Origin of the sequence: Aurantimonas litoralis (assembly GCF_026153195.1) — a bacterium.
Taxonomy (GTDB): domain Bacteria; phylum Pseudomonadota; class Alphaproteobacteria; order Rhizobiales; family Rhizobiaceae; genus Aurantimonas; species Aurantimonas coralicida.
Genome location: NZ_JAPFBM010000014.1, coordinates 1 through 40839, shown reverse-complemented (window position 1 = coordinate 40839; position 40839 = coordinate 1). Strand labels below are relative to the sequence as shown.

The following is a 40839-nucleotide window of genomic DNA, read 5'->3' as shown; positions in this document are numbered from 1 at the left end:
TTCTCCTCGGCATAGGAGCGGGCAGTCTCGAAGATCAGCCGCTCGTCCTCGGAGAGCTGGTCCTCGAGCCGGAACGGATCGGCCCAGTCGAAACCGGCGGACGGGGACGCAGACGGCGAAGGCGCGGCGGCCGAAGCGTTGGACATGGCGGGGTTCCTCTCGAACGGATGGCGGCCGGGCCGGGCATCGGACGGCCGCTGAAAAGGCGGCGCGCCGAATCCGGATCCCGGATGCGGCCCGCACTCGCGATCCGTTCTATCGCCCGGCGCCGCCGGGGAGCAATGGCGTGGGGCGGGGACAGCGACACTTCGCCGGCCCCGCGCGCATCATGCGGCCATCGGCCTTGCGGTCACTTGCCGCCGAGAAGATCGGCGAAGCGGTCCCGCAGGATGTTCTTCTGCACCTTGCCCATGGTGTTGCGCGGCAGTTCGTCGACGAAGACGATGCGCTTGGGCTGCTTGAAGCGGGCGAGCCGTTCGGCCAGCGCGCCCGTCAGCTCGGCCTCGTCGAGCGCTCGCTCGGCCACGACGACGCCGACGACGCCCTCGCCGAAATCGGGATGCGGCACGCCGATGACGGCACTTTCGACGACGCCCGGCAGTTCGTCGAGGGCCAGCTCGACTTCCTTGGGATAGATGTTGAAGCCGCCGGAGATGATCAGGTCCTTGCCGCGGCCGACGATCGTCACATAGCCCTGCGGATCGATCAGGCCGAGATCGCCGGTGATGAAGAAGCCGTCGGCGCGAAATTCGGCGGCGGTCTTCTCCGGCATCTGCCAGTAGCCGCAGAAGACATTCGGACCCTTGACCTCGATGACGCCGATCTCGCCGTCGGGCAGCGGCTTGGCGGTGTCCGCATCGACGACCCGCAGCTCGACGCCGGGAAGCGGGAAGCCGACGGTTCCGGCACGGCGCTCGCCATCATAGGGATTGGAGGTCGACATGTTGGTCTCGGTCATGCCGTAGCGCTCGAGAATGCGCTGGCCGGTCCGCTCCTCGAAGGCGCGGTGGGTCTCGGCCAGGAGCGGCGCGGAGCCCGAGGTGAACAGCCGCATATGGGCGGTGCGCTCGCGGTTCAGACGCTCGTCGGCGAGAAGACGGGTGTAGAAGGTCGGCACGCCCATCATCGCGGTCGCCTGGGGCAGGTACTTGAACACCTGCTCGACGTCGAATTTCGGCAGGAAGATCATCGTGCCGCCGGCGATCATCGCGGTGTTGGACGCGACGAACAGGCCGTGGGTGTGGAAGATCGGCAGGAGGTGCAGCAGCACGTCGTCGGGAGTGAATCGCCAGTAGTCGCGCAGCACTTCGGCGTTGGACAGGAGATTGTCCTGGGTGAGCATGGCGCCCTTGGAGCGGCCGGTCGTCCCCGAGGTGTAGAGGATCGCGGCAAGGTCGCTCGGCTGGCGCGCGACCGTGGCGAATTCGCCGAAGGCCGCATCGGCCTGCGCGTTGACGCTTCCGGCATCCGCGGCGCGGGCGCCAAGCGTTTCGAGGCGCGCGCCTGCGCCCTCGGCGGTGGCGGCCAGCCCGTCGCGCTTGGCCGGGTCGCAGACGAAGACGCGCGGCTTGGCGTCGTTGAGGAAGTAGTCGATCTCGGTCGGCGTATAGGCGGTGTTGAGCGGCAGGAAGACGCCGCCGGCACGCACCGTGCCGAGATAGAGCATCAGCGCTTCGATCGACTTGTCGGCCTGCACGGCCACCCGGTCGCCCGGCTCGACGCCCAGCGCGACGAGGGCATTGGCAAAGCGCGCCGAGACCGCATCGACGTCTGCATAGGTGAATTCGCGGCCGTCGGGCAGGATCGCGAAACACTTGTCCGGCGTCGTGCGTCCCGTGGCGAGGAGGCCGTCGAAGAGCGGGTTTGTCATGCTACGTCCTTCATGGAATCAACTTCGCCGCGCTTGGGGAGCAGCGACGTCACGGCCCGGCTGGCGGCGATGTCGCCATCCGCCGCATAGGCCTCGTGACGCTGCTCGACGCGCGGCAGGTCGTACAGATAATTGACCATCAGCCCGTGGGCCTGGGCGAGGCCGCCCGGCGAGACGTCGCCCAGATGCATGATGCGGTTGAGCATCGCGCCATTGCCGAGATGGAAGCGGGCGACCGGATCGACCGGTCCGCCGCGCGGGCGCCGGGCGCGCAGGAAGTAGCGGGCGCCAAGCGACAGCAATCCCGGACGGGCAGCTTCCGCCTTCGCCGGATCGCCGGCCCAGCCGGGCTCCCCGACGATCTCGATCGCGCGTTTCTCAGGTGCTTCGAGCCGGTCGATCGTGGCGGGCGGCAATGCGGCGAGCCAGCCGGCAAAGCCGGGAACCGGCGACAGCGTCACGAAGGTGCGCAGGTTCGGCACCGCGTCCATCAGATCCTGCGCCACCTGCTTGATCAGGAAGGAGCCGAAGGACACGCCGGCGAGGCCCTTGTGGCAATTGGAGATCGAATAGAACACCGCGGTCTGCGCGTCCTGCGGCGACAGGGCCGTGCGCTGGGGGTCGAGCACCGAGGCGATCGACGCCGGGATCTCCGCGGTCAGCGCCACCTCGACGAAGATCAGCGGATCGTCCGGGATCGAGGGGTGGAAGAAGGCGAAGCAGCGCCGGTCCGGCGGGGCGAGCCGCTGGCGCAGCTCGTCCCAGTTGCCGATGGCGTGGACCGCCTCGTAGCGGATGATCTTTTCCAGGATGCTGGCCGGGGTGTTCCAGTCGATCGGCCGCAGCAGCAGGAAGCCGCGATTGAACCAGGACTGGAACAGATGGCAGAGATCGGCATCGACCGGGCCGTAGCGCTTGCGGTCGGCCTTGAGCAGCGGTAGCAGGCGCTCGCGCAGCGTGACCAGTTCGGCCGTGCCGCCCGGTGCGAGGTTCAGGCGCCGGAACAGCTCCTGGCGCGGGGCCTCGGCATGGTGCTGGAGCCGCGCCAGCGTCTCGGCGTCGGGCGTGTCGAGGAACGCGGCGGCCGCATCGGTCAGGGCCGCCTGATCCGGGGTGAACTCATCCGCCAGCATCTGGAAGAAGCGCTCGGCGTCGGCGTCGCTGAGGCCGCGGAAGCCGCGCAGGATCTCGGCCGCAAGGCGTACCCCTGATGCTTCGCCGCGCGAGGAGACCAGCTCGTGGCAGAGCGCCGCCAGCTGGCCGACGCCGATCGTCCGGTTGGCGTTGTCGCCGAGAAACCAGGATCGGGCGCCGATCGAATCGAGAAGGTCGGACAGGAGGGAGACGCGGCTCATAGCTCAGGCCCCATGACGAGTTCGGGCAGGAGGAGGGCGATCTGCGGAAACAGGCACAGGGTGATGATGCCGAGGATCATGCAGACGACGTAGGGCAGGGACCCGCGCAGAATCTGGCCGAGCGTGATGTCGGGCGCGATGCCGTTGATGACATAGAGGTTGAGGCCGACCGGCGGCGTGATCAGGCCGATCTCCATGTTGATCGTCAGGATCACGGCGAACCAGTAGGGGTCGAAGCCGGCACCGGTGATGATCGGCAGCAGGATCGGCGCCGTCATCAGGATGACCGCGACCGGCGGCAGGAAGAAGCCGGCGACCAGCAGGAAGAGGTTGACCACGCCCATCAGCACCCAGCGGTTCACGTCCATGTCGGCGATGAAGGCCGCGATCGACTGGGTGATGAACAGCGAGGACAGGGCAAAGGCGAAGAGCTCGGACGCGCCGATGATCAGCATGATCATCACGCTTTCCTTGAGCGTGTCGCGGAAGATCACCGTCATCTGCGAGAAGCGCCAGGTGCGCGAGATCATGCCGTAGATCACCGCGACGAGGATCAGGCAGAAGAGCGCCCCGACACCGGCTGCCTCGGACGGCGTGGCGACGCCGCCATACAGGACGAAGAGCACGGCGACGATGATCGCCAGGAAGGGCAGCACCCGGGGCAGCGCGGCGAAGCGCTCGCGCATGGAGAAGCGCTGCGACAATTCGGTGAGACCCAGACCCTGCCGCTTGCAGGCATAGATGGTCCAGATCATGAAGAACACGGTCAGCATGATGCCGGGACCGACACCGGCCAGGAACAGGCGGCCGATCGAGGTTTCGGTGGCGATGCCGTAGACGATCATCGTCACCGAGGGCGGGATCAGGATGCCGAGGGTGCCGCCGGCGGCGATGGAACCGGCCGCAATCTCCGGCGGATAGCCGCGCTGGCGCATCTCGGGGATGCCCATCTTGCCGATCGCCGCACAGGTGGCGGGCGAGGAGCCGGACAGGGCGGCGAAGATCGAGCAGGCGCCGAGATTGGACAGGACGAGGCCGCCGGGCACCCGGTTGAGCCAGCGATCGAGCGCCTCGTAGAGGTCCTTGCCGGCGGGCGAGGAGGCGACGGCGGCGCCCATCAGGATGAACATCGGGATGGCGACGAGGCCGAAGGACGCCATGCCGCCGAAGAACTGCTCACCGAGCGTTTCGAGGAAGAACGGCCCGTAGACGACGAACAGCGCGCCCATGGAGACAAGGCCGAGGGCGAAGGCGATGGGCGTGCCGATGGCAAGCAGCACCAGCAGGACGCCCAGCATGGCGAAACCGGAGACGGTCGGGCTCATCGATCAGGCTTTCTTGACGGTATCGGAGAACAGGGTGTCCTGGTTGGCGAGGTGCGGATCGGCACCATCGAGCCACAGGCGCATCAGTTCGGCGATGTATTGGACGGCGAGCCAGACGGTGCCGACCAGCATGGGCAGGACCGGGATCCAGAGCGGGATGGCCCAGACCGATTCGGTCATCCAGCCATTCGTCCAGCTCTCGTGGAAATGGTACCAGGAGGCGTAGGCGATCAACCCGACGAAGACGAGCGAGGCGAGACCCGACAGCGCCTGCAGGATGGCGCGGACCCGCGGCCCCGAGGCGATCTGCAGGATGTCGACATTCACATGGCCACGCTCGATGAGCACCCAGGGCGCCCCGAGAAAGGTGGCCGCAACGATGGCGAAGATCGTGAACTCGGTCTGCCAGACGGTGGACTGCACGAGAACGTAGCGCACGAAGACCATGTGCGAGACGGCGAAGATCGCTGCGAGCAGCAACAGGGCACCGATGACGCCGAGGAGGCGCGAGACCGCCGAGACGGCGCGGATGAAGGACCGCATGTCAGATTCCGAGCTTGAGGCCTGGGAAACGGGAGCCGGCACGGCCGGCTCCCGTTGTCGCATTGGCGGCGTTACGGGCTATTCGACGGCCAGCGCGGCGTCGATCAGCGCCTGACCGTTCGGGACCTTCTCGGCGAACTCCTTGTAGGAGGTCTCCTTGGCGATCGCGAGCCAGGCGTCGTAGTTCTCCTTGGTCATCTCGGTGACCTCGACGCCGTTCTTCTTGTAGACCTCGATCAGTTCGGCATCGAGCTTGGACGCTTCCTCTGCGAAATAGGCCTCGGCCTTCTCACCGGCGGCCATCAGCGCATCCTGCTGTTCCTTGTTCAGCTTCTCGAAGGAGCGCTTCGACATCAGGATCGGCTCGTACATGAACCACAGGGCGTTCTCGCCCGGTGCGGTCAGGCAGGTCGAGACCTCGTAGATGCGGTAGGACACCAGCGAACCGGACGAGGTGTTGGCGCCCTGCAGGACGTTCTGCTGCATGCCGGTGTAGATTTCCGAGGACGGCATCGACGAGATCGACGCGCCCGCTCCGACCAGCATCTGCTCGAAGGCCGGGCCGGCGGCGCGCAGGGTCTGGCCCTTGGCGCTTTCCGGGCTGGTGATGCAGGTCTTGGATGACACGAAGCCGCCGGCGAGCCACGCATCCGACAGGACGAGGGCGCCGGCCTCGTCGATCGACTTCTTGATTTCGTCCATGAAGGGCGAATCGTTCAGCCGCTGGGCGCGGTCGTGGTTGCCGACCAGGCCGGGCATGAGCGTCGCGGAATACTCAGGATGACGGCCGGACGCGTAATCCAGCGGGAAGGCTGTGATGTCCACCTGGCCCTTGGTCACGGCGCCCCACTGGTCGCGCGGCTTGAACAGCGAACCGTTCGGGAAGACCTGGACCTTCAGCCCGACATTGGCGGCCTCGACCTCCTTGCCGATCATCTGGACCATCTCGTCGCGCACGTCGCCCTTGCCGCCCGGCCACTGGTGCGAGGCGCGCAAAGTCACGTCCTGCGCCATGGCGGAAGCTGTCAGGGCGAGGCCACATACGGCCGTCAGCAACATCGTCTTCATGGAATTCTCCTCCCGTTGATTGTTCTGCCGCGCCTCCCGACGCGTTGGGGCAAGCCAATACTCTCTTGCATGCCTTGTCAATTGGATTGTATACGATCTGCATGAGCGTATCGGATGTGCCCGCAGCGACGATCATGCCTCCCGCCGGGGATGGCAAGTCCGCTGCCGTTTCGAAGGGCGGTCTCGCCTCGGCGCGTCCCAAGGCCAGCGAGATCCGCGACGCGCTCGAACAGGAAATCGTCACCAATGCCCGCGCGGCGGGCGAGCGCCTCGACGAGCAGGCGATCGCCCGCCGCTTCGCCGTTTCACGCACCCCGGTCCGGGAGGCGATCAACCAGCTCGCATCGGCCGGACTGATCGAACAGCTTCCCAATCGCGGCGCCTTCGTGCGGCAGGTCGGCCTCGGCGAACTGGTGGAGATGTTCGAGGTGATGGCCGAGCTCGAGGGCATGGCCGGACGCCTGGCCGCGCGCCGTGCGGCGCCGCAGGCCTTGGCGGCTTTGCAGGCGGCACTCGTCGCCTGCAGTGCAGCGGCCGCCCAGCAGGATACCGACGCCTATTATTACGAGAACGAGCGGTTCCACCACGCGATCTACGACGCCTGCGGCAACGCTTTCCTCGCGGCCGAGGCAAAGCGTCTGCACATGCGGCTGAAGGCCTATCGCCGCCTGCAGCTGCGGGTGTCGCAGCGCATGAAGCAGTCGCTGCAGGAGCACGAGCGCATCGTCGCCGCGATCGCCGCCGGCGATGGCGAGACGGCCGAGCGCGATCTGCGGGCGCATATCGCCGTGCAGGGCGAGCGCTTCGCCGATCTGGTGGCCAGCGTCGGCGCAGCGGCGCGTTAGACGCCGCAGCGGCTCAGACGACAACCGGCCGATCCGGCTCGTTGCGACAGGCACGAAAAAGCCCGGCGCGCTGTGGCGGCCGGGCCTGATCGTGGATGAACGAGACGCGTCGCGGGGACGATCCTACGAGTTCATTTCCTTCAGCGTGTTGATGTAGTTCTCGGGGAACAGCATGTGGTTGGGCGCCTTGAGGCCCATATGCTCGGCGATGTCGCCGACGAAGGAACTGCAATTGTAGAGCACCGCGTGCCAGACCGGCGAGGAATCCTGCAGGCTGCGGATATAGCCGACGACGTCGCGATACTCTTCCTCGGTCAGGTCAATCCGGTAGTTCGCGGTCATGTAGGCGATCTCGGTGTCGCCATCGCTGGGGCCGGTCTCTGACGGCACCGGCAGGAAGTGACCGATCGTATAGGGCACGTTGCTGGTCGACGCCGGATGGAGGCCGGCAACCTCGGTCACGCCGGGAATCAGCACGCCCTTCGAGTCGGTCGGGACACGGCCGTTCTGGTCCAGCTTGCCGAAGACCACGAAGGTGTGGCCGTAGCTCATCGCGTTGCGGGCGCGAAAATCGATGAAATAGGGCTTGGAGAGCTGCTGCGCGGCGCCGGACTGGCCGGGAGGCGGAGCGAAGGCGGCTGGCGCGACGAGCGCGGCGCTGGAGTTCACCGGTGCACCGGCCGACATGGTATTGGCCGAGTTCGAGGTACAGCCCGTCACGAGGGCGCCGAGAGCCGCGGCGAACGCGATTCGCAGGAATTTCGAAGACATTGTCGGCCTTTCAAGTCGAAGACGGCTAGAAGCCATTCGACGGGGACAAGACATAGAAGCGCCCCCCGATGTCGAGCATCGCGGAACGCGTAGCGTGGACCAGTGATTGGTCGGCGCTTGGAGGGAGCGCCGGAGCGACTCCCTCCAAGAAACCAAGGTCAGCCCTTGGTGACGTAGGTCTGCTCGACGACCATCGGCTCAGCAACCGGTGCCTTGCCCTTGCCCTTGCCGATGCCCTTGCCCATGCAGCCAGCGAAGGATGCGAGGGCGACGACCGCGACCGATGCGATGACGATTTTCTTCATTTTGAACTACCTATCAATGTGACGGTTGGTGCCGCAGCTTGAATATTCCGACGCCTTTTTGCGGCCGGTGCGACAAGAACCTGTTGCGTTTGGGTGGTACGGGCAAGTGCGGAAATGCCACACATCGCAGGCAACGTGACGGAATAGAAGCGTTTGGCTCCGACGTGTGACTGCGGATTATGAAGAACCCTTCATAAGCGCCTGAAACTCCGTGTTCGTCCCTCTGCTCTCTCAATCCGAAAACGGTCCCGTTTGCAAGGGCCGCCAAGGCTCAAGATTCGTTAAATCCTGCAACAGAGTGCTGCATTTACCGCACTGCACCGCGTTGCTCTCCAAGCCGCATGTCGCGACCCCTCAGTTTGCCGCGACATTCGTCGGCGGACCCTGAATCACCGCCCGCGATTCGCGGATTGCAGCGACGTTCTGATCGATGACGGTCGGGCGTTCGGCAGCCGTGAAAGCGAAGCCGTCGACCCCCGTCGTCGTGACGATTTCCTCCTGCAGGCGCTCCCGCGTGGTGCCGCAGCTGGCATAGGCGATCTCGGCGAGGGACAGTTCGTCCTGCACCTCGATCGACGCCTTCACGGCCTCGTCGTAATTGCAGAAGGCGTCAGCCCGCAGCGCCTGGTCCAGCCGCTCGTCGAGCATGCCGTATTGCTGCTGGATCGCGATTTTGCGGGCGTTGTAATTGTTCAGATAGGTCTTGCGCAGAGCCAGCCGGCACTGAGCATAGACCAGCTCGCCGGGGATGATCAGCAGGCTTCGGCAATGGGCGTCGTCCTGCGGGGCCGAGAGGTCGAGCGCGGCCATGTCCATGTCGTCTCCCACGCAGCCGGCGAGGAGTACGGCGAGAGCCGCGACAGGAGCGAGGGCGGGAATGCGCATGACCATCTTCGTCTTTCTACGGTTCCGTAGAACCCGGCTGTCTGTCGGATCGGCACCGCGACGTTGGCGCGGCACCATATGATCGCAAGGAAATTAAGGATCTGTTGCCCACGTCTGACGATCGTCTTGCAAGACTGCACGAACCCGGCTCGCACGCCGGACCGGACGGACCGGCGCGTCCTGATCGGGCGCGAGACGCGCACGAAACGGGTTACGCCGCGGGCGAGAACGACAGAGGGTTCAATTCCGGCGAAGGTGTGACGCAGGTGGGGCTTTCCGGACGCAATACGCATGAAAGCTGCCCCTCGGGAGCATAGCGTACAGCGACCGGTGATGGCGGCAGGCGTGGCCGCCTATTCCTGCGCTGTCCCGGCCTCGATTCCGCGGCGTACCTCGTCGCGCAGTTCCTCGGTCATTTCCTTCGCCGCACAGGTCCGGGTCGGGCTGATGACCTCCTGCTGCGCGAGGTCCTCGCGCGAGATCGGGCAGACCTTGCCGGCGAGTTCCGGCGTCACCGAGATGGTCAGTGGCAGCTCGGAGACCTTGATGCCGAGATCCGTCGCCAGCGCCGTCTTCAGGTCCCAGTCGCCGAGCGACACCTCGACGAATTCCGAACCGGGTTCGCCATCGATCGCGGGCGCCTCGGTCTGCGCGGCGGCGGGATATTGCAGCGCGGTCGCCATCGCGCCTGCCAGAAGCAGGGCCAGGGGTGTCGACGCGATCCGGTGATACATTTCGTTGGCTCCAAGACTGCTGCAAGCGGTCGGGCCGCATGCCTGATTTCCCGCAATCATAGGGTCCGACCGTGACTTTGCCATGGCGGAGGCGTTGCGCTCGGCACGGGAGTTCGCCACACGCGCCGCGATAGGCATCGGCAATCGCCCGATTTGGGGAGGCGGTCCGACAATATTTCATGGCTGCCATGCCGTTGTGCGTTGCAGCAAAGACGCCTAGCTGTCGGGGCAGGGAGGTCCAATTCTTCTTCAGAGGGACCAAAGACATGAAAACTGCAATCGCAACCGCCGCCATCGCCCTGTTCGCATTCGGCGCCGCACAGGCCGAAGAACTGAAGCCGCTGGCCGGCAAGACCATCGATCTCGGCGGCGTCAAGGGCGCGGCCTATTACACGGTCGAGGGCGAAGATTTCCGCGTCGTGACCACGCTGCAGGCCGGCGAGACGGGCAGCCCGCTGCGTTTCGTCTCGACGCTGTCGGATGGTGAGACGCTGACCGTTCAGGTTCCGTCCCGCAATGGCGGCACCACCGAAGACCTGATGATCACCCGCACGGGCGACGTCCTCGACGTCTCGCCGAAGGCCGATCTGCGCGCCGCTGCCAGCCTTCGCTGACACCGCCGGACCGTACGACCGAGTTCCAGACGCTGCGGCCATGCCGGGGAGATCCCAGCATGGCCGTTGCCGTTCGGGCCCGCTGAATGCGCCGCCGGGTGCCGTTGCTGCGCCTGCGGACTTTCCTCGCGGCGAGCGAACTGTCAGGTTCGGGTCATGGCGAATATCGATATCAAGCATGACGATGCGCTGATCATCGTCGACGTACAGAACGACTTCTGCCGGGGCGGCGCCCTGGCGGTGCTCGACGGCGACAGCGTCGTGGCGCCGATCAACGCGCTGGCGCCGCATTTTCCGGTCGTCGTGCAGACCCAGGACTGGCATACGCCGGACCACGTCTCCTTTGCGTCCAGCCATCGGCGCAACGCCTTCGAGGTGATCAGCTTGCCCTATGGGCCGCAGGTGCTGTGGCCCGACCACTGCGTCATGGGCACGAGCGGCGCGGACTTCCATCCGGCCCTGGATGTCCCCGACGTTCAGATGATCGTCCGCAAGGGCTTCCATCCGTCCGTCGACAGCTATTCCGCCTTCGTCGAAGCCGACCACGCCACCCAAACGGGGCTGGCCGGTTATCTGCGCGAGCGCGGCGTCGGCCGGGTCTTCGTGGCGGGCCTGGCGACGGATTTCTGCGTCGCGTGGACGGCTCTGGACGGGCGACGGGCCGGCTTCCAGGTGGTCGTCGTGGAGGATGCCTGCCGGTCGATCGATCTCGACGGCTCGCTGGCGCGGGCCTGGCGGGACCTCGAGGCCGCGGGCGTCGGGCGCTGCCAGTCCGGCGAGATTCGTCCGGGTTCGCCGGTGCGCGTGGGCGCCGATCGCGATTCATCAGCCTGACTTGGCATTTGATCGCGCCGCGACTTGCGGTATCGATGGCCACCGTCATCAGCAGGAAGCGTGTTCCGTGAGCCAAACCTCGACCAACGAAGTCTTTCGCAAGATCGCCACCGCGACGATCACCACGATCCTCCTGAAGAAGGGTCTGCGCAATGTCTGGCTGCGCGGCCCGATGCCGATGGAAGACGGCATGGAGCGGATCGTCGGCCGCGCCTTCACCCTGCGCTTCGTGCCGGCGCGCGAGGATCTGGCGACACCGGAATCCTGGTCGTCGCCCAATTCCACCCGCGGCGCGATCGAGGCGATGCCCGACGGCTGCATTGCCGTCGTCGACGCCATGAGCGTCGATGACGCCGGCATCTTCGGCGACATCCTGTGTGCCCGCATGGTCAAGAAGGGCGTCGCCGCCCTCGTCACCGACGGCGTCGTGCGCGATCTCGCGGGCGTGCGCGGCACCGGCCTGCCGGTGTGGTGCGCGGGCGTTGCCGCGCCGCCTTCGGTGGCCGGCCTGACCTTCGTCGGCTGGCAGGAGCCGATCGCCTGCGGCGGCGTCGCGGTGTTCCCGGACGATCTGATCGTGGCGGACGACGATGGCGCCGTGGTGATTCCCGCCGCGCTGGTCGACGAGGTGCGCGATGCCTGCGTCGAGCAGGAAGAGCTGGAAGCCTGGATCATGACCGAGGTCGATCGCGGCGTTGCGCTGCCGGGCCTCTATCCGCCGAATGCGGAAACCCGCGAGCGCTACGAGAAGAGCCGCGGCCGCTAAGCGCAGCGCGACCCGTCAGAACGCAAAAGGGCGGCGCCCCAGCGCCGCCCTTTTTCATGTCCGATCTGTCTGGTCGGCCTAGGTGTCGTCGGCCGTGCCATCGCCTTCGACCGTCTCGGCGGGCCGCCGCTCGATCTCGCCGCCCAGCCGGTCGACGCTGCCCGGGCGATCGAAGGCGTTGTCCTGCGAGGGCCGCGCCTTCGGCGCGTTCTGGCGGTAGCTGACGTCCTGGTCGCGATCCTGGGCGTCGGGATTGTTCTGCTGGTTGTCGAACCTGTCCGGTACATTGCTCATCTGACACTCCCGTGCGTTGCGGCGGCAGCGCCCCTATATGGGAGCCAGCCGATCCGTTCGGGGGGCAATCCGCTGCGGCGGGCTTCGTTCCCGACGGACCGGATCAGACACGGAAGGATACCGACATGGACGCCAAGACCTACCCCGTCACACGCACCGACGCCGAGTGGCGCGCGATGCTGTCGCCGGAGCAGTATCAGGTGATGCGCGGCCACGGGACGGAGCGCCCGGGCAGCTGTGCCCTGCTGCACGAGAAGCGGCCGGGGACCTTCACCTGCGCCGGCTGCGGGCAGCCGCTGTTCATCGCCGGCCAGAAATTCGAGAGCGGCACCGGCTGGCCGTCCTTCGACACGCCGGTCGAGGGCGCCGTCGAGACCACCGAGGATCGCAGCCACGGCATGGTCCGCACCGAGTGCCATTGCAGCCAGTGCGGCAGCCATCTCGGCCATGTCTTCCCGGATGGCCCGCCGCCGACGGGTCTGCGCTACTGCATCAACGGCGTCGCCATGGATTTCGAGCCCGACGAGGCCTGATCACGACCGCCACGCACCGGCGATCGCGGTGCGTGGCGTCACCTGTCGCCCGGTGGCGTGTCGTCATCGGCGAGAATGCGCCATGCCGCGCCGTCGAGATCCTCGTACTGGCGGGTGCGCACGGTCCACAGGAAGGCAGCAAGGCCGACCAGCCCGAGCAGGAGCGCGATCGGCACGAGGATCAGCAGGATATTCATGCCGTTGCCTCGGCAGCCGGCTCGAAGGCCGGCCGCCTTCCGGCGACCGGCTGCGCCGACGTCCCGGCCTTGCCGTCGAAGCCGCCTCCCGACAGTCGCAAGCTGTTGGCCACCACGACGATCGAGGACGCCGACATGGCGATCGCCGCCACGAGCGGCGTGACCAGACCCGCCATGGCCAGCGGCACGGCGATGCAATTATAGGCGATCGCCAGCCCGAAATTCTGCCGCACCAGCCGCTTTGCGCGCAGCGCGATGTCATGGGCGAAGGGCACGCTGCGCAGGCTGTCGCGCGTGAAGACGAAGTCGGCGGCGAGCCGCCCGGCATCGCAGGCCGAGGCCGGGGCCATGGAGACATCGGCGGCGGCAAGGCTCGGTGCGTCGTTGAGGCCGTCACCGACCATCAGGACATGGGCACCGCCTGCCTGAAGCGCGCGGATCCGGTCGATCTTTGCCGCCGGCGACTGGCCGGCTGCCGCATGCCCGATCCCCAGTTCGCCGGCTACCCGGCGCACCGCCACCGCGCCGTCGCCCGACAGCAGTTCGGTGTTGAGCCCGGCCGACCGCAGGGCTTCGAGCGCCTCATGCGCGCCGGTCCGCAGCGATTCCCCGAGGGCGAAATTCGCCGATGTCTGCCCCTCGATGGCGAAGCTGACACCCTCGGTCGTAGTTGCTGCTTGGCCAGCGATCTCGGCCACCCAGTCCGGGCGTCCGAGCCGGACGCGGCGACCCTGCCAGAGGGCGGCGATACCGCATCCCGGCCATTCCCGGATGGCGTCGAGCTCCGCCACAGAGCCGCTTCCCAAATAGTGCCGGATGCCAAGCGAGGCGGGGTGGTTCGAGCGTCCGGCGAGGGCGCGGGCCACATCGCGACCGGCTGTGGGCATGTTCGACGCCGCGACATGGGGCGTGCCCGTCGTCAGGGTCCCTGTCTTGTCGAACAGCACCGTGTCGATCTCGGCCAACCGCTCGAGCCCGGTGCCGTCCTTCATCAGGATGCCCGCCTCGAAGAGGCGGGCGGCGCCGATGACATGGACCACCGGAACGGCAAGGCCGAGCGCGCAGGGGCAGGTGACGATCAGAACCGCGATCGCCGCATAGAGCGCCTGATACCAGTCGCCGCCCGTCGCGATCAGCCAGAGCAGGAACGTCGCCGCGGCAAGGAGATGCACCGCCGGCGCGTAGATCCGAGCCATCCGATCGGCGACGCGCACATAGCGTCCGCGACCGGTCTCGGCCGCTTCCATCATGCGAACGATTTCGGCGAGGAAGGAATCGTCCGCGCTCGTCAGCGCCTCGACCTCCAATGCGCCCGACAGGTTGAGGGTGCCGGCCTCGATTCGGGCGCCCGGCGCGACGGGGAAGGGCGCGCTCTCGCCGGTGACGAGCGAGCGGTCGAGTTCGCTCCGGCCCGTGAGAACCATAGCATCAACCGGCATCCGCTCGCCGGCGGCGACGCGCAGGACCATGCCGGGCTGCACCTCGTCGAGGGGCACGTAGCGGGTTTCGCCATCGGCGAGCAGCGTCGCGCCGCGTGCGGCCAGTCGCGAGATGGCGACCACGGCGCTGCGGGCGCGCTCGCGCATGCGCTGGTCGAGATACCGGCCCACCAGCAGGAAGAAGATCAGCGTCACGGCCGCGTCGAAATAGGCTTCGGCGCCGCCGTTCAGGCTCTCGTAGAGGCTCATGGCCAAGGCCAAGAGGACGGCGAGCGAAATCGGGACGTCCATATTCAGGCGCCCGACCCGCAGCGCCGAGACCGCCGAGCGGAAGAAGGGCTGGCCGGCGAACGCCACGGTCGGCACCGCGATCAGCGCCGAGACGAGGTGGAACAGATCCCGCGTCGCGGCGTCGGCCCCGGACCAGACGGAGACCGACAGGAGCATGATGTTGGCGGCCCCGAAGCCGGCGATCGCCAGCGCCGTCAGCAATCGGGTCGATTCCCGCCGGGCGCTAACGGTTTCCAGGTCGCCGAGATCGACGGGCGTGCCCGGATAGCCGAGCGCGTCCAGTGCGCTGGTGATGACCGCCGGCGAGATTTCGGCGGAGCGTGTGACCACGGTCACCCGGCGCAGGGTGAGGTTGACCCGAACCGAGGCGATGCCGGGCAGGGGCTTGAGACCGGTTTCGATGGCCGACAGGCAGGCGCCGCAGCGAATGCCGGGCACCGACAGGACATAGGTCACCGTGCCGTCCGGGGCCTGCCGCCCGGCATGGCGCAGTTCCTCGGTCCGCGGGTCGACGGGAAGCGTGAAGGCGGTGCCGCAGCAGCTCATGGTCGTGCGCTCACTTGACCACGAAGCGGATCACGCTTTGCCAGGGCTTTTCGCCGGTCGCCTCGACCCGGACCTGTGCCTCCCAGATCCCCGGCGCGAGATCGGTGGTCACGCCGTAGCCACCGGCGCGCAGCGGCGCGAGGCGCACGGTCCGGTCGTCGCGCTCGGTGGCGGGGCGCCCGATGGTGGCGGCGACCAGCGCGCCCGGCAGCGGCCGCGCCCCGGCATCGCGCAGATCGACCCGGAAGACGCCGTCGGAATACGCCGTCGTCGCCGTCCAGCCGCGCCCCGCCTGGGCGGTGCGCTCGGCCGTCAGCTCGTTGAAATGCTGGCTGGCGATGTAGCTGTTCTCGACGACAAGGCCGCTCCAGCTCGTGCTGGCGAAGATCGCCAGGGTGAGATTGACCGAGATGATGGTGCCGAAGAACAGCGCCATGACGCCGATCATGTGCAGGCCGGTGAATTTGTCAGGACGAAACACGCGACGCAGCATGGGTCAGTTCCCCGTCTCGAAGATTGCGGAATAGCTGTCGGTCTCACCCGCGACCGGATCGGTGACCACGAAGCGGAAGCTGGTCTCGCCCGCCTGCAGCGCGCTCGCTGGCTGGGCGACGAAGACCCGCAGGGCACGCAGCTGATCCGGCGCGACGGGAATGTCGAAGCTTCGCGCGGCCGGCGCATCGATGTCGGCAACGGTCATCGTCGCCTCCGGCAGGCCTTCGAGCGCCAGCCCGATCGTGCGCGGCTGCGGCAGCATGTTGAGCAGCTTCACGGTGTAGCCGTTGCGGATGGACCCGTCAGCGAGGGTGACGGCGACCGGGTTGCGGTCGTGCTGGACGTTGATCTCCAGACGGTCGCGGGCCAGCAGCGCGATGGTCAACCCGACACCGATCGCCGACCACATGGCCAGGTAGATCAGCGTGCGGGTGCGCAGGATGATGCGCCAGTCGAAATGCCTCAGCCCCGCAATGAAGCGGCCCGCATGGTCGCGCACGCGGGACGGGTCGATGGCGCCGGTCGCAGGATCCGTGGCGGCGACCATGTTGGCGTTGTAGTCGCTGAGCGTCGCGTAGGAGATCAGGCCGCGCTCACGGCCGAGCTTGTCCATGACGCCGTCGCAGGCGTCGATGCACAGGGCGCAGGTGATGCAGGCCATCTGCTGGCCGTCACGGATGTCGATGCCCATCGGGCAGACGGCGACACAGGCGTTGCAGTCGACGCAGTCGCCGGCCGGCACGCCCGCCGCTGCAGCCTTCTTGGCGCCGCGGGTCCGCGGCTCGCCGCGCCAGTCATTGTAGGTGACGGTGAGCGAATCCTCGTCGAGCATGGCCGCCTGGATGCGCGGCCAGGGGCACATGTAGATGCAGACCTGTTCGCGCATCAGCCCGCCGAAGACGTAGGTGGTGGCGGTCAGGAGAGCGACGGTGGCATAGGCGATGAACGGCGCCTCGCCGGCGACGAAGCTCATCAGCAGGCTCGGGGCGTCGGCAAAGTAGAAGATCCAGGCGCCGCCGGTCGCCACGGCGACGACGATCCAGGTCGCGTGCTTCAGGACCCGCCTGCGCAGCTTGTCGACGCTCCAGGGCGCCTTGTCGAGCTTGATGCGGGCATTGCGATCGCCCTCGAAGAAGCGCTCGATGACGAGGAACAGGTCGGTCCAGACCGTCTGCGGACAGGTGTAGCCGCACCACGCCCGGCCGACCACAGAAGTGACCAGGAACAGGCCGACGCCCGCCATGACCAGAAGCCCGGCGACGAAGAAGAATTCCTGCGGCCAGATCTCGATGAAGAAGAAATAGAATCGGCGGTTGGCCATGTCGATCAGGACGGCCTGATCGGGCGCGTAGGGACCACGATCCCAGCGCAGCCACGGCGTCACGTAGTAGATGCCGAGGGTGATCGCCATGATCAGCCATTTCAGCTGGCGAAACTGCCCCTCGGTGCGCTTGGGGAAGATCTTCTCGCGCTTGGCGTAGAGCGGCTGGTCCTGGCGACTGGCGGCGTTGACGGCTTCGACGTCGAGGCGTTCGATGTCGGGCTGGTGCAGCATGGTCTCTCTCGACGTTCGGCGGGCACCGCAGGGCGGCATCCGTGTCGATAGACCCGCGCCGGCGGACCGGCCTTGATCTGCATCAACGCCCGGCGGTGCGCGGGTGCGTCGCGGGAGCGCACCATGGTGGACGAGCCTTGCCGGCAAGACGAAGCCCCCGGCTGGCGGGCCGGGGGCTCTGGTCGCGACCTCCCTCGCGACCGGGCGGCGGGATCCTATTCGCCGCCGCCGAGAGTGTGGACGTAGACCGCGAGTTCCTTGATCGCGGTGTCGCCGAGGCGCTCGCCCCATGCCGGCATGACGCCATGGCGCGGACGGCTGATCTGCGTCGCGATGGCGGTCGCGTCGCGTCCGTAGAGCCAGATCGCGTCGTTGAGCGCGGGCGCGCCGACTTCCTTCATGCCTTCGCCCGCCTCGCCATGGCAGAAGACGCAGTTCTGCGCATAGATCTCCGCACCGCGCGTCACGGCGTCGGGCCGATCGTCGCGGCCGGTCAGCGACAGGACATATTGCGAAACGTCGGCGATCTGGTCGCGGTCGAGAATGCCGTCACGACCGAAGGCCGGCATGTCGGCGACACGGGTGTCGGGGTCCGGCGCATAGCGGATGCCGTGCTGCAGCGTGACGGCGATCTCCTCCAGCGAACCGCCCCAGATCCAGGCGTCGTCGTTGAGGTTCGGATAACCCGGGCTGCCGGCGGCGCCGGAGCCATGGCACTGGACGCAATTGACCTTGTAGGACGCTTCGCCGGCGGCGATCGCGAAGGGACGCAGTTCCGGATCGGCGGCGATGGTCGCCACGTCCGAGGTGCGGATGGCCGCGATCCGATCGGCATTCGCCATCTCCAGCGCCGACATCTCGGTGCGCAGATCCGCACGGCTCGACCAGCCGAGCAGCCCCGTCGTTGCCGAATTGACCAGCGGCCAGGCCGGATAGAGCACCGTATAGACCGCCGCGAAGGCGATCGAGGCGTAGAAGGTCCACAGCCACCAGCGCGGCAGCGGGTTGTTGAGTTCCTTGATGCCGTCCCATGAATGGCCGGTCGTCTCGATGCCGCTGACGTCGTCGATATCCTTGTGATCGCTCATCGGTCAGTCCTCCTTGAAGGGGATGCTGGCGGCATCGTCGGCGGCGCGCTTGGCGCCCGGCCGCAGGACCCAGGCGAGAACGCCGAGGAAGAACAGCGTCAAAGCGAGGAGCGCCCAGCTGTCGGCGAAGGCACGCATGCTGTGGTAGTCGAAATCCATCCGGAGGCTCCTAGCGGTCGTTCCGTTCCGGCTCGTAGACGGAGAAGTCCACGAGGGTGCCGAGCATCTGCAGGTAGGCGACCAGCGCATCCATCTCGGTGAGACGCTGGTTGTTGCCGTCAAAGGTGCCGACGACCGCCTTGGGGTAGCGGGCGATAAGGCCGGTCGTGTCGCCATTGGCGGTCGCCTGGACCATCAGGTCGGCCTTGGCATTCTCGATCATCTCGTCGCTGTAGGGCACGCCGACCGCGCGATTGGCCCGCAGGTGACCGGCCGGATCGCGCATGTCGAGATCGGTGGTCGCCAGGAAGCCGTAGGACGGCATCACCGATTCCGGCACGACCGAGCGCGGCTCGATCATGTGCTGGACGTGCCATTCGTCGCTGTAGCGACCGCCGACACGGGCGAGGTCCGGGCCCGTGCGCTTCGACCCCCACTGGAACGGATGGTCGAACATGGATTCGGCCGCGAGGCTGTAATGGCCGTAGCGCTCGACCTCGTCCCGGAACGGCCGGATCATCTGGCTGTGGCAGGTGTAGCAGCCCTCGCGGATGTAGATGTTGCGTCCGGCGAGCTCGAGCGGCGAGTAGGGCCGCATGCCCTCCACCTTCTCGATGGTGTTCTCCAGGTAGAACAGCGGCGCGATCTCGACGATGCCGCCGACGCTGACCACCAGGAGGGACAGGACGAGAAGCAGCGTGGCGTTGCGCTCGACCCGGCCATGCTTGGCGAGAATGCCCCGGGCGACCGGGTCGGCCTTCACTTCCGGCAGGGCGCCGTCGAGGGTGGGACGTTCGGTTTCCTTGCTCATGTCTGGCCCCTTACCCTGCCATCTGGATTGCAGGCGTCTGGCCGCCCATCGGTACTTCCGACCGGATCTCGCCGCGGATGGTCTTGTAGACGTTGAAGGCCATGATCAGTGCGCCGGCGAGGTACATCAGGCCGCCGAGCATGCGCAGCACGTAGTAGGGATGCATGGCCGCGACGGTTTCGGCGAAGGAGTAGACGAGGTAGCCGTCGGCTCCGTATTCGCGCCACATCAGGCCCTGCATGATGCCCGAGACCCACATCACCGCCGCGTAGACGACGATGCCGAGCGTCGCGAGCCAGAAGTGCCAGTTGACCAGGCGCAGGCTGTAGAGCCGCTCGCGGTGCCAGAGCTTGGGCGCCAGGTGGTAGACCGCGCCGAAGGAGATCATGCCGACCCAGCCGAGTGCGCCGGAATGGACGTGGCCGATGGTCCAGTCGGTGTAATGGCTCAGCGAGTTCACCGCCTTGATCGACATCACCGGACCCTCGAAGGTCGACATGCCGTAGAAGGCGACGGAGATGACCATCATGCGCAGGATCGGATCGGTGCGCAGCTTGTCCCAGGCGCCCTGCAGCGTCATCAGGCCGTTGATCATGCCGCCCCAGGAGGGCATCCACAGCATGATCGAGAACACCATGCCGAGCGTCTGCGCCCAGTCGGGCAGGGCGGTATAATGGAGATGGTGCGGACCGGCCCAGATGTAGAGGAAGATCAGCGACCAGAAGTGGATGATCGACAGGCGGTAGGAATAGACCGGCCGGTTCGCCTGCTTCGGGATGAAATAGTACATCATGCCCAGGAAGCCGGCGGTGAGGAAGAAGCCGACGGCGTTGTGGCCGTACCACCACTGGGTCAGTGCATCCTGCACGCCGGAGAAGGCCGAATAGCTCTTGGCGCCCATGAAGGAGACGGGCATCGAGAGATTGTTGACCACGTGCAGCATCGCGATGGTCACGATGAAGGCAAGGTAGAACCAGTTGGCGACGTAGATGTGGGGTTCCTTGCGGCGGATCAGCGTGCCGAGGAACACCGCCAGATAGGCGAGCCACACCACCGTCAGCCACAGATCGACATACCATTCCGGCTCGGCATATTCGCGGCTCTGGGTGATGCCGAGAAGGTAGCCGGTCGCCGCCAGGACGATGAAGATCTGGTAGCCCCAGAACACGAACCAGGCGAGATTGCCGCCCCACAAGCTCGCCCGGCAGGTGCGCTGGACGACGTAGAAGGAGGTGGCGATCAGCGCATTGCCGCCGAAGGCGAAGACCACGGCCGAGGTGTGCAGCGGACGCACGCGGCCGAAATTGAACCAGGGCTCGATATTGAGGTCGGGCCAGGCGAGTTGCGCGGCGGCGAGCACGCCGACGAGAAAGCCGACGATGCCCCAGGCGACCGTCGCGATGACGCCGTAGCGCACCACCTCGTCGGCATATTCGGTGTCGTTGGTCTTCAGCGGGATCTGCGCGGCATCGGCGAATTCGATGCGCCGCAGCAGCACCACCGTCGCGCCCGCCAGGATGAAGAACAGGACATAGGCATGCGCGGCGAACTGCGCATCCCTGGCAAAGCCGGCCCCGAGCAGCGCGACCAGCGCCGCGCCGCCGATGAACATCGCCTCGGTTTGGTATTTCACGTCAGGAACCCCCTCGGTCACATGCCCGCCGGACGCCGATTCGATCAGACGGTCGCAATTGCGGGATGGGGGTGGTGTGGCAGCGGCGATGGGCCGGCGCTTTGATGTCGATCAAGCGGGGTCGCGGGAGGCGGCGTTATGCGCTGGCGGCGGGTGTTATGGGCGCAAGCGCGTGGGCTCGGCCGGTGCGGGGTGTGACGGATGCGGCGTGGATTGTCAGGGGGAGCAGCGGTTGCCGCGGCGCGGCGGAGCCCATGCCCGCGAGGCGGTAGGCGGCTGCTAGGATTTGGCATGGGTCCTCGGGTCGAGCCCGAGGATGACGACCTTGTTCGGGAGCTTGGCGCGTAAGACGACCTCGTTCGGGAGTATGGCGCGTCAGCGCACTGGACGGCGCGTGCTGGCCGATGCAGATCGGCAGCGATGGCGACCACGACGGTGGCGGGTGACGATGATGATAGCGAAGCCGGAAGCCGGAAGCCGGAAGCCGACGCTGAACAGAACGTGGTCAAAACGCAGAAGCAGAAGCGACCGCAGAGGCGCACGACGGCTGGCCGCCACATCCGCCGCGCGTCATCCTCGGGCTTGACCCGAGGACCCATGCCTCGACGGTGGCGGTATCAGAGGCGCTGCAGAACGGCCGTCACCGACGCGCCGTCGCCCGTCACGCCCCGCGCAGCGCCACGCCTCACTCGAACGCCTTGCCGTTCCACTTCACCGAGACCGACTGGCCGCCATGCCCGTACATGGAGATGGGCGGGCGGCGGCCCTGGCCGATCGTGACGCCGCCGCCGAGCACCTCGCCGACCTTCTTCAGGAGACCGCCGCGGCGCACATAGAAGATCACCGAGCAGACCTGCGCGCCGCAAAACCCGCTGCGACCGAACCGGCTGTCGCTGCAGAAGATCGCGTCATGGGACAGGATGAGGTCCGACTTGCCGTCGCCGTCGAGGTCGCGCTCGATCACGCCGACCGGATCGATCGTGCCGCGCCCGCCATCGCAGGCCTCGGCGATCTGTTCCTTCGCCACCCAGGCGGCCGCCTTGGTGCGTGCCTCGACCGGCGACCACGCCAGGGTGAGGGTGAGGATCGTCAACAAAGCCCTCTTCATTTCGACACCTCCCGTTGCGTCACCCGACCAAGCTGCCGGGAGAGGCGGCGCAAGGCAAGCGAAGGCGGGTGCCTCCGGGACGCGGTAACGGACGTCCGTCGCGGGTCATGGCGCGGCAAAAGGGCCGTTCTGGCTCGCCGCGCCGTGCAGGGTTGCTGCCAATCCGTTTGCGGCGGCAGGCGGCCCGCACGCGCCCCGTCGCTCGAAACGGGGCGCGATATCCGACCACGCTTCAGGTCAAACTCTTTTCGCCAAACGAAAAAACCCCGGAAGCAAGGCTTCCGGGGCTCTTGATGGTTGTCGGAGTCACCAAAGTTGTGAACTCTACCCCGCGCAAGCCGCGGGCACTGCTCGCCTTTTCCGGCACCCTTCGAATCCGAAACCAAAGTTCTGTGGCGCACGAAACCTAAGTTGTGAACGTCCCTCATTTGCCAGAGGAAGACATTCCTCGTCGTGTTCATATGATCGCCATTCACGATGGAACAGGATCGCCTCAATGCGCGTCGAGGATCATGCAGATCCGGCAACCCAAGGTGATGAGCGTATGGTTGGCGGAGCGTCCGTCACGCACGTGGAAGGTACAAAGCTACCGGCGCCGAGCCGTGCAGAAGATCATCAAGGGGCCGTAGCGCGCATCACAAGACGTCGCATGGGAAAATAGACACGTCGACGTGCGCAGGCCGCCACTCTTGCCGAATGGTCGAAGAACTACCCGCCTCGACCACCGTCCTCGTTCGCCCCGGGCGCATGCTGCTCGGCTGACGTGCATCCCGCCACGTAATTCACCCGCTTCCGGTCGTACGCGAAGCAACCGTGCGTCGCCGGTTTGAGGAGCTCATCAATGCCGACTTCTCGCAACCACTTTCGGACCTGCTTGTGGTGCAGGTTGAGGCGCTGGCACAGTTCGCCGAGCGTTACGTAGCGCACTAGGAAGCGCTCGGCGCTCTCCCGTGTGATGACCGGTACCATGCGCCGGGCCTGTGGGCTGAACTGCATCTCCGACTCCAGCAGGCCCGCAGCCAACAGCGCCTTCGGACTGGCGCGTCCGATGCCCGGCAAGAAGTCGAGAATATCGAGCATGGTTACGCCGGTCCCGCGTTCCTCGTTCCGGACGAGGGCAAGTATCTCCGCTAGGTCGACGAGGAGAGCGTCGAGGCCCTCGGCCCCGGCGAGCCGCCCTTTCCAACGGAGGCTTCCCCCAAACACAACCTCAAGGATCTTCGACATGGTCGCGCCAGACCGGTGCCTCGCCGACATAACGCTCACGCGATCGTCCGTCTCGGCGTCGACCGACTCTGCCCCAGCGAACATCCGGTCCAGCATCCTGTCGACTGCATCCCGGGTGAATCGGTGCTTTGCGAACTGGCGGTCGTTCGAACCGGTGACCGTCGGAAGGTGCCCGTCGGCAATAATGGTTCGCAGCCAGATTAAGGGAAACCCGGTTAGCTTCTGAACCTTCGGCGTGGACAGGGCGCCCTTCAACTCGCGGACCGTTGCTTCGATCCTTTCCGCATCAACGGTAACGCGATGGTCCATCAGGCCCGCCGCGATCGCGTCGGCGCCCAGGTTCTCGCGTTCAAAGAGTCGACGCATGGTCAGAGCGTGCGCGCCCGAGGCGCTAGCCGCCGTCCTGATCGTATGAACCATCTGTCGCTCGACGGTGCGGCCGAGGACCTTGGCGCCGGCCTTCAGAGGCATCTCGCGCATGGCGAAGTTCGCAACGACATCGCGGACGGGGTCCCAAGCCGTGTCCCCGATGTCGCGCTCCAGAATGACGTACCCGTAACCGAACGTGTCGCGCGGCGCCCAGACACCCTTCGTACTCGTCTGCTGGGCGTTCAGGCGTTCGAGCAGCGCTTCGAGCGAGGCCGGCCCATCTGATGCATGAGCATAACCTTCGTCCGCCGCCATCGCCCGGTCGGATTCACTCAGCGTGCTTATTCGGAACCTCGGTGGGTACAGCGCCGAGATCCCGAAGGCCTCACATGCACCGACCGCGACGTAGAGCTCGAGACCGTCGAGCCAGTTCGTGGCGTCGCGCTTGCCGCGAAGGCGACCCAACAGCCATCGCTGGAAGGGGGAGGGCGACGCCGAGGGGCAGTCGGCTCGGATGTCCTCAAGTCGCCCCAGCTCCTCCACCATCGTACCGTTGAAGTCGGGCGCCTCGAACCGTCGGCGTTCGGGGGACGCGTTCGCTAGATGGAGACCATGACGCTCGCAGGAGCGGACGTGGGCAACGAGCCATTCTGTCCGCAGCCACGGCCTCGCAGCAAGGGGGCCGTCGAATGTCGCCACGTCCTCCGTCACGCAGGCGGGGCAATAGCGGAAGTAGGTGCGGTGGACTGACAGCCGGCGCAGACGCTCGCCGCACAGGTGCATGAAAGCCTCGTCCTCGGACCGCACTGGGGTCGCATGGATGATGTCGTCCGGATCTGCCCCGGCGAGGTCCGCAAGCCGATGCACGGCCGCGGACCTCCCGCGGTCGATGTCGTTCGGCTGTATACCCATTTCGCGCAAGAAGTTCGGCATCGGACGGCCGTTGAGCGCAGCCAAGCGGGACGCCAGGCTAACCGCACTCTGCATCGGCTGAGGAGGATGTGCCCAGGCGAGGCGTGCGAAGGGCGAGGGCGATTCTTCCATCATGTCGGCTCTAGGATGAACGAGCCGGGTGCGAGCCGGACCCAGTCATGTGCCAGGAACGGGTTCATCTCATCGTGTCCGCGTGCGTGCGAATGTTCGATGTATGCCGTCGCGAAATGATCTCGGGTGAGTTCGGCAGCTTCATCGACGAGGGCAGCATGGATGCCCGCCAGGACGACTTGGGCGATGCGTGCGTAGCGATAGGCAGCCGCGTGCGCGATCCGCTCAGGCATGTCGGAGGTGACAACCCTCGTGACGTCGATGTCCACGGACGACGCCATCTCTGTCAGGATGCGGACCACCAGCTTTCGCTCTTCGGGAAGCGCGACGTCGGCCAAGGGGAACTGGAAGCCGCGGCGCTCGATCTGCGCGTCGTGGCGGGCGAGCTCGGTTGTGTTCGGCATTCCCGAAAGCAGAAAGCTGACGGGCCAAACGGGGTCGTTCATGACGCCCTTGAACGCCTTGGCCACCTTCATCCGCTCCTTGCCTTTCGGTGTCTCCGTGAGCAGGTGCTGCGGCTCGTCGATGTGGATCAGCATGACCTTTCGCAGGTGGAGCTGATCGGGAAGAATGTCCCAGACTTTGTTTTCCTCCAGGTCCTGCACGAGAGGATACCCGGCCGCCCTCAGGATGTTGTGCCCAAGCGTCTTCATGATCACCGGGCCCTTGAGGGTGATTGAGACGACAGGGCACGTCTTTCCCCAAGGCCGGGACTCTGGCTGGAACTTGGGATACTTCGCGAGTAGGTGGCGGGCGATCTCAGTCTTTCCGGCCCCGCTCTCGCCGGTGAGGAAGAAGCACCGGCCGTCATCGCGCCGTCCGTTCCTGCGCGCCGTGACGAGTTGCAGGAACTTGTCGAACTTTTGCTTCAGTAGCAGGTCGCGGCCGCAGGGCACATATACGGCCTTTGCGAGCTCGAGAGACTCCACGATCCGGACGCTCTCGTCGCCAAGGCCGGCGACGAAGTCGTCTAGGAAATCGTCGTCGAGGTCCCGCATGGAATTGGCTCGGTCCGCGTGATGGCCGGATGGCGCGTCGTTGCCTCCCTCCTGATCGTATTCTGAGACGGAACTGTGCCTTGGCGGATTCCTGCGTTGAGGACTCATTCGTCGTCTCCGTAGGTATTCATCGAGCCGCCGAACGGCTTGCTGTTGCCGTCCTTGTCGCGCAAGTGGGGCCTTGCCCTAGGGGACCGGTGGACCACGGTACCGAAGGTTGCCTCATCGACAGCCTTCGGACCCGCCGCGTTGGCGACCGGCTCCGTAGCAGCCAGTGACTTCCGCTCAACGTTGTCGACCATGAGGTTGAACTGCTGCTCGGTGTAGCCATAGACGGGAATACCGGAGCGGCGCATCGCCTCGAGCCCCGCCTCGTAAAAGTGGCGATCCGCGTCGAGGCGGATCTCCCGGCCACTCTCGGCTTCTTTCCGTACGACCTCGAGCACGTGCGCGTTGGCCATGAGGAGCTTGTCGAGCGACGTCTCGACTTCGTCCGGGAACGTCCCATCGGCGGCACGGACAGAGATGTAGTCGGTTCCGTCTGGGCACCACTCGCGTCCCTTAACGCGCTCGGGCAATTCGATCAGGATCGACTTCACGTCCGCCGGATCAACGATGATGTCGACGTTGGACCGTCCGATGGCCTTTAGGAGCTCGCCGAGACCGTCGCCCCGGACGAAGGGCACCTTCATAAACTCGATCCCCGACGAGGAGAGCTTGCGGGTCCGACGGAAGCCGAAGGCGAGCTTGATCTGGGTTTCAGTTAGATCGGGTGCCAAGCCCGTCCTTGACAGGGAGTTCCACCTCGCCATTGGCGTCGAGCCCTCAAGACCTTTGTGAGGGCGATTGTGGTAGCTGTCTACGATGAAGCGAACGAGAAGGGCGTGGAACTCTGCGACCGTCAGCGACGCCATCTCCTGTGCGGGGTAGTCGCCCAGTTCGACGACGTTCGCGAAGGCATGCCCGGCGAAGCGTCTGCACAGTCGTTTGAGGGTGCGGAAGAACGTTTCGATCGTCCCGCGCATCCTAGGATCTTGGTCGGGGACGCTGACGCCCGCCTTGCACCGTTGAACGGTGCTCTTGAACTCCTCGCCAAAGGCTGGGCCGCCGTCGGTGACGTAGAACTCGCCGCGACCGTACATGTGCCACGTGCTGCGGCACCCAACTGCGGCAGCCAGGGCGGACTTGTCGACGAGCGTGCTTCGAAGGGCAGTGCGTGCCGTGGCGGTCGATGGGGCACCGGTGTAAAGGTGGAGCCCAACGATGCACCGCGTCGCGACATCGATTGCCACCGTCACAGTGCACCTTACGCGCGGCAAACGCGCCCGTGCCTTGGGCGTGAGCTCCTTCCAGATCGCTGACCCTGCGACCAACGTGTGAAGGTCGACGTCCCAGTCGTCCATCTCGATGCGCTGCATGGGCCGCGTGACCATCGCGCCGACGGCGGACAGCGCGTAGCGGCGCATGGCCCGGTCGAGGCTCTCGCGGCCGGCGTCGGCTAGGAAGGGGTCGATCTCTGCGATCCGCTTGCGCACAGTCACCGGGCTAACCCGGAGCCGGTCCTCAGGCAGGCGACCCTTGTTCAGCTCACGCAAGTCCTGCTCGATGAAATCGCAGATGTCCTTCATCTTCGGTTTCAGGGGCGTGCACCAGTGCTGCACCGCCCGTTCCATGGCCTGCCGAACGCGCGGGTCGAGTTGGTCGCGGTTTCCGCAGTTGGCGTAGTTGGGGACAAATGTGTCGTCCCGTTCATTCCGTTCGCGGTAGAGTTTCAGCCAGCCGTAGAGTGCGCTCGCGCTGGGCCAGTCGAACTCCTTGCGCTCGCGTCCTTCGTAGACGCGGCCAGGTTTGCGGCGCTCGCCATATTTGTCGAGGTACCAGCGGTCCATCGATACCCGCTCCTCCTCGATGAAGGCCGTCAGAATTGCCTTGCCAACGCCGATCCTCGGCTGAGAGAGGTCCCGCCGGCGGCGATGGAAACGTAGGACCCATTGAAGCTTCCAGGCAGCAGTACGGGCGTGCTCCTTCGAGCAACGCGACGTGTCAGACGTGTCGTTGCGCACGCGGAGCATCCCGAGGGACTCGGTCCAGTGGCCCTCGTCGATGCGCATTCGCGGCGAGGCCCCACGCAGGAGCTTTGTGATCTCAACGTCGTCGATCGGAACGTAGTGGTCCTCAAAGACATATCCTACGACGAGCTGGAAAAGGTGCCTTCCCCCTTTCGACTCGACGCAGCGGTAATGCGCCCCGTCGACAACAATTCGGTCATGCCGTCCGAACTTGTACGCGCGCTGGGGCATGTTTCGGTATCCTTCCGTGATTCGGTCAGGCTGCAATCGTGGGCGAGGAGTCCTTGATCCATCGTCAAGAGGCAGCTTGGCGGCCGACTCGCGCGGGCGCGTCGGGTCCGATCCGGACGCCCGCATCCAATGAAAGCGCGCCGGACTGGAGCAGCGCGACCGCTGCGCGGTAGCCGCGGAAGCCTAGCCCCGACGCGTCCGCTAAGTCTCCGAGGGTGAAGCTTTCCGGCATGCGGGGGAGCGCGCGGCGCAACGCCTCCAGTCCTTCAGGGTCGTCATCAAGTGCACAGGCCACGATAGCTCGCGCGTTGGCGATCGTAACGGCATCGAGGTCGAACTGCGTGACCACCCGGTAGTCGTCCGTCATCCCGAGGAACGCGCTGCGGCCGATCTCGCCGATTTTGGTGGGCACAGCCTTGCGCTTCGAATCCTCCTCGTACTTGACCTCGACTGTCGAGTGGACGCCGTTCCGCCAAAAGACCTGGAAGTCGGAGTGATACTGGGGCGTTCCCCCGTTGGATCCACGGTATTGGATCAACTGCTGCTCGCGGACCTCAAGGACGTGGGGACTGGCGACCAGGACGTAGAGGACGTCTTCCTCAAGCGCGCTCTCAAACCAGATCGCGACCCAGCGGAACGGATCCACCATGGACCCCGTGCGCGAACCGCGCTTCTTCGGTCTGGGGATCCGATGCGCGACGCTGGGCTTGACACGCCGCAGGTGCCCTTCAGGTCGTCCGTCCGCACGCAGGTCGGTATGTGCCAGCTCCTCCGGGCGGTATGGATACCGGCCTCCGCGACGCGCGCGGCCAAGGGCGGGAGGTGTCGGCCGGGGTGGCCCGCCGTCAGGAGGGAACGCAGAAGGGGCTGATGCGTGGACATGGTAGGGCTCCAGTTTTCCGCCGCCGGAATGGCGACAGGGATCGACGCGGCCCAAGGGCCGGCCACCGTCTGGACGCGTCGGCCCCCCGCAGGGGAGCGGCGCGTCAGGCGGCTATGGAGCTGTGGTACGTCCGTGGGCGGGTGCGCAGCGGGAAAGGCATGACGACAATGAGTTTCATTTGGCTGCCTCCCTCGTTCCGCGGCGGAGTGCCCGGAAGTGATCCCGAATCTGCGTGTGCGCCGATCCCGGCGATGACAAGCGTCCCGATATACCGGGGCTAACGCTCGCGCATCCCCTGAATGAAAGGTTGGCGAACGACTACTGATCTTGTGATCAAAAATTTTAATGATCACTCGAAGTTTGTGCTTCTTGGCTCATTTGCATTTCGATTGGGACATCGGCTGCATCTTGGCGCCCCAATCACCGCTGTCTGGATAGAAGATGCCGGGTAGGGGAAAAGACCGCGCGATTTCAGCGTAGTGCCTCCGGTTAAGCGTGGCGACAACCGCACCAATCGAGATCGCTGTGGCTGCAATTGTCAGCTTCTCGCTGGACACAATGCGCTTACACCGGGGGTCAGGGATTACGATGTTCCTAAGAGCTGGGGTCGAGGCGAGTACCGCACGAATCCTGGCGGTGTCTACTGTCGGCAGGATGATTTGATATCGGCTATCTGCCAATAGGCTGTCGATCCGTTCCTCGTATGCGGCAGCTCGTCCGTTCTGCCTGCGCCGCGCGAGCTCAACGCCAAGCAGAAGCTCGAACACCACACTCCATGGTACGCAGAGAGCGCCGTCGGGAGCGTTCTCCAACCAGCCGACGACGCCAGGGGCCGGGATAGGCATCGTCAGTTGCGATAGTACGGACGTGTCGAGAAGGAAGAGAGTTGGCCGAACAGAGGCTTGGTTCCGCTCGCTCTTCCTTCGGAGCATGGGACTAGATTTGACAGTCGATTGGATGGCGGGATCGAGCGATGCACCGCGAAGACGTGTGCAAGTCCTGTGCATGCTTGGCTCCTTTGTCGGGCCGCAGATGTTCGGTCCGTCCTGTGGACGGTGACATCGCATTGGGTCTGCGATCGATGATAAGATAGAGGTCCTCTGCTTACGCTTCTGTCAGTGCAAGTATTCCCTTGGCTCTCGCACCCTACGCGCAGGTGTCTACCTATGCGGATTAATTTCAACTCATGATCACTCGATCTGAGTCGATCTTAACTCTGTCGCGTTCAACAGTCACAGACTGAAGTGTTCTCGGGAATCGCTTGTTCTGCAGGAGATTTGTCGCCAGGGGCTGCTCAGTGACGCTGACGGAAGCAGACAATTTTCATGGTGTCGAGTCCCCACCTGATCCGTGTTTCGTAGCGGAATAACAGCAATTCGATGTGCCCCGGGGACATGGGATGGGGGCAGCCCCGGGGCCTTGAGTGCACAGATTTCTCATGTTCACGATTAGAGTTCTTGAGCACTCTGTGACCGGCTAAGTCAGCTCCAAGAATCGTCTCGGGATCGGGAACCTGAATCGCGCAGCCCCTCGAACAGTGGACTGCTCACACAAACTTTCGGGAATGGCGGGAAAGGTGGATCAACTCGCTCACTGATGGCGAAGCGGTTCGTTGGCCTCGCCCACCTCGCTGATTGTTACGGCGAAGGTCCGAGCCGTTAATCGCTCGTCCCCGGGGGCGCTACAGAGCGAGGATGCACGACAAACATTATACGTAGCTGGCTACACAGTACGAATTCCTGCTTGATTCTGCGGTGAAACGAATAAGCGGGAAGGAGCGCGTCGTGTAAGCCAACGCATCGCTACTGGGTTTCAGGGTCTGCACCAAGGATTGCTGGAATTCGGCCACTTCTGTGCAAGGCCTTCGTCGATCAGCATCCTGCCGACGTCTCGTCCATCAGACAGTGTCACGGCTACCAACCGCCGGCCGTAGCGATCGTACCTGTTGCCTGAAAGAGTGTAGCCAGCCGACATCAGGCTACGTAATCGTCTCGTAGCCCGTTCCCCGGCGATCTTCTCGGCTGCACATGCAGGATTGGAGATCTCCGGAGCGTCAACGCCTCCGGATCGTGAAACCAGACGCCATTTCTCACCCTCATGCCAACCTGTATCGCCGTCGACTATGCACGTGATGCGGCGGGATCCGGCGCAAATAGGAAGGGATCTTCGCGTGGACTTCCGTGATGCGGCAACAAGGGTAGGGGAGTTCGCGGCAGCATTGTTTGGTTTGGACGAGATCTGCAGGTCCAGGATTCCCGCATAGTGAACGGCAAACGGCGCGAGGAAACCGAAGGCGACGGCTGACACAAGGACCGTTGGAAATGAGGTCCGACGAGGCTTCTTGGTCCATGGACCGGTGCCTTCATGGCGGTGCTGGCGGGCTGCCCGAATATGCTCCACTTTCCGCCGGACTTGGCTGCCAGTCTGATTTGCGCGCCGTGTCCGAATGTTAGCGAGATTTCTCAACCACCGATCGCTCATAAATCACTTATCCTCAAAGGCACCCGGTGGTCGGTTTAGATTCGAACCCGATGTTTCGTCGCTGCCGATCGCGCTGGCACTGATTAGTACCTGTAGCCATCTGTCCGTTTACACCGCGTCTGTACCCGATACCGCTCTGAATGCTGCCGGCTAAAGGATACCCGAGGAGGATGAACGACCACTTTCTTGAACTCGAAAGATTCGTGAGACGGGGAGACGGCAGCATTCGTCAGCGAGCATGTCCGTGCGTAAAGCCTGCCGCGGCTCTGCTTGAGCATCTATCCCGTCAATGGCATCGGAAGATCAGGGCGGTGTGCGCGACTGGGCACATCCAGATTTCGTGCGTTTGATGGGATACGCGATGCGATCGCGCGTCATATGTGACGGGGCACTACTATGCAGTATCGAGACTGAGACGGACATTCTGCGATATCCAATTCTCGTGGCAAATGGTCGACCTCCGGCTCTGCAAGGTCGCGACGACGATCGAACGGATGGGGAACCTTGATGTGCAACCTGTACTCGATCACTCGAGGCCAAGCGGCGATCCTCGAGTTCACTCGTGCCATGCGAGACAGCACCGGCAATCTTCCGCCTCTTCCGGGCGTCTTCCCGGACTACTCTGCACCAGTCGTCCGCAACGCTGAGAGCGGCGAGCGGGAGCTCACTATGATGCGTTGGGGTATGCCGTCGCCGCAGTTCGCCCTGAAGGCACGCGGCGTCGACGGTGGCGTGACCAACGTTCGTAACCTGAAATCGCCGCATTGGCGCCGCTGGCTGGGCCCCTCAAACCGATGCGTGGTACCTTTCACGAGTTTCTCGGAATATGGGACGACCGCTGAAGGCAAAAAATTGCCGGTATGGTTTGCGGCCGATGAGAGTCGTCCGCTTATGGTGTTCGCCGGTATTTGGACGAACTGGACCAGCGTCAGAAAGGCGAAAGAAGGGGAGGTTACAGTCGACCTATATGCTTTCCTTACCTGCGAACCGAATGCAGTCGTTGCACCGATCCATCCGAAGGCAATGCCGGTAATCCTGACTCGGCCCGATGAAATCGACGTTTGGATGCGCGCTGATTGGTCGGAAGCCAGCGGCTTACAACGACCGCTGCCGGACAGCTCTTTGCGGATAGTCGCCCGCGGGAACCGGAAGGACGAAGCGGGGGAAGCCGGCTAGCGATCTATGTAGCGGGTTCCTTTGTCGGGCTGGTGCTCGTAACCAGTCTGGTGCTCTATTTCGCACAGTACCTTGTTCCATTGGTCGCGGCAGCGGTGATGCCTCTCAGCGTTTTCGCGTGATCGCAATATGGACTGTCGCCTCCCGCCGGACATGGGCTGCTAGCAAATGCCATCAAGGTCATACAATGGAGGCTTCACCGTCATGATACGATGAGCCAACGTTGGGAGCGCGATATGGGAACTGCGGAGCACGAGCGCGTTTCGACCGACGAGTTCCTCGAATGGGTCTCAGGTCAAGCGGGACGGTTCGAACTCGTCGAGGGATATCTCGTCGAGGTGAGGACGGGTGCCACTCAGGGGCACAACGTCGTCATCACCAACATCGTCTCTTCCGTGGGACTCAAGCGAAGATCGGCAGGTGCCGAACGACAGCCCGCGACACGGCGGTTCAGACGCACGCAAGCACCGTCCGCTATCCTGATGTCGTCGTTGACTGCGGCCCTGTAGATCAGGAAGGGACGGTCGCGGAAAGCCCCACGCTCATCGTCGAGGTGTCGTCACCCGGAACAGCCTCGGTCGACACGACGGACAAGTTCGACGAGTATCAGGGGCATCCGGCGGTAAGGCTGATCATGGTCGTCGAACCGAGCATCGTCTCCGTCAAGCTCTACAGGCGTAATGAAGACGGCGTCTGGAGCCCCGAGAGATACGACGCCCTCGACGGGGTGATCGACATGCCGGAAATCCATTCGGTGCTCACGCTGGCAGAGATATACGACACCCTCCTGCCACGCCTTCTCCACGCTTGCACCTGATCGGGACGGTCGAAAGTCCAAAGCCATCATTGGCGAACGAGGCGACGACGGCTTTGGGTGGAAAGGGGTCGGTCCGCTTCCGAAAGAGATTCGGCGGAAGCTGACCTTCAGTGCCTGCCCCACCTCGCCGGCCTTCGCAGAAGGCGCTAGCGAACCGACCTCATTTGCAAGCGACTTTCGCGATCGCGTTCCTGTTGGGCGTTCAAGCTTCAGCGTTCGAAGCCGCAGGGCGTTGCCGATCACGCTCACCGAGGACAGGCTCATGGCGAGCGCGGCGATCATCGGCGACAGCAAGAGCCCGGTCACCGGGTAGAGAACGCCGGCGGCGATTGGCACCCCAATGCTTTTGTAGATGAAGGCGAAGAACAGGTTCTGTTTGAGTTGCTGCCGCAGGCGATCGGTGGTTCGGCGCCGCCTGGGAACGACACATCTAGCCGTAGCTCTCGCACCGATCGACGCCGCAGGCCGTCTCCCGCAGTAGCCCCTCGACGAGCACAAGCAGATCGTCCAGGCGAGGATCGCTCAGGCGGTAGTGAACAAAGCGCCCGCGCTGCTCCCCGGTGACGAGGCCGCATTCGCTGAGGCACCGCAGATGGTTTGATGCGTTCGACTGCGACAGGCCGGTCAAAGCGACGATCTCGCCCACGGACAGGGGTCCTGCGCGCAAAGCGTCGAGGATCGACAGCCGCGAGGCATCAGCCAGCCCCCGAAACAGCTTGGTCCGGAGGGCAACGGCCGGAGCATCGACCCGCTCGATCAGTTCAGCAACGCTCGACATATCAGTCACGGATGATATATAGCCCTTCTTGATCAGGGAAGATGGCCATGAGTGTAGCAGCTTCAACGAATGATGCCGAGACGGCGCGCTACCGCGTCACCGGCATGGATTGCCCCTCCTGCGCGGCTAAGATCGAGAAGGCGGTGCGCTCGGCCGGGGTCGACGAGGTGAAGGTTTCGACAGCGACGCAGGTCATGACCTTGCGCGTGGACGATCCCGCAACGCGCCTTCCTGAAGTCGAACGCGCCGTCACCGGCATCGGCTACCGGCTTGACCGTCTGGATAGACCGGAAACCGACGCCGAGGGCGATACCGACGATCTGCCTAAGGATCTCTCCCACATTACCCCGGCCTACAAACGGGCGCTGTGGATCGTGGTGGCGCTAAACGTCGGCTACGGCATCGTCGAAATGTTCGGCGGATTCCTCTCCGGTTCGCAGGCGCTCAAGGCCGATGCGCTCGACTTCTTGGGTGACGGACTGATAACTTTCCTTGGAATCCTCGCGATCGGCTGGAGCATCGTCTGGCGCGCCCGCTCCGCCCTCATCCAGGGACTGTTCCTTGGCGCCCTCGGTATCGGGGTTCTCGCCAATACGGTCTATCGCGTGCTCGTGCAGCAGCAGCCGGAAGCCGAGCTGATGGGCTTGTTTGCGGTGATCGCGCTCGTGGTCAACGTCATCGCTGTTCTTCCGCTGCTACCGCACCGGACGGGAGACGCCAATGTCCGCGCCGTCTGGCTGTTCTCGCGCAACGACGCGATCGGCAACGCCGCCGTGGTCGTTGCGGCGGGACTGGTGGCCTGGACGGCCTCGCCCTGGCCGGATCTGGTCGTGGCCGTCATCATCGCCGGGCTGTTTCTGCAATCCTCTTGGTCGATCATCCGTGACGCCCGGAGCGATCTGCGCGAAACCTCGTCGGCTTCGGCTCGTGCGCCTGCATGAGAGAGAGCCCAAGCAGCGAAAACCTCGCGGATCGAACATCCCCCATCCGTAGAGTCCGAGCCGTCTGCCTGGGGGAAGCATGAGCACATGGATCTGGGCAGCCGTGCTGGTGGCTGCCGTCTTCGCCGCAGAATGGGGCTCGGATCATCTCGCCGAGCCCCTTCGCAGGCTGCGCAAGCAATGGGGACTGTCGGCCGCGGCGGGGGGCTCGCTGATCGGGATCGCCACCGCAAGTCCTGAGGTCGGCGTGAACATCACCAGCGCCGTGCGGGATGTGTCCGACATCGGGTTGGGGGCGATGCTCGGCTCGACCGCCATCGGCATTCCGGCGCTCGTCTCGGTCGGCTATCTTGCAACGCGCAAGCGCGACATTCCCGACGATCCGGGTCATCAGAGGCATCTCCGGGAGCATCTGCTGCGCGTTGATCCGAGCGCAGTGACCGTGCAGGCGCTCCCGTATCTCGGCATCCTGGCGCTCGCCGCCGTTCTGATCCTTCCCTCGCCATGGCAGGGCTTGCAGCCGATCGACGGCTGGATTCTGTTCGCCGCCTATATCGCCTATGCCGGTCAGGCGTTCCTTCGCGGCCGCGGTGAGGCCGAACAGGTCGAATGGTCGCGGAAGGGGATCTGGCTGGCGGTGGCCGGTGTCGGGGTTCTCGCGCTCGGCGCCTACTTCACCGTCATCTCGACGCAGAACCTGGTCAAGGCGTTCGGCATCTCATCAATCATCGGCGGCCTGTTCATCACTGCGCCTTTGGCAGCCCTCCCGGAAATCTTCGCCTCGTGGAAGCTTTCCCGCAGCGGCCAGATCACGCCGGCGCTCACCAACATCATCGGCGATCACGCCGTGACCATGACGGTCGGCTTTCTGCCTCTGGCGCTTGTCGGGACGCCGATCGACAATTTCCGGCTGGTCTGGGTAAGCTTCGTCTTCGTTGGTCTGATGCCCCTGCTTTATGCCGCGTTCATCCGCTGGGGAGGGCCAGAGCCAGGCTTCCGCCGCTGGCAAGTGCTGACCCTGCTGGGCACCTACTTCGTCTATGTCGGCGTGGTGGTGGTCTGGGTTCTGGAGCTGGTTTGATGGAAGTCTCCAGCATTGGGATTGCGACGGCCTTCGCCGCCGGCGTCGTGTCCTTTCTGTCCCCTTGCGTGCTGCCGCTGGTGCCCGGCTACGTCTCCTATGTCGCCGGGCGCACAATCAGCCCGGACGGGTTCACAACCGAGACCGGCTTCACGGCAGCAGTTCGGACCTTCGGCCTGAGCCTCTGCTTCGTGCTGGGGTTCTCGACCGTGTTCGTCCTACTGGGCGCCAGTGCGACGGCCATGAGCGGGCTCCTTCGCACGCATCTCTACGAGGCGAACCTGATCGGGGGCGCGATCGTCATCGTCTTCGGCCTGTTCACGACGGGTCTCGTGCCGATGCCCTGGCTTGACCGTGACCTGAGGGTCCATGCGAGCCCGAGCAGCGCCGGCCCCTGGGCTGCCTATCTCCTCGGCCTGGCCTTCGCCTTCGGCTGGACCCCGTGCATTGGACCGGTGCTGGGCGCGATCCTGACGCTGTCGGCCGCTAATGCGACAGCCGGAAGCGGAACCGCCTTGCTGGCCGTTTATTCCCTCGGTCTGGGCCTGCCCTTCATCCTGGCCGCGCTCTTCATGCGCGGGTTCATGGCGAAAATGAAGGCCATGCGTCGAACCGGTCGTGTCCTGAAGATCGTGGCAGGCGGGGTGATGATGTTGATGGGCATCGCCATGATCACCGGTCACCTCACTCGCTTTGCGTTTTGGCTTCTCGCGATCTTCCCCGCCCTCGGCCAGATCGGCTGAGCTGATTATCTAAGGAGCACTTCCGCGGCATGCTCAAGCTCGGCCTTCCTTTCACCCTTCTCAGCTTCCTCCTCGATCAGGCGACGAAGTGGTGGATCCTGAACCACGTCATGGATCCGCCGCGGGTCATCCCCGTCACCGGCTTCTTCAATCTCGTGCTAGGCTTTAACACCGGCGTGAGCTTCGGTTTGTTCGGCGAAGCACCGGCTTGGCTCCTGATGGCGTTCATACTGCCGATGGTAGCGGGGCTCTTGGTTTGGATGACGCGCACCGACAGCCGCCTGACGGCAATCGCCCTCGGCCTCGTCGTGGGCGGTGCGTTTGGTAACCTGCTCGACCGGCTGAGGCATGGCGCGGTGACGGACTTTTTGGACTTCTACGTGAGCGCCTATCACTGGCCCGCATTCAATTTCGCCGACGTGGCGATCGTCAGCGGCGTCGCGTTGCTGCTCATCGAGAGTGTCTTGGCACGTGAAGAAACGAAAGCCGCAACGGATGCCTGAAGTCCCTCGCACCAGAATGCCGGATGCCACTCTGGCCCTCATCGATGATCCCTATCGATTCATCTCGAAGCGGTGCCGAAAGTTTGGGTCAGACCTGTTCGAAACGCGGCTGATGCTGCAAAGGGCAACCTGTATGACTGGCCCGGAAGCGGCTAGGCTCTTCTACGATGAAAGCCGATTCATCCGGCGTGGCGCCATGGTCGGGCGCATTCAGAAGACATTGCTCGGCAAAGGCGGCGTGCAGGGCCTCGACGATGAGGCCCACAGACACCGCAAGCAGATGTTCATGTCGCTGATGCGCCCTGAGTGGATCGCATCGCTGGTAGCGAGAACAGCCGAGGAGTGGGATGCCTCCGCTCGCGCCTGGTCGTTGAAGGGCGAGGTGGTCCTTCATGACGAGCTGCACGTCCTTCTGACCCGCGCGGCCTGCGCCTGGGCCGGAGTGCCGCTCGCGGAGCCGGAGGTCGAGCAGCGAACGCGGGAGATCACCGCGCTATTCGACTATGCCGGATCAGTTGGACCGAAACACTGGTGGGCTCGCATGGCGCGCAAGCGGAGCAACCGCTGGATCGAGAGCATCATCGGCGACATTCGCGACGCACGAATTCATCCCCCAGAGCAGTCTGCCGCCCATGTCATCGCATGGCACCGGGATCTTGAGGGCGAGCTGCTGACGCCTCACGTCGCTGCCGTGGAACTCCTCAATGTGATCAGACCGATCGTAGCCGTCGGCGTCTATATCACCTTCGCCGCCCACGCTCTGCATCGCCATCCCGAATGCCGGCGCAAGCTCCAAGCCGGTGATAATGCCAGTTACACCGAATCCTTCGTGCAGGAGGTCCGGCGATTTTATCCTTTCTTCCCCGCTGTCGCTGCACGGGTGCGCCGCGAGTTCGAATGGAACGGATATCGGTTCCCGAAGGGACGCCGTGTTCTCCTGGACCTGTATGGAACGGACCATGATGCCCGGTCATGGGAATCGCCTGAGACGTTTCAGCCGGAGCGGTTTCGCGATTGGGACCGAAGCCCCTTCAGCTTCATTCCCCAAGGTGGCGGCGAATACCACGTTCATCACCGATGCCCAGGCGAGTGGATCACGATCGAGCTGATGAAGCTCGCCTCACAGGTCCTTTCCAAGGATATCCAATATGACGTGCCGGAGCAGGACCTGCGGATCGACTATTCGAGGCTCCCTGCTCTGCCGCGGAGCCGCTTCATCATCAGCAACGTAAGGCCGAAGCTGGCAGGAGGACCTGCTGCGTCGCTAAGCTGATGGGCGGGCCACACTCTTTTTTACTCTCTCTCTGGAGTGCGGATGCCCCCCTCGGTGTTTCGGTCGGCGACAGCGCCTCGATGATCTGGCACTCGGCGACCTGCCGCGGCTGCATTGGCTGAGAATGCTGTCCAGCTCCCGGCGTAGAGCCTGAAGATCCCGGATCTTGCGCTTCACCTCGGTCAGGTGCTCGCGCGCGATCGCATCGACCGCCTCGCAGGGACGGTCGCGCTGGTCCGACAGCCCGAGAAGGTCACGAACCTGATCGATGGAGAAGCCGAGATCGCGCGCCCGGCGGATGAAACTGAGGCGGCCCAAATGGACGGTCGAGTAGGAGGCTTTTCCTTGGGCTGCTCTGCGCGCCCGCGGCGCGGCGGCAGTGATCGTTCCATTCACAAGCCTATTCTCGGTAGATGGCTGGCCGGCGGCCGCCGATGGCAGCTTTCAGACCTGCGTCACCGCTCAGCCAGAGGCGTAGATGGGTCGATTCCTGCCGTTGAGCCTAGTGAAATGCGGCGGTCCCGCCGTTACTCGCCTGCTACGTCTGCCAACCGCGGGGTCCGACCTGGGGTCACGGGCTGTAGGCAATCCAGCCTCTGAACGTGAACGCGGCGTATTACAGCGCGACACCCTCGAAGCCGGCATCCCGGATGCAGAGTTTCATTCTCCTCAGGCGGCAAGGCTGGCAGACGATCGCCAATCGCCGTGATCGCGCTCCGCATCTGCGCCGCCGGCAAACCGGAGGCGCTGGCGAAGGCTGCAAAATGCTCAAGCCAGAGCGCCTTGCCTTCCAGATCCTGCGGAAAGCTGTGATGCGCAACGACGAAGGGAGTGCCGGGCTTGAGTCGCCTACGGAGGGCGATCAGCGTCCGCAAGCGCTCCTCCCGTGGCAGGAAGTCCAGGGTCAGCAGACAGGTGGCACCGTCGAAGGGGCCCTCGGGTGCCAAGTCGATGGTGCCTTCATGCAGCCGAACTTACGAGGCGAGGGGCCGAGGGTCCGCCTCGCCAGGCCCAGCATCTCCGCCGAGGGATCGACGCCGTCCAACTGCCAACCGCCAACCGGGCTGGAACTCGGCGAATGCCTTCAGTTCATGCCCGCCACCGGCTCCCAGAACCAGCACACGGCCGTTCGCGTCTACGCGCTCCGCGAGAAGCAGCGCCGCCATGCGTTGCAGGTGCTGGAAGCCCGGCACCATCCGCACCGGACCTTCGGCATATCGCGCATCCGCTGCGGGATCATAGAACGATGACAAGCGGCAGCTCCAGATTTCATGGTGACGCTCGCCTTGCGATCGTCGTCGTGGCGCGTACGGGTGGGATACGGGCGCTCGTTAGGTTTGCCACGGGATTGACGGCTAGATTGCCGTGAGCGGAGATAGAACGGTTGCGGCAGACCTGTGAAGTTGATTCTCTGCGAGGATTCCGATGTCGCACGCCGCCCATAAACTCCGGACCATCATCAAACTTGCGATCGCTGCGGTCCCGCCGGAGACTCGACAGCTCTGCGCACCAAAGCGGCCGCGGACCGCATGGCAAGACCACGACAACGCGCGCGCCTCGTTCGCCGAGACGATCGCATTGGAAGTCGAACGGCATTTCGTCATAAGCGAGCAGGCGTTTGGTCGCGGGCTCGCTCCAGCGCCGACTAGCTCGTCTGCGATCTTGCCGAAGACCTAACCCGTAGTCAGCTTGGCTGATCTCGTAAGGAAGCTGGTAGCGGAAGCCTCCATTCCCTCGATTGTTTCGCCATTCCGGTTTCGAAAAGCGTCTTGGTGACCTCGTCCAGCGCAGCTCTCTCCGCTCGGAGGATATTCCGTGCACGCTCGAAGCAGCCGTCCAGCATCAACCCATGCGCTGCTCGGACGGCCGCATCATGTGCAATGGCAGCGACCGCCTTTCCTGGTGCGTCTGTGGCGAAGTGTGAGAGGCTGCCGGCGAGGCCATAAGAAACCAGAAGCTGCGCGGCGATCTCAGTCGCCCGATGCAGGTCGCTACCCTCCATGCCGCCGCTGCCATCCCCGGGGGAGCCGAGGACCAGCTCTTCGGATGCCCTGCCGGCTAAGAGGATCGCGATTTCGGCGAGATGGCTGTTTCGGGTTCGATCGAACCCTTCCGTCCGCCGAAATTCGGTCATGCCGCCCACCGCTTCGCACACGTCGCG

The 40839-nt window shown here is 64.8% G+C and carries 38 protein-coding genes and 4 pseudogenes; 12 read left to right on the top strand and 30 right to left on the bottom strand.

Translation table 11 applies throughout. The features are described 5' to 3' along the window. The 6 genes and pseudogenes from N7I30_RS20490 to dctP form a co-directional block, all read right to left on the bottom strand. Positions 1-146: pseudogene (locus N7I30_RS20490) on the bottom strand (acyl-CoA dehydrogenase); the annotation flags it as partial. A 203-nt stretch (positions 147-349) separates the two neighbouring features. Continuing rightward, positions 350-1870 carry a malonate--CoA ligase gene (locus N7I30_RS20485; protein WP_498640934.1) on the bottom strand — a complete coding sequence of 507 codons (1521 nt, stop codon included), beginning with the start codon at positions 1868-1870 and terminating at the stop codon, positions 350-352. Beyond that, entirely contained in the window at positions 1867-3225 is a 1359-nt protein-coding gene (locus N7I30_RS20480) for a malonyl-CoA decarboxylase (protein ID WP_498640933.1), read from the bottom strand. The genes N7I30_RS20485 and N7I30_RS20480 overlap by 4 nt, the downstream gene beginning before the upstream one ends. After that, positions 3222-4550 (bottom strand): TRAP transporter large permease, encoded by a 1329-nt coding sequence (locus N7I30_RS20475; protein ID WP_009209583.1) that lies wholly within the window; start codon positions 4548-4550, stop codon positions 3222-3224. The genes N7I30_RS20480 and N7I30_RS20475 overlap by 4 nt, the downstream gene beginning before the upstream one ends. Positions 4551-4553: 3 nt before the next feature. Beyond that, positions 4554-5093, bottom strand: coding sequence for a TRAP transporter small permease subunit (locus N7I30_RS20470; protein WP_498640932.1), 540 nt, complete (start codon positions 5091-5093; stop codon positions 4554-4556). A 78-nt stretch (positions 5094-5171) separates the two neighbouring features. Further along, complete coding sequence (gene dctP / locus N7I30_RS20465; RefSeq protein WP_498640931.1) at positions 5172-6161, bottom strand: TRAP transporter substrate-binding protein DctP; 990 nt, start codon at positions 6159-6161, stop codon at positions 5172-5174. A 101-nt stretch (positions 6162-6262) separates the two neighbouring features. Between dctP and N7I30_RS20460 the strand changes: the two genes are divergently transcribed. Beyond that, positions 6263-7006, top strand: a complete 744-nt coding sequence (locus N7I30_RS20460; RefSeq protein WP_498640930.1) for a GntR family transcriptional regulator — start codon at positions 6263-6265, stop codon at positions 7004-7006. A 123-nt stretch (positions 7007-7129) separates the two neighbouring features. Here N7I30_RS20460 and N7I30_RS20455 read toward each other — a convergent pair whose 3' ends face one another. The 4 genes from N7I30_RS20455 to N7I30_RS20440 form a co-directional block, all read right to left on the bottom strand. Next, positions 7130-7777, bottom strand: a complete 648-nt coding sequence (locus tag N7I30_RS20455) for a hypothetical protein (RefSeq protein WP_024352291.1) — start codon at positions 7775-7777, stop codon at positions 7130-7132. A 158-nt stretch (positions 7778-7935) separates the two neighbouring features. Beyond that, entirely contained in the window at positions 7936-8082 is a 147-nt protein-coding gene (locus tag N7I30_RS20450; RefSeq protein ID WP_085931392.1) for an ABC transporter, read from the bottom strand. Positions 8083-8436: 354 nt separating this feature from the next. Next, entirely contained in the window at positions 8437-8967 is a 531-nt protein-coding gene (locus N7I30_RS20445; protein ID WP_246715961.1) for a hypothetical protein, read from the bottom strand. 353 nt (positions 8968-9320) lie between these two features. Then, positions 9321-9701, bottom strand: a complete 381-nt coding sequence (locus N7I30_RS20440) for a hypothetical protein (protein WP_024352293.1) — start codon at positions 9699-9701, stop codon at positions 9321-9323. A gap of 266 nt (positions 9702-9967) precedes the next feature. On the opposite strand from N7I30_RS20440, the gene N7I30_RS20435 reads away from it, so the two are divergent. The 3 genes from N7I30_RS20435 to N7I30_RS20425 all read left to right on the top strand — a co-directional run bounded on the left by N7I30_RS20435 (position 9968) and on the right by N7I30_RS20425 (position 11915). Next, positions 9968-10315 (top strand): hypothetical protein, encoded by a 348-nt coding sequence (locus N7I30_RS20435; RefSeq protein ID WP_024352294.1) that lies wholly within the window; start codon positions 9968-9970, stop codon positions 10313-10315. A 156-nt stretch (positions 10316-10471) separates the two neighbouring features. Continuing rightward, positions 10472-11149: a bifunctional nicotinamidase/pyrazinamidase gene (gene pncA / locus N7I30_RS20430; protein WP_498640929.1), complete on the top strand. Its 678-nt coding sequence runs from the start codon at positions 10472-10474 to the stop codon at positions 11147-11149. 67 nt (positions 11150-11216) lie between these two features. Continuing rightward, positions 11217-11915: a ribonuclease activity regulator RraA gene (locus tag N7I30_RS20425; protein WP_009209591.1), complete on the top strand. Its 699-nt coding sequence runs from the start codon at positions 11217-11219 to the stop codon at positions 11913-11915. 78 nt (positions 11916-11993) lie between these two features. On the opposite strand, the gene N7I30_RS20420 is transcribed toward N7I30_RS20425, so the two are convergent. Beyond that, positions 11994-12209, bottom strand: a complete 216-nt coding sequence (locus tag N7I30_RS20420) for a hypothetical protein (RefSeq protein WP_187389677.1) — start codon at positions 12207-12209, stop codon at positions 11994-11996. Positions 12210-12334: 125 nt separating this feature from the next. On the opposite strand from N7I30_RS20420, the gene msrB reads away from it, so the two are divergent. Next, positions 12335-12742 (top strand): peptide-methionine (R)-S-oxide reductase MsrB, encoded by a 408-nt coding sequence (msrB, locus tag N7I30_RS20415; protein ID WP_475363100.1) that lies wholly within the window; start codon positions 12335-12337, stop codon positions 12740-12742. A 38-nt stretch (positions 12743-12780) separates the two neighbouring features. On the opposite strand, the gene ccoS is transcribed toward msrB, so the two are convergent. The 15 genes from ccoS to N7I30_RS20340 all read right to left on the bottom strand — a co-directional run bounded on the left by ccoS (position 12781) and on the right by N7I30_RS20340 (position 31366). Beyond that, the gene (gene ccoS, locus N7I30_RS20410) at positions 12781-12939 is read right to left on the bottom strand and encodes a cbb3-type cytochrome oxidase assembly protein CcoS (RefSeq protein WP_081451362.1); all 159 of its coding nucleotides are present in this window, start codon (positions 12937-12939) and stop codon (positions 12781-12783) included. Beyond that, a complete protein-coding gene (locus N7I30_RS20405; protein ID WP_498640928.1) occupies positions 12936-15215 on the bottom strand; it encodes a heavy metal translocating P-type ATPase in 2280 nt (759 codons plus the stop codon). The genes ccoS and N7I30_RS20405 overlap by 4 nt, the downstream gene beginning before the upstream one ends. Positions 15216-15225: 10 nt before the next feature. Next, the gene (locus N7I30_RS20400) at positions 15226-15708 is read right to left on the bottom strand and encodes a FixH family protein (RefSeq protein ID WP_498640927.1); all 483 of its coding nucleotides are present in this window, start codon (positions 15706-15708) and stop codon (positions 15226-15228) included. Between the two features lie 3 nt (positions 15709-15711). Beyond that, the gene (gene ccoG / locus N7I30_RS20395) at positions 15712-17265 is read right to left on the bottom strand and encodes a cytochrome c oxidase accessory protein CcoG (protein ID WP_498640926.1); all 1554 of its coding nucleotides are present in this window, start codon (positions 17263-17265) and stop codon (positions 15712-15714) included. Positions 17266-17480: 215 nt separating this feature from the next. Next, positions 17481-18353 (bottom strand): cytochrome-c oxidase, cbb3-type subunit III, encoded by an 873-nt coding sequence (gene ccoP / locus N7I30_RS20390; protein ID WP_498640925.1) that lies wholly within the window; start codon positions 18351-18353, stop codon positions 17481-17483. A gap of 3 nt (positions 18354-18356) precedes the next feature. Beyond that, positions 18357-18512 carry a CcoQ/FixQ family Cbb3-type cytochrome c oxidase assembly chaperone gene (locus N7I30_RS20385; RefSeq protein ID WP_024352303.1) on the bottom strand — a complete coding sequence of 52 codons (156 nt, stop codon included), beginning with the start codon at positions 18510-18512 and terminating at the stop codon, positions 18357-18359. A gap of 10 nt (positions 18513-18522) precedes the next feature. Further along, complete coding sequence (gene ccoO / locus N7I30_RS20380; protein WP_498640924.1) at positions 18523-19323, bottom strand: cytochrome-c oxidase, cbb3-type subunit II; 801 nt, start codon at positions 19321-19323, stop codon at positions 18523-18525. A gap of 10 nt (positions 19324-19333) precedes the next feature. Continuing rightward, the gene (gene ccoN, locus N7I30_RS20375; RefSeq protein WP_498640937.1) at positions 19334-20935 is read right to left on the bottom strand and encodes a cytochrome-c oxidase, cbb3-type subunit I; all 1602 of its coding nucleotides are present in this window, start codon (positions 20933-20935) and stop codon (positions 19334-19336) included. Positions 20936-21641: 706 nt separating this feature from the next. Then, a complete protein-coding gene (locus tag N7I30_RS20370; protein ID WP_498640923.1) occupies positions 21642-22064 on the bottom strand; it encodes a hypothetical protein in 423 nt (140 codons plus the stop codon). Positions 22065-22772: 708 nt separating this feature from the next. Then, complete coding sequence (locus N7I30_RS20365) at positions 22773-24647, bottom strand: TniQ family protein (protein ID WP_498640936.1); 1875 nt, start codon at positions 24645-24647, stop codon at positions 22773-22775. A gap of 56 nt (positions 24648-24703) precedes the next feature. Next, the gene (locus N7I30_RS20360; protein WP_498640922.1) at positions 24704-25702 is read right to left on the bottom strand and encodes an ATP-binding protein; all 999 of its coding nucleotides are present in this window, start codon (positions 25700-25702) and stop codon (positions 24704-24706) included. 104 nt (positions 25703-25806) lie between these two features. Beyond that, positions 25807-28002, bottom strand: coding sequence for a TnsB C-terminal domain-containing protein (locus N7I30_RS20355; protein ID WP_498640921.1), 2196 nt, complete (start codon positions 28000-28002; stop codon positions 25807-25809). 64 nt (positions 28003-28066) lie between these two features. Beyond that, the gene (locus tag N7I30_RS20350) at positions 28067-28651 is read right to left on the bottom strand and encodes a hypothetical protein (protein WP_498640920.1); all 585 of its coding nucleotides are present in this window, start codon (positions 28649-28651) and stop codon (positions 28067-28069) included. A 608-nt stretch (positions 28652-29259) separates the two neighbouring features. Then, on the bottom strand, positions 29260-29817 hold the full coding sequence (locus N7I30_RS20345; RefSeq protein WP_498640935.1) for a PIN domain-containing protein: 558 nt from the start codon (positions 29815-29817) through the stop codon (positions 29260-29262). A gap of 880 nt (positions 29818-30697) precedes the next feature. Further along, the gene (locus tag N7I30_RS20340) at positions 30698-31366 is read right to left on the bottom strand and encodes a thermonuclease family protein (RefSeq protein ID WP_498640919.1); all 669 of its coding nucleotides are present in this window, start codon (positions 31364-31366) and stop codon (positions 30698-30700) included. Between the two features lie 507 nt (positions 31367-31873). Here N7I30_RS20340 and N7I30_RS20335 point away from each other — a divergent pair. Both N7I30_RS20335 and N7I30_RS20330 read left to right on the top strand, forming a co-directional pair. Further along, on the top strand, positions 31874-32542 hold the full coding sequence (locus N7I30_RS20335; protein WP_498640918.1) for an SOS response-associated peptidase: 669 nt from the start codon (positions 31874-31876) through the stop codon (positions 32540-32542). Between the two features lie 283 nt (positions 32543-32825). Then, on the top strand, positions 32826-33359 hold the full coding sequence (locus tag N7I30_RS20330; RefSeq protein ID WP_498640917.1) for a Uma2 family endonuclease: 534 nt from the start codon (positions 32826-32828) through the stop codon (positions 33357-33359). Between the two features lie 430 nt (positions 33360-33789). Here the strand turns inward: N7I30_RS20330 and N7I30_RS20325 are convergent, their stop codons facing one another. Next, positions 33790-34137 carry an ArsR/SmtB family transcription factor gene (locus N7I30_RS20325; protein WP_273504397.1) on the bottom strand — a complete coding sequence of 116 codons (348 nt, stop codon included), beginning with the start codon at positions 34135-34137 and terminating at the stop codon, positions 33790-33792. Between the two features lie 47 nt (positions 34138-34184). Between N7I30_RS20325 and N7I30_RS20320 the strand changes: the two genes are divergently transcribed. From N7I30_RS20320 to N7I30_RS20300, 5 genes are all read left to right on the top strand, one after another. Further along, positions 34185-35078 (top strand): cation efflux transmembrane domain-containing protein, encoded by an 894-nt coding sequence (locus N7I30_RS20320; protein WP_277026577.1) that lies wholly within the window; start codon positions 34185-34187, stop codon positions 35076-35078. 79 nt (positions 35079-35157) lie between these two features. Then, on the top strand, positions 35158-36159 hold the full coding sequence (locus N7I30_RS20315) for a sodium:calcium antiporter (RefSeq protein WP_498640916.1): 1002 nt from the start codon (positions 35158-35160) through the stop codon (positions 36157-36159). Further along, positions 36159-36902, top strand: a complete 744-nt coding sequence (locus N7I30_RS20310) for a cytochrome c biogenesis CcdA family protein (RefSeq protein ID WP_024352379.1) — start codon at positions 36159-36161, stop codon at positions 36900-36902. The genes N7I30_RS20315 and N7I30_RS20310 overlap by 1 nt, the downstream gene beginning before the upstream one ends. Positions 36903-36931: 29 nt before the next feature. After that, a complete protein-coding gene (gene lspA, locus N7I30_RS20305) occupies positions 36932-37405 on the top strand; it encodes a signal peptidase II (protein WP_498640915.1) in 474 nt (157 codons plus the stop codon). A 16-nt stretch (positions 37406-37421) separates the two neighbouring features. Continuing rightward, the gene (locus tag N7I30_RS20300) at positions 37422-38678 is read left to right on the top strand and encodes a cytochrome P450 (protein WP_498640914.1); all 1257 of its coding nucleotides are present in this window, start codon (positions 37422-37424) and stop codon (positions 38676-38678) included. Here N7I30_RS20300 and N7I30_RS20295 read toward each other — a convergent pair. The 3 pseudogenes from N7I30_RS20295 to N7I30_RS20285 form a co-directional block, all read right to left on the bottom strand. Beyond that, positions 38626-39014: pseudogene (locus N7I30_RS20295) on the bottom strand (MerR family DNA-binding protein); the annotation flags it as partial. The gene N7I30_RS20300 and the pseudogene N7I30_RS20295 overlap by 53 nt on opposite strands. Positions 39015-39294: 280 nt before the next feature. Next, positions 39295-39931, bottom strand: a pseudogene (locus N7I30_RS20290) (class I SAM-dependent methyltransferase). A gap of 431 nt (positions 39932-40362) precedes the next feature. After that, positions 40363-40839 (bottom strand): annotated as a pseudogene (locus N7I30_RS20285) (hypothetical protein); the annotation flags it as partial.

Excerpts from the sequence above, each read along its gene's own strand:
- N7I30_RS20485 (WP_498640934.1), bottom strand. The coding sequence starts at position 1,870 with ATGACAAACCCGCTCTTCGACGGCCTCCTCGCCACGGGACGCACGACG.
- N7I30_RS20480 (WP_498640933.1), bottom strand. The coding sequence starts at position 3,225 with ATGAGCCGCGTCTCCCTCCTGTCCGACCTTCTCGATTCGATCGGCGCC.
- N7I30_RS20475 (WP_009209583.1), bottom strand. The coding sequence starts at position 4,550 with ATGAGCCCGACCGTCTCCGGTTTCGCCATGCTGGGCGTCCTGCTGGTG.
- N7I30_RS20470 (WP_498640932.1), bottom strand. The coding sequence starts at position 5,093 with ATGCGGTCCTTCATCCGCGCCGTCTCGGCGGTCTCGCGCCTCCTCGGC.
- dctP (WP_498640931.1), bottom strand. The coding sequence starts at position 6,161 with ATGAAGACGATGTTGCTGACGGCCGTATGTGGCCTCGCCCTGACAGCT.
- N7I30_RS20460 (WP_498640930.1), top strand. The coding sequence starts at position 6,263 with ATGAGCGTATCGGATGTGCCCGCAGCGACGATCATGCCTCCCGCCGGG.
- N7I30_RS20455 (WP_024352291.1), bottom strand. The coding sequence starts at position 7,777 with ATGTCTTCGAAATTCCTGCGAATCGCGTTCGCCGCGGCTCTCGGCGCC.
- N7I30_RS20450 (WP_085931392.1), bottom strand. The coding sequence starts at position 8,082 with ATGAAGAAAATCGTCATCGCATCGGTCGCGGTCGTCGCCCTCGCATCC.
- N7I30_RS20445 (WP_246715961.1), bottom strand. The coding sequence starts at position 8,967 with ATGCGCATTCCCGCCCTCGCTCCTGTCGCGGCTCTCGCCGTACTCCTC.
- N7I30_RS20440 (WP_024352293.1), bottom strand. The coding sequence starts at position 9,701 with ATGTATCACCGGATCGCGTCGACACCCCTGGCCCTGCTTCTGGCAGGC.
- N7I30_RS20435 (WP_024352294.1), top strand. The coding sequence starts at position 9,968 with ATGAAAACTGCAATCGCAACCGCCGCCATCGCCCTGTTCGCATTCGGC.
- pncA (WP_498640929.1), top strand. The coding sequence starts at position 10,472 with ATGGCGAATATCGATATCAAGCATGACGATGCGCTGATCATCGTCGAC.
- N7I30_RS20420 (WP_187389677.1), bottom strand. The coding sequence starts at position 12,209 with ATGAGCAATGTACCGGACAGGTTCGACAACCAGCAGAACAATCCCGAC.
- msrB (WP_475363100.1), top strand. The coding sequence starts at position 12,335 with ATGGACGCCAAGACCTACCCCGTCACACGCACCGACGCCGAGTGGCGC.
- ccoS (WP_081451362.1), bottom strand. The coding sequence starts at position 12,939 with ATGAATATCCTGCTGATCCTCGTGCCGATCGCGCTCCTGCTCGGGCTG.
- N7I30_RS20405 (WP_498640928.1), bottom strand. The coding sequence starts at position 15,215 with ATGAGCTGCTGCGGCACCGCCTTCACGCTTCCCGTCGACCCGCGGACC.
- N7I30_RS20400 (WP_498640927.1), bottom strand. The coding sequence starts at position 15,708 with ATGCTGCGTCGCGTGTTTCGTCCTGACAAATTCACCGGCCTGCACATG.
- ccoG (WP_498640926.1), bottom strand. The coding sequence starts at position 17,265 with ATGCTGCACCAGCCCGACATCGAACGCCTCGACGTCGAAGCCGTCAAC.
- ccoP (WP_498640925.1), bottom strand. The coding sequence starts at position 18,353 with ATGAGCGATCACAAGGATATCGACGACGTCAGCGGCATCGAGACGACC.
- N7I30_RS20385 (WP_024352303.1), bottom strand. The coding sequence starts at position 18,512 with ATGGATTTCGACTACCACAGCATGCGTGCCTTCGCCGACAGCTGGGCG.
- ccoO (WP_498640924.1), bottom strand. The coding sequence starts at position 19,323 with ATGAGCAAGGAAACCGAACGTCCCACCCTCGACGGCGCCCTGCCGGAA.
- ccoN (WP_498640937.1), bottom strand. The coding sequence starts at position 20,935 with ATGTTCATCGGCGGCGCGGCGCTGGTCGCGCTGCTCGGGGCCGGCTTT.
- N7I30_RS20370 (WP_498640923.1), bottom strand. The coding sequence starts at position 22,064 with ATGAAGAGGGCTTTGTTGACGATCCTCACCCTCACCCTGGCGTGGTCG.
- N7I30_RS20365 (WP_498640936.1), bottom strand. The coding sequence starts at position 24,647 with ATGCAGAGTGCGGTTAGCCTGGCGTCCCGCTTGGCTGCGCTCAACGGC.
- N7I30_RS20360 (WP_498640922.1), bottom strand. The coding sequence starts at position 25,702 with ATGCGGGACCTCGACGACGATTTCCTAGACGACTTCGTCGCCGGCCTT.
- N7I30_RS20355 (WP_498640921.1), bottom strand. The coding sequence starts at position 28,002 with ATGCCCCAGCGCGCGTACAAGTTCGGACGGCATGACCGAATTGTTGTC.
- N7I30_RS20350 (WP_498640920.1), bottom strand. The coding sequence starts at position 28,651 with ATGGTGGATCCGTTCCGCTGGGTCGCGATCTGGTTTGAGAGCGCGCTT.
- N7I30_RS20345 (WP_498640935.1), bottom strand. The coding sequence starts at position 29,817 with ATGCTCCGAAGGAAGAGCGAGCGGAACCAAGCCTCTGTTCGGCCAACT.
- N7I30_RS20340 (WP_498640919.1), bottom strand. The coding sequence starts at position 31,366 with ATGAGCGATCGGTGGTTGAGAAATCTCGCTAACATTCGGACACGGCGC.
- N7I30_RS20335 (WP_498640918.1), top strand. The coding sequence starts at position 31,874 with ATGTGCAACCTGTACTCGATCACTCGAGGCCAAGCGGCGATCCTCGAG.
- N7I30_RS20330 (WP_498640917.1), top strand. The coding sequence starts at position 32,826 with ATGGGTCTCAGGTCAAGCGGGACGGTTCGAACTCGTCGAGGGATATCT.
- N7I30_RS20325 (WP_273504397.1), bottom strand. The coding sequence starts at position 34,137 with ATGTCGAGCGTTGCTGAACTGATCGAGCGGGTCGATGCTCCGGCCGTT.
- N7I30_RS20320 (WP_277026577.1), top strand. The coding sequence starts at position 34,185 with ATGAGTGTAGCAGCTTCAACGAATGATGCCGAGACGGCGCGCTACCGC.
- N7I30_RS20315 (WP_498640916.1), top strand. The coding sequence starts at position 35,158 with ATGAGCACATGGATCTGGGCAGCCGTGCTGGTGGCTGCCGTCTTCGCC.
- N7I30_RS20310 (WP_024352379.1), top strand. The coding sequence starts at position 36,159 with ATGGAAGTCTCCAGCATTGGGATTGCGACGGCCTTCGCCGCCGGCGTC.
- lspA (WP_498640915.1), top strand. The coding sequence starts at position 36,932 with ATGCTCAAGCTCGGCCTTCCTTTCACCCTTCTCAGCTTCCTCCTCGAT.
- N7I30_RS20300 (WP_498640914.1), top strand. The coding sequence starts at position 37,422 with ATGCCGGATGCCACTCTGGCCCTCATCGATGATCCCTATCGATTCATC.